The sequence below is a fragment of the Rhodococcus sp. C-2 genome, from assembly GCF_027854095.1.
In the GTDB taxonomy this organism is placed as follows: domain Bacteria; phylum Actinomycetota; class Actinomycetes; order Mycobacteriales; family Mycobacteriaceae; genus Rhodococcus_F; species Rhodococcus_F qingshengii.
Genome location: NZ_JAQGFI010000008.1, coordinates 113,154 through 168,005, shown reverse-complemented (window position 1 = coordinate 168,005; position 54,852 = coordinate 113,154). Strand labels below are relative to the sequence as shown.

Here is a 54,852-nt window from a genome sequence, read left to right as displayed (position 1 = left end):
GCGCGTTCCACAGTGCGAGGAAGAATCCTGTCGGATTCTCGAGGTCGCCGGGAATTCCCGTAATGGTCATCATGTTGTTCATGTGCCACAGATCGGCGCCCACGGCCTGTGCCATGCGGTGACCGTCGCCGGTTGCCGATGGTGAGCCCCAGATCTTCGGATTCTCCAGACGCAAGTAGTCGCGCACCATCGTCGGATTTGCTTCGAATCCTCCGGTGGCAAGGATGACGCCCCGGCGTGCCTGGATCTGCGAAGTCTTTTCACCCGAACGGATCTCGACTCCGGTCACCGCTCCGGATTCATCCGTCAGCAGTCCGGTGGCTTCGGTGTCGAATAGTGTTGTGACGCCGCGTTCAGCGAGAGCGGAGACGAGGAACCGGTAGAGAAGTTCATTGCCCATCTTCCCTTCGACGGTGTCCATCCCTGCGTAACAAGAACTTCCGTCAAGTTCGGCGAACTCTGCCGCGGAATGGAAATCGCCGGTCATCGCTACAGTTGCACCCAGACTGCGGATCCAGTCGGACAGTCCGTGAGTGTTCTCGGCCCAGGCATCGATGACGTCCTCGGCAACGGGGAACTCCCCGTTCAACGAACGCAGGAAGGTTCGGGCGGCAGCGGGGTCCTGGTTGACGAACCATCCACTGCCGGACAGTCGAGTGTTGCCGCCCGCGGAATCAGGTCCGCTCTTTTCCAGAATCACGACCGATGCGCCGTCGGCGTGCGCTTGGAGCGCTGCGGCCGATCCGGCAGCGCCCGATCCGATGACGAGTACGTCGACAATGTTATCCATGTCACAGAAGGTATTGCGGAATGGTGGTGCGGCGAACCCACCTTCCCGATGAGCGAGAAAGCCAGTGGTCGACGCCGCAGAGACGTCGCCCCGCAGGCACGTCGGGGGCCAGGCGAGGTAGCGGTTCAGTGCGTCGGGGGTGGCGCCAAAAGTGCGATATCGCGCTGTGACGTTTTCGAGACCCTAGCGTTATAGATGTGGTTGTGTCGGCGAAACCTGCCGGTGGCAGAGTTCGTCTGGAACGCAGTGACCGACACGGTTGGTTATCCGACGCACAGTGATTCATCGCTGATTCGGGCGGTGGGGCACGCCGAGTCCAGACAAGAGGCTTTCATGACTACGATCAACGAACGTTCTTCAGCTGCAAATGTTCTCGATCTCTTTGACAGCGCCGGCCGAGAAGGGCATCGGTACAGTATCGACGTGGAAAGCTACACCCCTTCGTATGCGGTACTGAGACTTGCCGGAGAATTGGACATGGGTCAGCGGGTGGAATTGGTGCACGCGCTCGACCGACTTCTCCTGGTCGGAACCGATATTCACGTCGATCTCTCCGGCGTGACCTTCATGTCGTCCGGAGTGGCGAATGCCGTTGTCGATGCTGCGGGGCGTGGCAACAACCGCATTCGCTTGTTTGCCCCGACGCGAGCGGTCTCCATGATCTTTCAGGCTCTCGGCGCCTCCGAACTCATTGCGGGCGATGCCACGTCGACTGCTGATGCTCTCGGTGCTTGAGCCGGAAACAACTCCCACGAACGATGTGAAGTGAGCAGTGCTCGATACGCGTTGACTTGGTATCTGGTCTGATCTGCGTGTCGATGTGCACTTTGCGGCGCGGGATCAGGTTGTCGTCACCGGGTTGCGCCGAGATTTGCGGTAGTCTCGTTCGGTGTCGAGCAGCCGGCGCTGCCATCGACGCGTCCGGCCGCATGAACGCTTGGTGGTCCCGACTCGTAGTGAAGAGCCACACCATGGCGTATGACACCAGCAACGGTTCGACATCGTCGAATTCTCCGATCACCCAGTTCTCCGATGTGATTGGTCTGGAAGTAAGCATGCAGTTCGCACCGATACGCCGCCTCGACGACCACGCACTTGCAGGCGCCGAGTTGCAATTGCGTGGGCCTGACAATTCCTCTCTGTGTTCGGCGCATGCCCTTCGTCGCGCCTCGCAATTGATGCAGCAACGCTCGGAATTCGACAGTCACAAACTGGCCATGTCCCGTACTGCACTCGCATGCACCGTCGCGGATCGCCTGCCGTTGCTGGTGGCAGTCGACTCGGCTTCCCGGGCAGCTCTGAACGCTCCTGGTGTCGAAGGAGCGACGAGAAATCTGCAACGGATCGTCATCACGGTTGACAGCGCATCGGTGCTTACCGATCCCCACAACTCTCTGGCAGTGATCAGAGAAGCCCGCGCGGGCGGGCGTCTGATTGCACTCGACGGTGTCGGCATCGACAGGCACTCGGCGACACTTCTGTCTTTGGTCGAACCCGACATCATTATCACTTCCGCTGAATTACTTTCCAAGGCAGCATATTTCGAAGTCGGAACGACGGTGCACGCGCTCGGCGCCTACGTCGAGCGATCGAACGCGATTATCCTTGCCGAGGGTGTCGACTCGGAATCGTCCCGTCTTGCCGCAATCACCATCGGAGCCACATACGGAACGGGTGAGTTGTATCCCGCAGTCGACGATCCGAGTTCACTGTTGTCCGAACCGGTCGTCGCGATGCCCGACAGTCCGGTGTGGAGTGATCCCATCCCCGACGTGGGCACTCCCTACTCGATCGTGTCTGCTCACAGCCGGATCCGGCGCGGTACCAAGCGTCTGTTGATCCAACTGAGTAAGTCTCTCGAAGCGCAAGCCGCCACATCGGGTTCCTCGATGCTTGTTCTGGGCACCTTTCAACAGGCCGAGCATTTCACCGCATCCACAACAGCACGGTGGCGTCACCTCGCCGATACCGTAGGGTTTGCCGGTGTCTACGGTGTCGGACTGTCCGTGATGCTCGACGGTAAAGTTCAACACGCACCGCTCGACCCGGGTGATGATCTCGTCAACGAGTGGACGGTCGTCACTCTGGGACCACACCATGCGGCGATGCTGTCGGCGCGAGATCTTCATGACAACGGTCCAGATCTCGAGCGGACCTTCGACTTCGTGCAAACCTACGATCGCACCACCGTCACCCAGGCAGCGCACTCTATTCTTCGTCGTTACCCCAAGACGAATTCGTGAACCCCGTACCGATGTTCTCGACGTTCGCCGCGAGCGCTGCCCGACCGGCGATCGTGGCTAAGGAGTGGCCGGGCGCCGCGCAGCACGTCTCTTTGCTGCAGAGTTGAGTAGATACCTTTCGGCGACCGTGTAGTCCGTGACGGTTGCGCCATCCGGCGCTGTGGTGTGGGTGAGCAGTTCGAGATAGCGGCGACGGAAGACATGGGCGTCGGATTCTGCGAGTAGGAACTCCGCCGCTGAGACGACCTCTGGTTTCGGAGCAGCGCGTGCATGCCGGTTTCGGGCGGGCCGAGTGCTCATGTTTTCCTCTGGATTTCGAAAGCGTCTGTGCCGGTAGTCATGTGCGAGTTGATCCTGACGTCTGTTCGGTCGCTACCGGTCATGAGAAGTCGTGAGTGGTTTCAGATCGATCGGCTGTCCGTCGGAGGGGAACGGCAAGGACATGTAGTTGAGAGGGGCGGTGTAGCCGGGCGCGACCTGCCAATCGAAGCGTGTGAGCAGGTGGTGCATGATCGTTTTGATTTCGACGCCGGCGAAGTGCATGCCGAGGCATTTGTGCACGCCTCCACCGAACGGTTCCCAGGCATACCGGTGCACCTTGTCTTCACGTCGGTGGTCCGCGAAACGTTCGGGATCGAAATGTTCGGGGTCGGGCCAGTACTGCGGCATGTGGTGAGTGAAATGTGGCACCACTGACACGTAGGTCCCAGCGGGTACGAAGTGGTCCTGTATCTGGGTGTCACACACCGCTCGGCGAGCCATGACCGGCACGGGAGCGACGAGTCGGAGGCATTCTTTCATCACCAGGTCCAAGCCGGCGAGTTGGTCGAGTTCGGCATAGCTCGGCGTCGACGTACTCAGTGCGAGTGATTCCGCCCGACATCTGTTCTGCCACTGAGGATTCTGGCCGAGATATTGCATCATTGTCGAGATGGTGATGGTGGAGGTGTCATGTGCGTCCATCAGCAGGAAGATCATGTGATCGATCACCTCGCCGTCGCTGAAGCGCTGTCCGGTGTCTGATTCGATGTGACAGAGAACGGAAAACAGGTCGTCGGTTTCGCGTGAACGGCGCGCAGGTAGGTAGCGGCGGAAGAAGTTTTCGAGGGTTCGGCGCCCGTCGAGGCCGCGCTTCCATCTGGTGCCGGGAACTCGATAACGGATCACCGAGGTTGCAGCTTGCACGCAATCGACGAAAGCTTTTTTCACAGAGTCGATTTCGCTTTCAGTGGTCCCTTCCGCGCCGCCCATGAAGATGTCGGTCGCGAGGTTGAGTGTGAGAGCTTTGAGAGCGGTGTAGGCGCGGAAGCCATCGGACGGAGTCCAGGCGTCGAGCGCGGAGGCGATCGCGGGATTCAGCACGTCCACGGTCTTTTCGAGACGCGATCTCGTGAAGGCTTGTTGCATGATGCGTCGTTGTCGTAGGTGCTCTTCGGAGTCGAGAAGCATCAGACCCCCGTGAAAGAAGGGACCGATGAGCACTGACCACCCGTCGCTGTTGACAAAAGCGCGGTCTTTGTTCTGGAGAACTTCTTGGCATGCGTCGGGCCCGAGGGCTGCGACCCATCGTCTACCGGCCATCGAGAACCACGAGACTTCGCCGTAACGATCCCAGCGTTTTTGCATCAGAGCGAGAGGGTCGCGGATGTATTCGAAAGTTTGCCCTATTCCGGGTAGTCCCGAGTTGCCTGAGATGGGACGCAACTGCGACCGGATGGGTGGAGCGGCCAGGATTTTCGACATCACGTACCTGCCTTCCGTTTGCATCTGACAGTGGCGCCTGTCAGATGGGGGTAGTCTGCGTCACAGTCGCGTCGTCTGTCAAGATCGACTCATGGCTTCTCCCACACCCCGTCGATATGCCGGTCTGAGTGGTGAGCAGCGGGCCGCGCTTCGGCGTGAAAGCTTGCTCGCAGCAGGACTGGACGTGTTTGCGGCCGCGGGCAGGCAGGGTGCCACCATGACCGCCATCTGTGCGCATGCGAAGCTGACAGAGCGATATTTCTACGAGAGTTTCGCCAGCAGGGACGAACTCCTCCAGCAGGTTTTCGACGGAATCGTCGACGAGGTGCGCGTGGCCGGAATGGCTGCACTCCGAACGACCGAGGGGACACGGGAGGAGCGCGTGCGGAGCGCCATTGCTTCGTTCGTCAACATCCTGACGGACGATCCTCGAAAAGGGCGTGTCGCGATGGTCGAGTCGGTGGCTTACGAGCCGCTGCGCACTCACCGGCGGGGAGCGCTGCGTGGGTTCGCGCAGATGGTGGCCGACGAGGCTGCGCTCTTGTACGGCGATCGAGCTTGGCCTCCCCATCAGGGTGAGATCAACGGATTACTGTTCGTGGGCGGCCTGGCCGAATTGGTGACGGCCTGGCTCAACGGCGAAATCGACATCACGCCCGCTGAGATCGTGGATGCCGCAACCTTCCAATTCACATCCACAGCGCACCGATGAAACGCGGGGCCGGCGATGCGGACTGCCAACTCTAGTGGGCGGCATGTGTCGTGATTCGAGGCAGTTTCGGGTCTGAATTGTCGATGACACTGTCCGCGCGGGTCCAGGGCTCTGCAGCCGCGAAGTACAGACGTTGGCCGCCGACATAACGGTTCATCGACGGGTGTTCCGGATCCGCGTTCGTTCCGTCGCGAAGGTTCATTCGCTCGGCGGTGATCTCGAAGGGCACGTCGAGAAAGATCGAATAGTCCCATCGGGAAGCAAATTCGTCCCGATGCAGAAAGAGTCCCTCGACGAGGACTACGGCTCCGTCGGCTGCATGCAAGTACGCGTCGCTGTCCCGTCGTGGTCGGTACTCGCGGTTACCTCCCGGTCTCAGAGGGGCGAGAACATGACGCTCGAGGGCGTCGTAGTCGTAGCTGTCGAGCCAGAAGCCTTCCGGTGACAGCCGACCTCTGCGATGGCGAATCTCCGGCGGATTGAGGAAGTCGTCGACGTGAATCACAATGGCGGGGCGTTCATTCAGCTGTGCTGCAAGACTTTTCGTGAATGTCGTCTTGCCGCTCCCGTCGACGCCGTCGATCGCGACGACGGGAGAGCCGCGCAGCGCGTTTATTTCGGCGGCCAAGGTCTCGAAGACCGTCTTGGTGCTCATCGAGCAGTTCTTCCCGCGCTCGTAGCGACGCGAAGAGGCCCGGTGTCGTACAGGATTCGGTGGCCGTCTTCGAGGACGCGTCGAGTGCCCGCGTCGAGCGGAAGGTCGGCCCAGCTCTCGCTCGCGAAATTCAGTTCGACGAGGAGGCCGGACCGTAGGCGGAAGCGTCGTTCTCGGACTGGCCCCCAGTTGGCGGCTCTGATGAATCGCGCGTCGGGGCGGAGCCGGTCGAACCAGTCTTCATTTGCGAGCGCGTTCGCGTCGTCGGCCGGGATCATCAGATCAAGATCACTCGCCATACGCTCCGCGCCGCGCGCGTAGGACCCGACCAGCGCTACAGCTTTGACGTCATCGTGCTCAGCGGCCCATCGTTCGACGTCGACGAGCAGCGCGTTCACCGCACGTCTTCGTCCCTTCAACCTTGCTGACATACCGGCATCATTCCCCATCGCCACCCTTCTCCGTAGCTTCGCCGGGGCCTCTATCCTGGAACTGTCAGTGACAAACCAGGCGGAGGGATGCGTATGTCCAAAATGAGAGAACTCAGCCGATGAAAGCAATCATCGTGTGTACCTCTGTCTCCCATGGCAATACGAAGCTGATCGCCGACGTCATCGGAGAAGTTCTCGATGCTCGCGTGGTCGAGCCCGGTGACATCGACGCCGCGCAGCTCGCCGACTACGACCTCGTGGGGTTCGGCTCCGGCATCTACCTACGCTCGTACCACGCAGATTTACGCTCGTTCGTCGAGGCACTCCCCGAAGAACGGCGATCCAAGGCTTTTGTCTTCGCCACCAGTGGTTTTCCTGACAAGGGGATTCATCGCTTCTCGCGTCCACTGGTTCAGTTGCTCGAACAGAAGGGCTTCGATGTGGTCGCAGCCTTCTCGTCCCGTGCGTGGGATACCTATCTCCCGTTCAAGCCGTTCGGCGGTATCCGGAAGGGGCGGCCGAACGCCGACGACCTGGAATCGGCGCGCATGTTCGCCGAAATGCTACGCGGAAGCGTTCAGGACAGCTTGCCCGGCACCGGGTAGCTGCGCAGGCTCATCTCCAGCTCACCGGCGTCGGCAAGGTCGTTGATCGTCTGGCGCAGAGCGCCACACGTCCGCTGAGCGTTGGCACGGCTGTTCGCGCGACCCAACTCCGGGCACACTTCCTGCGACTCTTCGAGCCATTGGACGCTGGTGTGCGCTTCGCTGTACTTCTCGACGAGGACACGGTTTCCGCAGTTGCGGCAACTGACCTGACGCATCAGCGTGCAATCAGATCGGCCGGTGACCAGAAGGCGCGCATGCTCGTGATCTTGGCGTCCTCGTCGAAAGTCATGACGTCGATCGGTTCGACCTCGTAGACCTGATCGCCCACCGGTGTGACGACGCGGAAGTGGAAGGCCGCGCTGGATCCGCTCACCCGCAAGGTAAGCAGTTCCGTCTCTTGCGAACCGCCCTCGAGAGCGCCGTAGAACTCGGTGATCGCGGCCTTGCCGACGCGGGGTTCGCTGCCGACCGGGTCTTCGAGCGTCGCGTTCTCGGCGTAGAGGGCGGCGATGTCCGCTGACGCTCCGCGAGCCACGGCGTCGAGGTAGGTGGTAACCGTCGCCGTGATCGCGGCCGTGGTGTCTGGTTCGAGAGTGGTCATCGAGTTAGTCCGATCAGTCGAGAAGTTCAGGGTCTGACAACTACTTCGGACGCTATCGGTGCGGGCTCGATTCGGCGCCGGCATCTCCCACGCAGCGGGACAGCCTGAGCACTCAGGCGTCGAAGCGTCCGAACCCGCCGCGGTAGAACAGAAGCGGACCGTCGTGGCGCAGCACGTTCAGATCGGTGATGCGTGCGACGACGATGGTGTGATCACCGGCGTCGTGCTCCTGCTCGACCGTTGCTTCGATGCGGGCGAGCGCGCCGCTCAGCGCCGGAGCACCGTTGCCGGCGGCATCCCACTCGACGCCGAGGAACTTGTCCGTCCCGCCGCGAGCGAACGCCGAACACATGTCCTGCTGATCGTGGGCGAGAACATTGATGCAGAGAGTTCCCGTTTCGCGAAGCTTCGGCCAACTTGTCGACGTCTTCGCCGGGCAGAACGAGAGCAACGGGGGATCAAGCGATACCGAGACCAGGGACTGGCAGGTGAAACCGAGGGGTGAATTTCCGTCGTGAGCGGTGATGACGGTGACGCCGGTGCAGAAATTGCTCATCACGTTGCGAAGTGTGCGTCCGTCCAGAACTGGCGGCTCGGCGTTTTCCACGGTCATGTCGTCTCCTTGTTCAAATCTTTTGTTCAAAACTCTGCAAACAGCTTCAGAAGCAACGATGTGTGGCGCCGCGGCCGTAATCCAGCGGCAGTCCCACTCAATGGCAGCAATGGCTTCTCGGCACGGGTCAGGACCGACCGAGTGGCAGGTGGTGGGGTTTCGAGCAAATTTGATCCCGCTCAGCGGTCCGTTCGGATTCTACGAAACCAGCAAATGACCAGTGATTGTTAGACTTCGGGCATGTCCGAACCTGATGACGTGTCCCGAGGACTTCCCGCTACCAGCTGGGCAGTGCTCGGGATGCTGACGTTCGGGGAGGAGCTGACCGGAAACGATTTGAAGAAGTGGGCTGACTGGAGTGTCGGCTTCTTCTATTGGAGCCCGTCCATCAGCCAGGTGTACGCAGAACTGAAGAAGCTCGAAAGCATCGGGTTCGTGGAGTCCCGGGTCGTCTCCGAACCAGGGGTGCGAGGCAAGCGCCTTTACTCCATTACTCAGTCAGGAACCGACGCCGTCCGGACGTGGTCACGGGAGGCACCGGTGGAAGTTCCGGTGCTCAAGCACGGTGTGATGTTGCGTCTGTGGATGGGACACCTCAACGAGCCCGAGCGACTGAAGGCGCTGGTGGAAGCCCACATCGCCAATGTCGAAGAGCAGATTCGACGCGCGAAACTCCACGCAGATCATGCCGAGAACGAGCCGGCCTGGTCGTTCCCGGTCATGACGTTGCGATGGTCGGAACGGTACTTCCGAGCCGAGATCGAACTTGCTCGCGAACTGCTCGACGACATCGATCGTGCGACCGCCGAGTTCGCGAACGTCGCCGAGCACGACCGACTGGGATCACCGTTGCCCTCGACGCCTGGCAAATGGAAGAACGTCGAGGAGTACGTGTTGGCGCTCGAGCAAGCCGGGCTCACCGGCAACGGTTCGAGTATCTGAGTCAGGCCCCGGCTGCGGTCGGCATGTTGCGCAGCAGATGACGACGTTGCAAAGTCGGAGTGACGCTCAGCGATCCGCCGTCGATGCCTCGCCAAATGGCAGCGGCCGCCATACGGACCGGCGCTGCGCTGACGTGGTCGAGGCGGAGGGCCTTCGACGGCGCGCAGATGGATACCGCGGCGACGGCGCGGCCGATGGGGCCGATCGGTGCCGCAAGACAGCTGAATCCCGGTAGGCCGTTTCCGGATTCGAAGGCCACCCCGGACTCGCGGATTCTGGCGAGGTGGGGCAGTGCGTAGCCCGAGGACTTCGGCGAACCGAACGCGAGCAGTGCCTGACCGATCGCAGTGGTCTCGGCGCGGCGTCGACCACCGACACGCGTCGGCACTGCGGCGGCGAGGCGTCCGCCGATCTTCTCCATGTAGACCACATCGGGCCCGTCGAGGATGCCGAGGTGAACCACGAATCCGGTGACTCGGTAGAGCTCATGGAGAAGGGGCATGGCTGCAGCGTGGAGGCGGTCCTGATGAACCGCGAGCGATCCCAGTTCGACGAGGCGCATACCGAGTTCGTAGTCACGGCCGTCGCGACGCAGCCAACGCATCGAGACGAGACGTTCGAGCATGCGGTGGGCAGACGAGCGGGGAAGGCCCGTGCTCCGAACGACTTGAGCGAGCGTCAACCTGCCGGGACCGTCGAAGGCGTCGAGAACCAGCGAGACGCGATCGAGAATTGCTGTCGGGGCCGAATCGGCGCCTAAAGCATCCACAGCCTGCAGTGTCATCGTGTACCTCACTTCTCTTAGAGCTCCACAACCAGTGAACTGGCTATTTCAATTAGAAATAGTGTCATAGAGTTACGGATTTGTGAAGTGGATCACCGGTCTGTTTTCGGGCGCGTCGCGGTGGAAACGACGAGGGGGTTTGCGCGAATGCTCGCGCAAACCCCCTCGTCGTTTAACTACTGGCAGGTATTACATCGCCACCGGCAGGTATTGATCGCCACCGGCGGGTACTACATAGCTGCCAGTGGTTCACTTCCGGACCAGTCGTGGCCCCAGTAGCTGTCAGCGGTGATCTCCTCGGAGGAGTACGAGTCCTGATCCACCCTCGCGCCCTCGGTGCCGAACTCGATGTCCCAGCCGCCGGGTGCGCGGACGTAGAAGGAGATCATCTTGTCGTTGGTGTGACGACCCAGGGTCGACGACACGGAGAATCCGTTCTTCATCACGCGGTCGAGTGCCTGGCCGACGGCGTCGAGGGTGTCCACCTCGACCATGATGTGAATCAGGCCGGGTGCGCCGCCGTGCGGTGCCGGGCACAGGGCCAAGCTGTGGTGACGCTCGTTGACGCCCATGAAACGGATTCGCAGCGGCCCGAATTCCGGCGGGGCCGGCAGGCGGAAGGCGCCGCGCGGGTAGAAGCCGAGCACCTCGGTGTAGAAGTCGAAGCTCGCAGCACTGTCCATGACGGGGAGTACGACGTGGCCGAGACCCTGTGAGCCGGTGACGAATCGAGCGCCGAAGGGCGTCACCACGGGGCTGTGGTCGAGGATCGCTCCGTGGAAGACCTCGATGGCTGCTCCGCCGGGATCGGTGAAGGCGATGACCTCTTCGACCCGTCGAGCATCTGCTTCGGCGAGCGAAAGCTGCTCGACCTCGGTGCCGTTCTTCTCGAGTGCTTCTTGAACGCGGCGCAGTGCGGCGTGGTCGGCGACCTCCCAACCGATGTTGACGATCTCGTCGCGCTCACCCTCGACGACGACGATGCGAGCAGCACGCTCGTCGAGTCGTAGGTAGAGCGCGTTCTCGTCCGGCCCACTGCCCTTGGCGAAGCCGAGAACGTCGAAAGCGAAAGTGCGCCAACGTGCCATGTCGTTGGTCGAGATCTTGACGTAGCCAAGTCCCTTGATGTCAGTGCGTGTCATCGTGTCTTTTTCCTGTCGATTTCTTGTGTCGAAGTCTGATCAGATCATCGCCCGCAGCGGACCCTGCGGGTCTGCGCCGAGACGGCTCAGTGATGCGGCGTGGAAAACGGTGCTCGGCACGTGAATTGCGTGATGCTGTCCAGCATGAGCATCGCGCCAGAATCGCTGAAGCGGCTTGTCCATCCGCAATGCGTTGCCACCGCAGCGTGGGTAGACCTGATCGATTGCGTTGACGGCGCGCCAGGCGGCCTGTACCTGAGTCTGACGTCCCTCCGCGCGCTGCTCGAAGGTCACTTCCTTGCCAGCGTCCACTCGATCCCACATGCGGTCGACGTTGGCAAGCAGGGTGTCGCGCGCAGCCCGGATGTCGGCGGTTGCCTGACCGATGGCGAACAAGGTGTACGGGTCGTCCTTGATCGCCGTGCCCTGCGCGTTGATGCGATCGGCTTGGTACTCGTTGGCGTGGAAGAGCATTCCCTCGCAGATGCCGATCGTGGCGGCGGTGATTCCGAGGGGGAAAATGTTCGACCACGGCATGAGGTACAGCGTCTCGGTGCGCCCGTACTTGCGCACTGCCGTGCCGTCGATGACCTCGTCGCAGTCCATGACGCGGTAATCGGGGACATACGCATCCTTGACTACGAGATCCTTGGAGCCGGTGCCGCGAAGTCCCATGACATCCCACGAGTCTTCGATGATCTCGTAGTCGGTGCGCGGAATGATCACATGGAGCATGCGCGGCGGCATCTCCATGTTGCCGTCCTTGTCGCACGCCATCGCGCCGAGGAATGCCCAGTCGCAATGGTCGGTACCGGAGGAGAACTGCCAGCGACCGGAGAACTTGTAGCCGCCGTCGGTGGGGATACACATTCCGCCGGGCATGTACGGCGATGCCATCCAGGTGTCGGGATCGGATCCCCAGATCTCCTGCTGCACCTTGGGATCCGCGAACGCGAGTTGCCACGGGTGAACTCCGACGATCCCGTGGACCCAGCCGGCCGACGGGTTCAGTGAAGCCATGCGCATGACGGTTTCGGCGAATTCGCGCGGATGCGCCTCCATGCCGCCATGCTCCTTGGGCTGCAGCATGCGGATGGAACCGATTGCCTTCATCTTCTTGGCGGTGTCGTCGGCCACCCGGCCGATCCGCTCGGCCTCGATGCCTTCGGCGAAGATGTCGTCGGCCATCGCGTTGATCTGTTCGAGCACTTCGTACGTCATGTTGTTCCTTGCATCCAGTCTGGTTGTCTCAGCAGTGTTTTCGACTGCGGATCAGGAGGTTGTCTCGAGTGCCTGGGCGTCGCGTGCGGCAACGTTTTCGGCGACTTCCCGCTTCCAGCTCTCCACTGCGCGGGTGGTGTCGATCTCGAATTCGAAGCGCTTCGTCATGTCTTCCGTGACATTCTCGACGTCGGTGTAGAACTGGTTGTACCAGCGACGCAACTGGTAAACCGGGCCGTCCTCCTCGGAGAGCAGTGGGTTGTCGATCGGAGCTTTGTTCTTCCAGATCTCCACGTCCTGAAGGAATCCCATCTCGACGCCCTCGGTGAACTGCGCGGCCATCGCGGCAGTGGACTCGTCGTCCATACCGGGTAGCTTCTTGACCATCGCGCCGTACTGCAGGACGAACGCATTGTTCGAGATCGGGTAGTGGCAGTTGATCAGGACGGTCTCGATGATCTGCCCGTTGGCTTCGCTCTTGATCCAGTCGATCATGTACGACGGTCCGAAATATGAAGCATCCGAACGGAGCACAGCGTTGGGATCGCCGTAGTTGGTGCCGCTGATGACGTCCTCACGTCCCACCGATTCCATGTACTGGCTCGCGACATGACCTTCGAAGATGTTCTTGAAGTACTTGGGGAACGAGTAGTGAACGTAGAAGAAGTGGGCCATGTCCACGACGTTGTCGACGATCTCGCGGCAATGAGAGCCTTCGATGGTGAGCGTGTTCCAGCTCCAGTCGCTCCACTCATCGCTTCCGAAGCCCTCGATGTCGGGGATCGTGACCTCGGCGGGCGGGGGATTTCCCTGGGGATCGTGCCAGACGAACAGCTGACCGTTCTTCTCGAGAGTGATCCATGCCCGCGTCTTGGCCAGCGGCGGAACGCGTCGTGCGTAGGGGATCGCCGTACATTTTCCGTTACCGCCCCAACGCCAGTCGTGGAACGGGCAGGCGATCGAATCGCCCTTGACGGTTCCGTGAGCAAGGTTGCCACCCATGTGGCGGCAGTATGCGTCGAGAATCTTGATGTCGCCCTTGCTGTCGGCGAAGACGACAAGGCTGGTGCCGAATGCCTCGATCTGGTGGGGCTGACCGTCGCGATAGGTATTGCTCAGTCCGAGGCAGTGCCATCCACGTGCGAACCGTGCGGGAGGCGCTGCCGCTTCGATTTCTCGAATTTCCTCGCCGGCGCCCGTCTGCGTCGGGGTGTCCGTAGTGGTGAGTGGGCCGGTTCCGAGTGCCATGTCTTCCTCCGAGCCGCGTCTTGCGACGCTCCAGTGATGTGATCCGTCTCATACAACGACGAAGCGTCCGCTGGAGATACGGCAGTTCCCGCTGGATGGAACGCCTACTCGGTGACCTGCAGAGATTCAGCTCGCGAGTGTCGCCACATCGTCGATCGCGTAAGTCGCCCAGGCCCGGGCAGTGACGACCCCAGCGGGATCGGTGGCGACCAGAGCTACGTCGGCCACGCTCTCGTGGTCCTTCTCGTACGTCGCGAGCACTGTCACGGAGCAGTGCAGATCTGCTCCCGTGGAAGTCGCGGTGGAACGTCCGCGGAAGCGTCGTAGTGACGCCGAGCCGTAACGACGAGCAGCGAAATCAGCAAGGGCGGCAACGGAATCGGTTCCGGTGCCCGCTGTCGGGACTTCCCGGACGAAGACCTCGGCCACCAGATGTCCGGTCTGGTCGTGGTATTCGGTGATCCGCTCGAGTGTCGAACTCAACGCCCTCACGGATCCGGTGAGCAGTGCGCCGGGATCGGGGCGTCCGAAGAACACGACGTCCTGCTCGACGACGGCCCCGTCGGGTGCCGAGCGCACGGTGCCGTACAACGAGTCGAAATCGGAGAGGAGCGTGGTGGCAGTACGCGGAGCAGTTGCCGTGAAGTGGGCGGTACCGAGGTTGGTAGTCATGACACTCTCCGTTGGACGCGACCGAGACGCTGTCGTCTCGGTGGGTACATCGACGCTAACCACCGCTCTCGCGGGTGACGACGGGCTTCCCGCTGATCGGGAGCATTCTCGGATTCGATCGAAGAGGTGGAACCTGTTCCAGTTTTGTGCAATTCTGGATATCGTATCCGTGACCGGGAGCACATCTCGATGACTGCACGCGCCGAGCAGAAGGAAGACCAGATGACAGACGAGTTCGCTGACCTGCACCGACCGGTATACGGTCCGGACCTGCTCATCACCGCTCTGGAACGCAATCACGACAAGCCCGCGCTGTACCTCGGCGACGTGATCCTCACCGGCGGTCAGATGCGCGATCAGATCAGCTGCTTCGCCCAGGCGCTCGCGTCTTTGGGAATCACTCAGGGCACCAGCACCGCGATGCTGTCGAAGAATCGCCCCGAGGTTCTGATCAGTATGGGCGCGACCATGATCACCGGCTGCCGGGCGAGCGCCTTGAACCCGATGGGATCGCTCGACGACCACAAGTACATCGTCGACGACGCCGAGATCGAGACGCTGATCTTCGATCCCAATGCCTTCGAAGAGCGCGCCGCCGAGTTGAAGGCGTCGTCACCCTCGTTGACCAACGTGCTCTCGATGGGGCCGTCCGAGGTGGGAATCGACATCCTCGCGCTGGCTGCCACGTTCGAGCCCGCGCCGCTGAAGGCAGCGCACGTCGACGCCGAAGACGCCAGCAGCATGGTTTACACCGGTGGAACGACCGGCAAGCCCAAAGGTGTTGTCGGATCCTTCCGTTCGGGTGCTGCGCTCAATCAGATCCAGATGTCGGAGTGGCAGTGGCCCGAGGACAACCGCTTCCTCATCTGCACGCCACTCTCACACGCAGGTGCAGCGTTCTTCATCCCGACCTTGCTGCGCGGCGGTGCGTTGATCGTCCTGCCTGCCTTCGAGCCAGGTGCTGTGCTCGAAGCGATCGAGAAGCACAAGATCACGGCAACCATGTTGGTGCCCACCATGATCTACATGCTCATGGACCACCCCGATCTGCCCAAGCGGGACGTCTCGAGTTTGCAGACGCTGTTTTACGGAGCGTCCGCGATGTCTCCCGCCAGACTGCAGGAGGGCATCAAGAAGTTCGGTCAGATCTTCTTCCAGTTCTACGGTCAGACCGAGTGCGGCATGACTATCTCGGTGCTGCGCAAGGAAGAACACCTCGCCGACGATCCGGCCCGCCTCGCCACGTGTGGGCGTCCGGTGCCGTGGCTCGACGTCCGGTTGCTCGACGACGACCTCAACGAGGTGCCGCAGGGAGAACTCGGTGAGATCTGCGTCCGTGGCCCGCTGATCATGAAGGGCTACTGGAAGAAGCCGGCCGAAACCGCCGAGGCGTTCCGGGGTGGTTGGCTGCACACCGGCGACATCGCGCGCAAGGACAAGGACGGGTTCATGTCCATCGTCGATCGCAAGAAGGACATGATCGTGACCGGTGGTTTCAACGTGTTCCCCCGCGAAATCGAAGACGTGATCTCGGCGCATCCGTCCGTCGCGTCGGTGGCGGTAGTCGGTGTGCCCGACGACAAGTGGGGCGAAGCCGTCAAGGCCTGTGTCGTACTTCGTGCCGGACTGACCGTCGACACCGAGGAACTGGTCGACAAGGTGAAGGCAGCCAAGGGTTCGGTTCACGCTCCCAAGAGCATCGACTTCGTGGATTCACTCCCGCTGACACCGCTGGGCAAGCTGGACAAGAAGGCGCTGCGCGCGCGGTACTGGGAGACCAGCGCCCGCGCGGTCTAGGAACCAGCGTCGTGTAGCGAAGGGTCAGCGTTTCCAGACGTAACGACGTTCCGGGCGGCCCACCACTCCGTATTTCAGCGAAGTGGTGGACCGCCCGGTTTCGTAGAGGTATTCGAGGTAGCGCCTCGCGCTCGCGCGTGAGATGCCGACCCTCTCGGAAATGTCTGTGGCCGAGGCGGGTTCGGTTTCGTCTCGTAGTGCTGCCTCGACCAGCTGAAGGGTCTCAGGACTGAGTCCTTTCGGTAGACCCTTGAGGGACGACGCCGTTGTCGCGCCACCTGCCACGCCGAAAGCCTCGTCCACCGCCTCCTGTTCTGCTTCGCCGGAGCTGTCGAGGTTTGCGTATGTCGATCGGTAACGCTCAAGACGCTCACGGAGAACCTCGAACGTGAAGGGCTTCATCAGGTAATGCACGACGCCGCTGCGCAGCGCTTTCTTGACCGAGCCGGCCTCGCGCTCACTAGTGATGACAAGAACATCCAGCTCCGGTGCCAGCTCGCGAAACGGGGCGATCAGATCGAGTCCGGTGGTGCCGGGCAGGTGGACGTCGAGAAGCACCAGGTCGGGTTGCAACTCACCGACTGCGGCCAGCGCGGTCTCGGCCGAATGGGCAACGCCGCACACTTCGAAACCGTCTATCCGTGAGACGAATCCGCTGTGCACCTTCGCCACCATGAAGTCGTCGTCGACCACCAGTACCCGGATCATGCGCCCTCTCCGTCGTGTAGGACTGCGCTGAAGACAGTCCACTCGATGTCCTCTGCCGAACGAGTGCTCACGGTGACGTCGCCGCCCCGCCGACGACACGTCAGGCGCACCAGCGCCAAACCGAAACCGTGTCCGTCGCTCGATTGTCCCTTGGTGCTCCAGCCCTGGCCGAACACCCTGTCGCGATTCTCCGGCGCGATACCGGGGCCGGCGTCCTCGACCCGAACTTCGACCGCGGTGCCACGGCCCCGAATCGACAACCGAACCTTGCGGCGCGAGGCTTCCGGCATCTCGCCGACGGCGTCGACGGCATTGTCGACGAGGTTTCCGACCACTGTCACGAGATCTCGTCCGAGTCTGCGGTCCACCGGTTCCAGATGCGTGTCCGCCGCCAGCTCGACCGTGACCAACCCCTGTGCAGCAGCACCTATCTTGGCGATCACGAGTGCGGCGGTGCCGACGTCGGCGATCTTCTCGGTCACGGTCGCGCTGACCTGCGCGCGCTCCATGGTCAGACCCTCGACGTAGCCGACCACCTCGTCGTATTCGCCGAGCTGGATGAGGCCGGAGATGGTGTGCAGTTGATTGTCGAACTCGTGGATGTGGGCGCGTAGTGCGTCGGTGCTGGTTTTGGTCACGTCGAGTTCTTCTTCCACGGAGCGCAATTCGGTGCGGTCGCGGAAAGTGGTGACCGACCCGATGGTGCGGCCTTTCGATTCGATCAAGACGGTGTTGAGGACGAGCAGGCGATCGCCGACAAGAACCAACTGATCGGATTCGGTTGTGCCGGAGGTCAGTACACTCTGGAGGCGGTCGTCGAGACCGAGGTCCCGCACCGATCTACCGGCGCTGCCGCGTGGGATGTCGAGGAGTTGGTGGGCACTGTCGCTCATCAGCACCACCTTTCCCTGCGCGTCGAATGCGATGACGCCTTCCTTGAGACCGCGCAGCATTGCTTCACGTTGGCGAACCAGGTCCAGGATCTCGCCGGCTTCCATGCCGAGGGTTTGCCGTTTTACCCTGCGGGCCAACAGGATCGACCCGACGCCGCCGAGAAGGGATGCCACCGCGAGGTATACCAGGAGATTCGGTGCAGACTGCAGCAGCCGTGTCCAGATCGAGGGGTACTCGATGCCGACGATCGCGGTTCCGGTAATCGCTCCTTCGCTGCCGAGAATCGGAACGTGCGCCTCCACGGCCTTGCCGGAGGGCGTGTCGACCAAACCCGTCCACGACCGATCCTCCGTCTGACGTGCGTCGATGCCGACATCACCGGGACGCGTCGAAATGACGACACTGCCGTCGGCGTCGGCAAGCGAGACGTAGGTGACGCCCGAGATGGCGCGTACCGAGTCGACCGAACCTTGTAGTCCGGAGCGGAGACGGGTCTGCGCCTGGGGGAGTAGCTCGCGTACTGCCGGATTGGCTGCGAGCGATTCCGCTGCCGAGAGTGCGCGACGTCCCTCCTCGCGTTGGAAACTCGCGGACGACTGTGCGAGGGAGAGGGCGGTGACGCACACGAGAACTGCAACGACGATCAGAAGTTGCAGTTCGAGAAGTTGTGTCGCCAGAGTGTGCCGGCGGCGAAACAGTCGGGCAAACAGAGACGACTTGCTCTCTCGCTCCGCCTGCTCGTTTCCTGAGGACACCAGCCAGACCCTAGCCTTCAGTTCGATGCCGGGAAAGCGGCCGTTCGTGAGCACAATGAGCACAAATCAATTTGCTTTCCCAATGGTGACCCCAGTCACAAAGTGCGTCAGTATGAAACCTGTTCACACATCGGTACCGGCAGACAAGGACGAAGCCATGAGCACATCGAAGCGGCTGAGCAGGCATATCGCCCTGCTCGGTGCCTGCGCGATGACTCTCGTGCTCTCGACCGGATGCACTCCGGTCGAGTCCTTCTTCGCCGGTGGCCGAGCGGGTGAGAGTTCCGAAGAACTGCGCGTACTGGTGCCCTCGGTGGCCGGTGGTGGTTACGACCTGACCGCCCGGACCATGGTGCAAGCACTGGCCGACGAAGGGACCGTCGACGCCGACGTCGTTGTGCTGCCCGGATCGGGCGGCATCGTCGGACTCAACCGGTTGGCTCTCGAAAGCGGGAATCCCGACCTACTCATGGTCATGGGCCTCGGAGTTCTCGGTTCGCTCGAGATACTGCCGTCCGAGCACACACTTGCCGACGTGACACCGATTGCGAGACTCGTCGAAGAACCGGAAGCGCTACTGGTTCCAGCAGATTCACCGTACAAAACTCTCGCCGATCTGACGCAGGCCTGGGTGGCGGATCCGTCGTCGATCTCGATCGGCGGTGGTTCGAGTGAAGGTGGACCGGACGGGTTGTTCCGCCTTCTGTTCGCACGGGCGGTCGGCGTCGATCCGTCGCGCTCCCCGTACCGCATCTACGACGGCGGCGGCGAACTGCTTCCCGCACTGCTCACGAGGCAGGTCGACGTAGCCGCCACCGGTATCGGTGAATACCTCGATCAGATTGCGGCAGGCACGGTTCGGGTCCTTGCGGTCAGTTCGCCGGCCCGTACCCCGGCGGTGGATGCGCCCACGATGGCGGAGTCTGGCGTCGACGTCACGTTCACCAATTGGCGGGGTCTCATGGCGCCGCCGGGCCTGACGGACGATCAGCGTCAGCACTTGCAGAATTTGGTGCGGGATCTGGCGGCAAGCCCGCGCTGGAACGAGCTGTCTCGCCGAAACGGTTGGAACAGTGCAGTTCTCACCGAACCCGAGTTCTCCGCATTCCTCACCGATCAATCCAGGTTCGTCGACGCAACACTCGATCCGCCCGGCATCAACTGAGCACTACCGAAGTTTCGTTTCACCTCCACGAAGGTCACCGGCTCGATTTGCCGTGCCGTTTTTCTCGGCAATTCAGCACTAAAGGAGTTCATCATGCTCGTCACACTCGGCTTCCTCATGGTTGCGGTGTTCATGTTCCTGATTCTCACCAAACGCGCGACCCCGGTGGTGGGACTGACTCTGGTTCCGGTGGCCTTCGGACTACTTGCCGGGGCCGGCCTCGGAATCGGCGACATGATCACCGACGGCATCAAGTCGCTCGCACCCACCGCGGCGCTGTTGTTCTTCGCGATCATCTTCTTCGGAATCATGATCGACGTCGGCCTCTTCGATCCGCTGGTCAAGCTCATCCTGCGGATGGTGCGAGACGATCCGATGAGGCTCGTGGTCGGAACCGCAGTGCTCGCGATGGTGGTCTCGCTGGACGGAGACGGTTCGACGACCTTCATCATCGTGACCTCGGCGCTGCTTCCGCTCTACCTCAAACTCGGTGTCAGTCCCGTCGTTCTGACGGTGATCGCCGGCCTGTCCAACGCGACGATGAACATCATTCCGTGGGGCGGCCCGACCGTCCGGGCCGCGAGCGCGCTGGGACTCTCGCCCTCCGACGTGTTCGTGCCGATGGTGCCGTCGTTGATCGTCGGCCTGATCATGGTGCTCGGATTCGCGATTCACCTCGGGATCATGGAGCGCCGCAGGATCGGGACTTTGGTCCTGACTTCTGAGCGCATCCTTGAAAAGGTCGGAAACGGTGGAAGTTCCAGCACCGGTAGCGCCGGCACCGGCGGCTCGAACGACTCCGAGGACGACGGCGGCGACACCGGACGATTCATCGACGGCCTCGACCCCAAGCGAGACACCTTGCGGCCGAAATTGCTCTGGTTCAACGCTGCGCTGACGACGATCCTTCTCGTCGTACTCGTGATGGACATCCTGCCCATCCCGGTGCTGTTCATGATCGCGTCGTCGATCGCCCTCGCGGTGAACTTCCCGGCGGTCAAGGATCAGGGTGAAGCAATCGCACGCCATTCGTCGAGCATCGTCTCGGTGGTCGCGATGGTGCTGGCAGCAGCGGTGCTGACCGGCGTTTTCCAGGGAACCGGCATGGTCGAGGCGATGGCAGAGTGGCTGCTTCAGGTCATCCCCGACGCGATGGGCCCGCACCTCGCCGTCATCACGGGCGTCCTGAGTATCCCGCTCACGTTCTTCATGACCAACGACGCGTTCTACTTCGGTGTGCTGCCGGTGCTGTCCGAGACTGCAGCGCAGTACGGCATCGAGCCGGTGGAGATGGCGCGCGCCTCGATCACCGGGCAGGCCGTGCACATGCAGAGCCCGCTGGTCCCGGCGATCCTGCTACTGGTCACACTCGCCGGTGTTTCTCTGGCGGATCACCACAAGAAGGTTCTGTGGCGAGCGGGCCTGATCTCGATCACGATGCTCGTGGTCGGCGTCGGATTGGGGCAGATCCCCTTCTGAGCGCGATCAGTTGTGGAAGGGGCACCGGCCTTGGTCGGTGCCCTTCTTCTTTTTTGTCACGAAATTGGGCCGGATGTCGAGATCGGGCTCGTCGTACAGGCGGTGGAACGTCGGCGTGAGCGAGCTGGACATGGGCGGGTTCACCCATGACCAGTCGGTCGGGCACTTGCGCCCGGCCTTGTCCTCACGCGCGATGTGATCGATGAATTGCTTTGCGACAGTGTGATGGTCGACCATGATGACGCCGGCCTTGCGGTAGCTGTGGATAACTGCACGGTTCAGTTCGACCAGTGCGCGGTCCTTCCAGAGCGTGCGGTCGTGGCTCATGTCGAGCTCCATCATCGCTCCGATGGTGGGCAACATGTTGTAGCGATCGGTGTCGCTGAAGTTGCGTGCGCCTACCTCGGTGCTGACGTACCAACCACTGAACGGCGTGCAGGGATAAACGATTCCGCCGATGTCGAGGTTCATGTCCGAGACCGCAGGGACGGCATGCCATTTAAGCCCCAGATCAGCGAACCAGCTGTATTCGGGATGCTCGATCTCGACCTCGAGAATCAGGTCGGTCGGGACGTCGAAGTACTGCAGGGGTTCGTCGGGAACCGAAATCAGTACGGGGAGAACGTCGAACGGCGTACCGGCGCCCTTCCACCCCATCGCGGTGACCTGAGCAGTCAGATCGACGTGCCACGGGTCGCCCAGAATGGTGCCGTCAGGCTGCCGGTAGCCGGCGTAGCGGATCAGTTGCGGGCTGAGGATTCGGTACTCCTGACCGTCCTCGCGGGGAAGCGGCCCGACCGTCACGACCGACTGCAGAGCGCCGCCGTTGGTCGACAGTCGCAGGTGCTCCCAGCATGCTTCGGCGAGAGCGGAAGCCGTGACGGCATCGCGCGCGTCGATGAGTTTGAGGGTCCGCCAATGCGCGCGACCGACGCACCTGGCGTGGTTTCGCCACGCGAGTTTGGCGCCGACGAGCAATTCCTCCGCTGTGTGCGTGTAGGTGCCGGTCCGATGGAGTTCACGCAAGGCCTCACGCCGCCGAGACGTCGGGAGGTGTCCCAGTTCCGGAGAGTCGAAAAATTCGACGCACTCGAGTTCCCGACGTTGAAGCTCGGTCAGCGTCGGGGTAGTGGAGGCGATCTGGGACGTAAGCCCGCTATCGGTGGGCAATTCGTCCTGTCGAACAAAATCCACGGCACGACTCCTGTTTGGCTGGTTGAGATTTCGCTGAACGTTAGCTCGGCGATCGAGAGTGTCGAAGCTCTTGTTTATCTTGCACGCAAGAATAAGAAAGGGACGGTCACACCGCGAAATGGGGTCGCATTGTGACACTTGTCCAGAATGATTTACGAGTCAGACATTTGTGACATAAGCTGCAGACGAAATTCCGCGGCGGGTCTTGCCGCGTCTAGTCGGGACGAGGATGAGCGTGGATTCGCAAGCAATCTCTCTGGTCCGGTCGAGCTTCAAATCCGTCGCTGCGGTAGAAGATGGTCCGGAACGGCTCGCCCGTACCTTCTATTCGATCCTGTTCGCTCGATCGCCCGAAACCCGGGAGTTCTTTCCGGCAGCGATGGATGTGCAGCGTGACCGGCTTGTCAGCGCTATCGCTCACGTCGTCGAACGCCTCGACGAGTCCGACGCGATACTCGAGTACCTCGCACAGCTCGGCCGCGATCACCGTAAGTACGGCGTCACCGACGAGCACTACACGGCAGTCGGCAATGCCTTGATCGAAGCACTCGAGACCTTCGGTGGCGCCGAAATGTGGACCGACGAGGTCGACAGCGCGTGGCGTAACGCGCTCGCGATCATCTCGGCGGCGATGATGGATGCCGCCAACGCGGAAGACGGTCCGCCCGCGTGGAGTGCCACGGTCATCGAATGCCGCCCGGTCATCAAGGGCGTCGCCGTCGTGCGGCTGCAACTCGACCAGACGATGGAGTACCGCGCCGGTCAGTACGTCAGCGTGCAGGTCGCCGCGAGGCCACGGATGTGGCGCTACCTCTCTCCGGCCACGCCGTACGACGGGACCGGAATCCTCGAGTTCCACATCCGCCAGGTCACCGGCGGGTGGGTCAGCCCGGTCATGGTGAACCAGACCGCTGTCGGTGACACCTGGGTGGTCGGTTCGCCCATCGGCGCCTTGGGGATTCCGGAGAACTCCAAGGACCTTTTGATGATCGCGTCGGGAACAGGTGTCGCGCCTCTTCGCGCTCAGATCCTCGAACTGATCCGACGCGGCAACACTCGCAATGTCCAACTGTTCTACTCCGGACAGCATCCGTGCGATCTCTACGACCTTCCGCATCTGTGGAAGCTGGCCGAGAAGTACCCGTGGCTCACGATCATCCCGGTCTCCGAAGAAGACGAGAATCCGTGGTGGCACACCGAAGCGGAGCCACTGCCGCCGATCGGCATGAAGCGGCGCATCGTCGGCAAGGTCGGTAAGGTCGTGACCTCGTTCGGGGACTGGGCGGGCTACGACATTCAGGTCGTCGGCAGCGAATCCATGGTCAACAGCACCAAATTCAGGCTTCGCGCAGTGGGCATCGACGTCGACACCGTTCGCAACGACCCGACGTACTGACCGTCAGTACGGATCGAACTGAATGACCTCGGCCGGCGTTCCGGCCTCGATCAATCGATCACGCGTCGACCGAACCATGGCCGCCGATCCGCACACCAGGACCTGATGTTCGGTGAACGCACCGTACGACGCGACGACGTCGGCGAGCGTGCCTTCGATGAGATGATCGTCGCCGAATCCGATGTCGACGTTCAACCGGTCGAACCATCCGTCGGGCGGGCCGCCGTCGGAGAGATCTTCGACGACGGGAATGGGCTGCAACCACGGAAACTGATCGGCGAGTAGCCACAACATGTCCGCCGCATAGAGATCGCGAAGCGTTCGGCCGCCGAAGAAGAGGTACACCTGCGGCGGGTTCGGGGTCTGAGCCAGATCGAGAATAATCGACCGGAGTGGGGCCAAGCCGGTTCCGCCCGCGACCATGATGACGGTGGGGCCGTTCTCGTCGACGGACAGGTTGCCGCGCGGGTCGAGGATCTGCCAGACGTCACCAGGCTGGGTGTCCTTGACTATCGAACCGCTGACCCAACCGCCGGGAACCGTCTTGACGTGAAACTCCAACTTCCCGTCGTGTGAGGGAGGCAGTGCGGGGGAGAGTCGGCGGAGCAACCGCGAATTCTGCGGGACGCTGACATCGACGTACTGGCCGGGGCGGAAGGGGACGACATCGCCGACCAGGCGGACAACCGCCAGATCCTCACGGAGACGGTGATGTTCGACGACTGTGCTCGACCAGGTTCGCTGGGCCATGAAAGTTCTCCTGTAGTCAGTAGAGCGGGTCGTGCCGGATCTGGTCGAGCGGAGTTCCGCCGGCACGCAAGGCGTAGACGGTTGTCTTGATCATCGACGGTGACCCCGAGATCTGCACCTGGCGGTCGGCCCACGAGCCGAACTGTGCGACCACTTTTCCGATCGGTCCGATCAGCCGGCTGTGCATTCCGAACGGTGGTTCGAGCACCGGTCCGTTGTGCCACCAAGGGTTTTCGGGTTCTTCGGAAACCGGTACGACGGTCAACCACGGGTTGCTGAGCGAGATGTGCCAGAGGGTTTCGAGGTCGTAGAGATCGCACGGATAGCGGCCGCCGACGAACAGGTGCACGCGCGGGTTGTGCGCGCGTTGAGACATTTCCATCACCTGTGCCCGCAGTGGAGCGATACCGGTGCCGGACCCGATCATGAGAACGTCACGGTCGCTGGTGAAGTCGACCTCGAGACCGCCGAGGGGAGTGGACATGACCCAGCGGTCACCGACGTTGGTTTCGCTGACGATCGCGGGGCTGACCCATCCTCCCGACACCTTGCGGATGTGGAACTCGAGCTGACCGAAAGGGTTGGTCGGAATCGCCGGTGAGTAATACCTCCACATTTTCGGGCGCTGGGGAATCTGAACACCTACGTATTGCCCCGCCCCGTACGGAATGGGTGGGTCGGCTTCGAGGCGCACAATCGCCAGATCGTCGAGGACTCGTTCGTGGCTGACCACGGTTGCGCCCCAGAGCGCCGGGGTCGTATCGGATTCGGCGCCGTCGGCCATCGTGCCGACGACGAGGTCGGTGAACTGAGACCAGGCCTCGTCCAGATCCGGCGTCCACTTGTAGCGGCTGTGCGCGCTCGTGCCGTACATCGACCGAACCGCACGCTTCAGAGCGACGCCGGCGGCCTCGTAGTGCTCACGCTCGACGCCGTAGCGACGGTGGTCGCGGCCGAGTTGGGTGAGGAACTTCCGGATTCGGCGATGCTGGGGCAGATTCTTCACGACGAACTCGATGGCTCTGAAGAAACGGTGGCCCTGCGATTCCATCCCGGCGGGGAACAATGAGCGGTACAGAGGATGTTCCGCAAAGAGGCCGGTGTAGAACACTGCCGAGAAGTGCGCACGGCTCTCTTCGTCGTCGGTCAGGGAATCGAGGCTGGATTGCAGACGGGCGATCACTGTCGGATCCAATCCATCCCCCTTTCGCACCAGCTGCAACTCTCGCCACAATTCTAGTACGGCTGAAAATGTGACCTACGAAACCAACTCGGCCTGGCGAAAACAAACTTGAGCGGAATAGACTCAAGTTTGTCCGCGTTGAGCATATTGACACAGTCGCAATACCAACCGGTCGCGGCTCTTCCCGTTCGACTTCGCCAGAAAGGTGACAAGTGGACTCGTTCACACCAACAACCAAGACCCAGGCTGCGATGACGGCTGCACTGCAGTCGGCGTCGTCGGCGGGTAACCCCGATATCCGGCCTGCCCATCTGCTGGTCGCATTGCTCGACCAGACCGACGGCATCGCTGCCCCACTACTCAAAGCTGTAGGCGTCGACCCCACGGTCGTACACCGTGAAGCACAGGCAATCGTCGATCGCCTGCCCAAGACAACCGGCGCAAGCTCCACCCCGCAACTCGGGCGTGAGGCACTCGCGGCACTCACTGCTGCTCAGCACCTCGCCACCGAGATGGACGACGAATACGTCTCCACCGAGCACGTCCTCTACGGACTGGCCGGCGGCGACTCCGACGTCGCACAGTTGCTCGTACGGCACGGCGCCACCCAGGACGCATTGCGTGAAGCCTTCACCACCGTCCGCGGCAGCGCTCGCGTCACCAGCCCGGAGCCCGAAGGCACCTACCAAGCGCTGGAAAAGTACTCCACCGACCTCACCGAAGCTGCACGTAGCGGCAAGCTCGACCCGGTGATCGGTCGCGACACCGAGATTCGCCGTGTCGTGCAGGTGCTCTCGCGTCGTACCAAGAACAACCCGGTACTCATCGGTGAGCCCGGCGTCGGCAAGACCGCGATCGTGGAGGGCCTTGCCCAACGCATCGTCGCGGGTGACGTCCCGGAATCGCTGCGAGGCAAGACCGTCGTGTCCCTGGATCTCGGGTCCATGGTCGCCGGTGCCAAGTTCCGCGGTGAATTCGAAGAACGCCTCAAGGCTGTCCTCGACGACATCAAGAACAGTGCCGGACAGGTCATCACCTTCATCGACGAGTTGCACACCATCGTCGGCGCCGGAGCCACCGGTGAATCCGCGATGGACGCAGGCAACATGATCAAGCCGATGCTCGCCCGTGGTGAGCTACGGCTGGTCGGTGCGACCACACTCGAGGAGTACCGCAAGTACATCGAGAAGGACGCAGCACTCGAGCGTCGTTTCCAGCAGGTGCTCGTCGGTGAGCCCTCGGTCGAGGACACCATCGGTATCCTGCGCGGCCTCAAGGAGCGCTACGAGGTGCACCACGGCGTGCGCATCACCGACTCCGCGTTGGTGGCGGCTGCCGCGCTGTCGGACCGCTACATCACGTCGCGGTTCCTGCCGGACAAGGCCATCGACCTCGTGGACGAAGCCGCATCGCGACTTCGTATGGAGATCGACTCGCGTCCCGTCGAGATCGACGAGGTGGAACGCACGGTTCGCCGACTCGAAATCGAAGAAGTGGCACTCGAGAAGGAAACCGACGACGCGTCCAAGGCGCGGCTCGAGAAGCTGCGTCAGGAACTCGCGGACGACCGCGAAAAGCTCAATCAGCTCAGCACCCGCTGGCAGAACGAAAAGCAGGCCATCGACTCGGTGCGCGTGCTGAAGGAACAGCTCGAAACCCTGCGAGGAGAGTCCGAACGCGCTGAGCGTGACGGCGATCTGGGCAAGGCAGCCGAGTTGCGCTACGGCCGAATCCCGGCGCTCGAGAAGGAACTGGAAGAGGCAGCAGCCGCTTCCGGAGCTGCCTCCGACGGTGACGTGATGCTCAAGGAAGAGGTCGGGCCCGACGACGTCGCAGACGTGGTCGCAGCCTGGACCGGAATCCCCGCCGGCCGGATGATGGAAGGCGAAACCGAGAAGCTGCTCCGCATGGAGTCCGAACTCGGCAAGCGCGTCGTCGGCCAGACCGACGCCGTCGTCGCCGTCTCGGATGCGGTTCGCCGCGCCCGAGCAGGTGTCGCCGACCCCAATCGGCCCACCGGTTCCTTCCTGTTCCTCGGCCCGACCGGCGTCGGTAAGACGGAGCTCGCCAAAGCCTTGGCGGACTTCCTCTTCGACGACGAGCGCGCGATGATCCGCATCGACATGAGCGAATACGGTGAGAAGCACTCGGTGGCCCGACTCGTCGGTGCTCCTCCGGGATACGTCGGCTACGAAGCCGGTGGCCAGCTCACCGAAGCAGTTCGACGACGCCCGTACTCGGTGGTCCTCTTCGACGAGGTCGAGAAGGCACACCCCGACGTGTTCGACGTCTTGCTCGCAGTACTCGACGAAGGCCGACTGACCGACGGTCAAGGCCGCACGGTGGACTTCCGCAACACCATCTTGATCCTGACCTCCAACCTGGGATCCGGAGGCACGCGGGAGCAGGTCATGGATGCGGTACGCCACGCGTTCAAGCCGGAGTTCATCAACCGTCTCGACGACGTGGTCATCTTCGACTCGCTCTCCGAGGAGCAGTTGGAGCACATCGTGGACATCCAGCTCGAGCAGTTGCAGAAGCGTCTGGCTGCGCGTCGTCTCACCCTCGAGGTGAACGGTGCGGCTCGGATGTGGCTCGCAGTGCGCGGCTACGACCCGCTGTACGGCGCTCGGCCATTGCGTCGACTCGTTCAGCAGTCGATCGGCGACCAGCTCGCCAAGCTGCTCCTGGCCGGCAAGGTCCAGGACGGCGACACCGTGCACGTCGGTGTCAGCGAGGACGCGGATCAGTTGGTTCTCTCCTGATTCGGTAAGCGGAATGCCCCGTCGATCCACTTGGATCGGCGGGGCATTCGCATTTTGTTCTACCCTGGATGGCTGGATGCTCGAACCGGGGACGAGTGCAACCGCGCCTCTCCGAACGACTCCGACGCTCTTTCGTCCCAACCGAAGGTGAGCCAGGCATGACCGATCAGAACGATCCGCGTAACTCGGGTGGGCCGCGCCGTGAGGATCCCGAGGCGACCGAGGTGTGGGGGCGTACGCCCGACCAGCCGACGGAGCAGTACGGGACGGTGTCCGGCCAGAATCCGAACCAGCCGACGGAGTATTTCGGTCAGCCGCCGGGGGCACAGCAGTATCCGGGGGCACAGCAGTATCCCTACGGCGGACCGGATCAGAACACGGAGTACTTGGGGCAGCAGGGGCAGCAGCCGAATCCCACTCAGGCGTTCCCTGCCTACAACCCGCAGTTCGATCCGCAGGCGCCGCCGCCTGGTGCGACGCAGGCCTATCCGCCGTACACCGCTCAGCAGTACGGGAACCCGGATCAGTACGGGAACACGCAGCAGTACGGAAATACACAGCAGTATCCGGTTGCCGGTGGTGGCGGTGGAGTTCCGCCGGAACAGCCGTTCATCGACGATGGATCGTCGGGCGGCGGTAAGAAGCGCAAGCTCGCGACGTGGGTGGCCGCTGGTGTGGTCGGGATCCTGGTCGCCGTGATCGCGATCATCGCGTTCTCGGCGTTCGGCTCGAACGACAAGGGCACCCAGACCGCTTTCGTTCCCCCGACCACCACGACGCAGGCGCCGACCACGACACCGCCGAAGGCCAGCACCACGGCGCCGACTCCGACGACGGATTCTCCGCTCAGCCAGCTTCCAGGCGGGCTCGGCGAAGTCATCGGTGACGCCGGGGGAGCCGTCGGCACCGTGAAGTCGAACGACGGCGGCACGTTGGTCATCGATTCGATCGGGGGTTCGCAGGTGACGATTCTGACCACAGCGGACACCACGCTCATCGCGCTCAACCGCGCCACCATCGCCGATCTGCAACCGGGAGACAACATCGTCGTCGACGGCACGCCGGTGGAGAACGGCACGATGACCGCCAACACGATTCTGAGTACGTCGCTGCCGAAGTTCGGCAACTGAGTCGTTCACGACACATCGGGCGAGTCCACCAGGGTGTCGCGGGAGGTTGAGGCCGCGAGTCGCTACCCTGGAGGGTGATGACTGGAATGTGGTTCGGACTGGCAGCAATTGCACTCGCAGGCGCGGGTGCGCTTCTGTACGTCGACAGGACGAGGCGAGATCAATCCGGGCGAGTGCGTCAGATCTGGGCCAAGGCGCAGGGTTACACGTACACGGCCACTGACGATCAGCTGGCAGGCGAATGGCACCGCGCGGTCATGGCCAAGCAGGACTACCTCACTGCTACCGACGTCGTCCGCGGCCGCCGTCGCGGAGAACAGTTCGTGCTGTTCGACCTGGAAGAGACCGCAACCATCGTGGCCGTTCGCCGCGAGATCGGGTCGGACGTCGACATCGATCTTCGGTTGAAGTCGACGGCTCCGCCCAAGGACGGCGACCTGAACCTGTTGGGTGCGATCGGTTCCCGGGTGGTTTTTGCAACGGACCTCGAGATTGCTCGTCGCGTCTGTGATCAGCGCATGGTGGCGTTCACCGAATCGGTTCCGCCGTCGATCAGCATGCTGTGGAGCGAAGGGCAGTGGACGCTCGGTTCGCTTCCGGTGACCAGTAACGGCCGGGACTGGGACGCGGCAATCGAGTCGGTTGCGCGCCTGTCCGGCATTCTGCATGTCCTGCCTCCCGTCACCGATCCCAACGAACTCGAGGTCGATCACGATCCGAGCCGCCCGCGGCCGGGCGCCGAGAAGTCTCGCCCAACTCCGGATCCGGTAGAACAACCCCGTTCGCGTCAAGAGCAGCCGCCCCGTGACGCTCCGCCGCGTGAATTTGCCCCGCGTGAGTCCGCACCGCGTGAGCCCGCACCGCGGGAATCTGCGCCACGTCCGGATCAATCGCTGCGCAAGCCCGAGGCGGCTGACAAGCCGGCTCAGCGCCCGGCGTCGCAGCGCTCGGGCACAATTCGCCCGGTCGACTGACCTTTAAGGTTCCCGTCCAGGCGCGATAACCACTAGCGTGGCCGGTATGTCGACTTCCCACTCGGATCGCCCTGTGCGTCCCGTTGCCCTGGTGACCGGACCCACCTCTGGTCTCGGCGCCGGTTTCGCCAAGAAATACGCCTCCCTCGGATACGACCTGGTTCTCGTCGCACGTGACGAGGTCAGATTGCACGACCTCGCGTCCGAGTTGAAGACGATGTTCGGCACCGAGTCGGAGATTCTGGTTGCCGATCTCGCATCGGAGGCCGGACGCGACACGGTCGCGCTTCGTTTGGAGAAGGGCGTCGAGGTGTTGGTGAACAACGCCGGATTCGGTACCTCCGGCGAGTTCTGGACCGCCGATCCAGCGCTCCTTCAGTCTCAACTCGACGTCAACGTCACCGCCGTGATGCGGCTGACCCGTGCGGCGCTGCCCAGCATGATCGCGTCGGCGCACGGAACGATTGTCAACGTGGCGAGCGTCGCGGGCCTGCTGTCCGGGCGGGGTTCGACGTATTCGGCAAGCAAGGCCTATGTCATCTCGTTCACCGAAGGGCTGTCCGGCGGGTTGGCCGGGACGGGAGTGCGCGTGCAGGCGCTGTGCCCGGGCTTCATTCGCACCGAGTTCCACGAGCGCGCGGGCATCGAGATGTCCACGATCCCCAAGCCGATGTGGCTGAGCGTCGACCAGGTGGTTGCGGCGTCGATGAAGGATCTCGGTGACGACAAGGTCATCAGTATTCCGGGATTCCAGTACAAGGTCCTCACGACGGCCGGGCGTCTCGTTCCCAAGGGGCTGGTTCGCCGGCTGACCAACATCGTCGGACGAGGCCGCGGGCGGACGTAGCCCAGAGGCGGAAGCCGGACGTAGCCCAGAGGCAGAAGCCGAACACAAGGCAGTGGTCGGTAGGCTGAGCACTCATGAGCGATCGTGAGGATTTGGCTGCGCTGGTGCGCGAATTGGCTGTTGTACACGGAAAGGTGACGTTGTCCTCGGGCAAGGAAGCCGATTACTACGTCGACCTTCGCCGCGCGACACTTCACCACAAGGCAGCGCCGCTGATCGGCTCGCTGCTGCGTGAACTGGTCGCGGACTGGGATTTCGACGCCGTCGGCGGTTTGACGATGGGCGCCGACCCGGTTGCCATGGCGGTGATGCACGCTCCCGGCCGACCGATCGATGCGTTTGTCGTCCGCAAGGCCGCGAAGGCCCACGGGATGCAGCGCCAGATCGAGGGCCCGGACATCGTCGGCAAGCGTGTCCTGGTTGTCGAGGACACGACCACGACGGGCAATTCGCCGTTGACAGCAGTTAAGGCCCTGCGCGAGGCAGGGGCCACCGTGGTCGGAGTCGCTACGGTCGTCGATCGCGCGACGGGTGCGGATGCGGTGATCGGTGCCGAGGGCGTCGAGTACCGCTCGCTGCTGGGCCTGGAAGATCTGAACCTGAGCTGACGCCCCGTGAGTGGTTAAGGAGTCCCTGCACTCCTCAACCACTCACAGGGGTCAGTCGCCTACGGTGACGGCGAGTGCTTCGTCGACGCTGTGCGGCGCGGGATCGTGGTCGTCGACGTGAGCGAGAACCTTACGTCCGCTCGACAGGACGAATACGGCGGCGAGGGTGAGCACCGCGCCGACCCAGAACGGCATGTGGACGTTGGATTCGCCGAGCTTGCCGGCTACCCACGGAGCAGCGGCGCCGCCGACGAATCGGACGAAGCTGTAAGCAGCCGAGGCGGTCGACCGCTCCACGGGAGCTGAGATCATGACGGTTTCGGTGATGAGTGTGTTGTTCACGCCGAGGAACAAACCGGCGAGGACGACACCGACGATCAAGACGATCTTGTTCTCGGTGAAGAGCGCCATCATGCCCAGGTCGAGTGCGAACAGGGTCAGTGCCAGCATCATCATCGGCAGGGTGCCGAAGCGTCGTTGCAGGCGAGGGGCGAGGAAAACCGACGAGATCGCCAGCATCAGGCCCCAGCCGAAGAAGATGAATCCGATCGGGTACGCCCCCATGTCGAGGGGGAACGGCGTGTACGCGAGCAGCGTGAAGAATCCGTAGTTGTAGAGCAGCGCGGTGATGGCAACGGTGAGTAGCCCGCGGTGCCGCAACGCCTGGAAGGGCGCAGCGATGGACGTGTGGTGTTCGGGCTTGGGTGCGCTCGGAAGCATCACCACGATGAGAATGAAGGCGACCGCCATCAGGGCTGCGACGCCGAAGAACGGTGCGCGCCAGCTGATGTCACCGAGAACTCCGCCGACCAGCGGTCCGACTGCGATACCGATGCCCAATGCAGCCTCGTACAGGATGATCGCCCGTGCCACGCCGCCGCTGGCCGCGCCGACGATTGCCGCGAGCGCCGTTGCGATGAACAGTGCATTGCCGAGTCCCCAGCCCGCACGGAATCCGACGATCTGGCCGATGGTGCTGGAAGCGCCTGCCAGAGAAGCGAACACGATGATGATGGCAAGGCCTGCAAGAAGTGTTTTCTTGGCGCCGATGCGGCTGGACACCACACCGGTGATGAGCATGGCCACGCCGGTGACGAGCATGTAGCTGGTGAACAGCAGCGAAACCTGCGACGGTGTGGCGTCGAGTTGTTCGCCGATCGGCTTGAGGATCGGATCGACCAATCCGATGCCCATGAAGGCGATGACGCTGGCAAAGGCTACCGCCCACACCGCTTTCGGTTGTTTCAGGAGGCTCGGCGGAGCCTCGTTCTGGTGCGTTGATGTCGCGGTCGTGTTGCTCACGGCCACCTCCTTTTTCAGTGGTGGGTGTTTCAGCTGGGATCGGAAGTCTTGATGATGGACCGCAATTCGGCCAATCCGTCGGCCAGTTTCTTGATCTGCTCAGGCCCGAGTTCGACGAAGTGGGGGACTAGAGCGTCGGCGATCTCGTTTCGACCGTCGTTCAAGATCTTTCGGCCCTTGTCCGTCATGGCCACTCGGACTGCCCGGGCGTCCTCGGGGTCGGCGCGGCGTTCGACGTAACCGTTCTCGCCGAGTTTGCGCAGTAGTGCAGTGGCAGAGGGCTGCGAGCTTCTGTCGAGTCGAGCGAAGTCGCTGATCCGCATTTCGCCGTATTCCTCGAGTAACGAGAGTGCGCGCAGCCAGGCGCGTGCGTACTGATCGGACGCGAAGGAGCCTGCCAGCTTCGCGAAGCGGTGCGTATTGCTCACGAGGTCGACGAGTAGTTCGTGCAGTTGCTGTTCTTCGTCTGTCACGAAGAATATTATTGCATAGGTTAACTATGTAAATCAACGAGTCCGTGGAAGGTGGTCCGTCACGGCGGTGGCTACCAGCGACGGCACATCGAGGTCGGGTGCGACGAGTGTGAGGCTTCGATTTGCCGCCAGCACTGCGATGCCGTGGGTTCCGGTCCAGATGTTCAACGCAGATGTGGTGGGATCGGAGGCGTCGGCCTCTTCGGTCAGGGATTGCAGGGCGGCGAAGAGTGGGAGAGAAGACTCTCGGAGGTTGCTGCCTGCGCCCTCGAGGAGGTCGTGGCGAAACATCAACTCGAACATCGCCGGTCGCTCCTGGGCGAATGACACGTATTCGATTGCTGCCGAGATCAATCGGCTACGAGCGGGTTGTTTGCCGGCGAGGACGGGATCGAGTCTGTCGGCGAGATCGCGCAGGCCGTGTGAGGCAATTGCGGCTAGCAGGCTGTTGTGGGTCGGAAAGTATCTCCGCGGGGCGCCGTGCGACACGCCCGCCCGACGCGCTATCTCCCGTAGCGTCAGTTCTGTGGCGCCGTCGGCATCGAGAATCTCGACGCCGGTGGCGACGAGTGTTTCGCGAAGGCTGCTGACAGTCATGGAAGACAGTGTCTACTATTCTCGTCGTAGACACTGTCTACTAGACGGAAAAGGTGATGCCCTGTGCTCTATTGGCTGTTCAAATACGTCCTGATCGGCCCGGTCCTCTGGCTGTTCGGGCGGCCGACGATCGAGGGGCAGCACCACATCCCCAAGAAAGGGCCGGTGATTCTCGCCGGCAACCATCGGGCAGTCGTCGACTCGTTCTTCCTGGTTCTCATGGTGCGCCGACGCATCACCTTCGTCGCGAAGAGTGAATATTTCACCGGGACCGGTGTGAAGGGCGCGATGCAGCGCTGGTTCTTCGGTGGGGCCGGTCAGGTGCCGATCGACCGTAGCGGCGCCGACGCCTCCCGTGCGGCGTTGGATACGGCCATCGGGATTCTCGACAAGGGTGGTGTCTGGGGGATCTACCCCGAGGGAACACGATCACCCGACGGTTGCCTGTACAAGGGAAAGACCGGAGCGATTCGAGTTGCATTGGAAACCGGGGCGCCGGTCATTCCCGTCGTCGTACACGGCGGCGACGCAGTCAACCCGCCGGGTACGCGGATGTGGCGCTTCAGCAAGGTCCGGATCACGGTAGGGGAGCCGATCGACTTCTCTCGGTACCGCGAACTTCGTGGCTACCAGGCCGTCGTGCGTGCGGCGACGGACGAATTGATGGCAGTGCTCTGTGACCAGTCGGGGCAGGAATACGTCGATGTCTACGGCGCGGACGTCAAATCCGGCGATGCCGCCTGAGTGACCCAGTACGGTCGCTGTTGGACGTGTAACCAACAGGAGGATTGTGATGGCGGGCAAGTGGGGCATCGAGCACGCAGTTTTTGCGGCGGCGACGGCAGCGACAGTGTTCGGGGCAGTAGTCGGTAACGAGCGGGTTCAGCAGATCGCGAAGCCGTTGATCGCACCCGCTCTGGCCGCCCGAGTGCTGCGCAAGCGCTCGGAGACGGAAACTGCCGATACCGCACTGCTTCTGGCCGGTCTCGCCGCTGCAACTGTCGGCGACGTGTTCATGATCGACCCGGACAACGATGCTCGTCTGATCAAGGGCGCGTCCTCGTTCGCGGTGATGCAGGCCAGTTACTCGGCGCTCCTGCTGCGGCGCGGCGCTCGGCCGACCCGCGCTGCCCTGCGGCCCCGCATCAGCGGTTGGTCGACGGCGTCCGGACTGCTCCGTGCCAAGGCCCCGAGCGTGTCGACGCCGCTCACCGGATACGGATTGATGTTGGGAACCACCTCGACGTTGTCGGCGGACCCCGCTCTGGCACCGCAGTCCAAGGCCGTGCTCGACGTGGTCGTCCCGAACAAGGATCGACGCTCCTGGCTCGGATTGGGCGGAGTGCTCTTCACCGCATCCGACGGACTGATCGTGGTGCGTCGTCTGTTCATCCGCGGGACCGCCGGCCGCGCTGCTGCCGAGGGTGTGATCCTGGCGTCGTACGCGGGAGCGCAGCTGATGCTGGTGGAGGGCATGTTGGCGCTGGGGCGCAAGAAGAGCGTCTAGTCTTTCACGGGCACAGCATGATTCGGTCTCGGTTCTTCGGATCCACCATGACGGTGACCGTGGATCCGGGAGTGATCTTGTCTTTGTACTCGGGTCGGATCTCGTACTCGATCCGGCCCGAGTACGAATCGGAACCTGGAACCGTGAGGTGGAGTGCGAGCTTGGCCAATTCGCCGTCGACGGTTCGGCGCAGGGGTGTGACGGTGTCGATTCGTGCCCACCCTTCGAGGCCGTGCTTTTCGAGTTTGCGCTCGGCGCGGGTCGGGCGGTTGGCCCATGCCATTCCGAATCCGAGAACCGAGCCGAAAGCGGCGAGCAGCCCGCCGATCTGATAGGGCAGCGTGCCAGGTGGGGTGTGCTCGACCAGCCATCCGAGCCACACGGCGAGCACGATCAGATACCCCACCGCGATGAAACACACGGTGTGTACGACGCGACGGTGATTCATCAGATTTCCTCCACATCCAGGATAGCCTGACCGGATGAGCGAACCGAACGTCTTCATCACCGGTGCTGCGGCTGGAATCGGGCGGGAGACGTCGCTGTTGTTCGCGCGCAACGGATACCGCGTCGGCGCGTTCGACATCGACGACGCCGGCCTTGCCTCCTTGAAGGCCGAGATCGACGGTTTCGGCGGCAGTGTCGTGACGGGTGTCCTGGATGTCACCGATCCGGCGGGATGGGCGCAGTGTCTGGCCGATTTTGCCGGGGAGTCCGGGCGTCTGGACATCCTGATCAACAATGCGGGCGTGCTCTCGTCGGGACGGTTCGAGGATATTTCTCTTGCGGCGCATCGCCGAATGGTCGACATCAACATCACCGGCACCCTCAACGGCACGTACACGGCTTTCCCGTACCTCCGCGATACCGTCGGCGCCCAGGTGGTCAATCTGTGCTCCGCTTCGGCGATCTACGGCCAGCCCGAACTGGCGACGTACGGTGCAACCAAGTTCGCGATCCGCGGCCTGACCGAGGCGCTCGATCTGGAATGGGCACAGCACGACATCCGTGTTCTCGCGCTCTGGCCGTTGTTCGTCCAGACCGCGATGGTCACTGGAATGGACACCGGAGCCACCAGATCGTTGGGTATCAAGCTGACTGCAACCGACGTCGCGCAGGAACTGTGGGCGGCCACACGCGGCGCCGGACGGATGCACAAGGTTCACTACCCGGTCGGAACTCAGGCGAAGCTCTTCCTCAGCGCGTCGCGGTTCTCGCCCGCGTGGCTCTCACGGCTGATGAACAAGCGCGTCACCAGCACTTAGTCGACCACACGATAGAGTGCACTGTCGGCTGTTGCTGGGCCAAGATGACGTGTGTGGAGGTAGTCGGGTGGTTCGTGTTCGGGTGGGGTTCGTCTTGTTGGGCGTCGGGTCGGCGCTCGTGCTCGCAGGGTGCAGCGGGGAGGCGGATTCAGCGCCGACCGTAGCGGCGCAGCCCAGTTCGTCCACCACTACCGCAGTGCCGACGACAACCACCACCGTCGCGCCCGTCGTCCCCACGACCACCGAACCACCGACCACGACGCTGCCACCGACGACGACACTCACGGACGTGCAGTTCGAGCGCAACGAGTCGTACTACTTCACCACTCCCAACGGAAACTTCCAGTGCGGCATCATCAAGTTGCCCACCAGAATCGAAGCCGGGTGCGAGGGAACGACCACTCCCGTTCCGCCGCGGCCGGAGAGCTGCATGGTCAACTGGGGCAACGGTATTCGCGTCACCGACGAGGGTGAGGGTGCTTTCATGTGTTCGGGCGGAGAGGTGTACACCTCTGGCGGCCCCGACGCCGATCCGGTGCTGGCGGCCGGTCAACCGCTGAGCAAACTGGGTTTCACCTGTACGACCACCGCGACAGACGTCTCGTGTGTCAACGATCAGACCACGCACGGCTTCACCGTGGCTGCAGATTCCAACGAGGTGTTCTGATGACCGAAGTCGCAGCTGACGACGTGTCCGGCGGGGCCGGTGAACCGGGGCCCACCGAGTGGGGCGAGAATCCCAACGGCGTCGGACCCTGGGCCGAGGAGCACGACACGGAACCGCCGACCGACGCGCGCTACGACCCGGTACTTCTGGCCGAGGGTGATCGTCGAAACGTCTTGGACGAGTATCGGTACTGGACGCGGGAAGCGATCGTCGAGGACATCGACTCGCGCCGTCACACGATGCATGTCGCCATCGAGAACTTCGCGCACGACGCCAACATCGGCACGGTGGTCCGCACGGCCAACGCGTTTGCCGCGGCCGCGGTCCACATCGTGGGGCGTCGGCGCTGGAATCGGCGGGGCGCCATGGTGACCGATCGATACCAACACATCGTTCACCATGCAGACATCGGCGAACTCGTCGAGTACGCCCGTGAGAATTCACTCACGATCGTGGCCGTCGACAACACCCCGGGGTCGGTGCCGCTGGAAACGGCAAGCCTGCCGCGGGAGTGCATCCTGCTGTTCGGTCAAGAAGGCCCCGGAGTGACCGATCATGCGAAAGAGGTTGCGTCCATGACGGTCTCGATCGCACAATTCGGTTCGACTCGCAGCATCAACGCCGGTGTCGCGGCCGGCATCGCGATGCACGCGTGGGTACGTGAGCATGCCGATCTCGCCGATTCCCGCTGATCTCGCTCGCGAATTCCGGCTAGCGTGTAGCGCCTCGACCAGACAGGATAGGTAGTTATGCAGGAAGTGTGGGCAGAGCGGGCCGATGCGGCTGAGGGCGCGATAGTCAGTCGTCACCTTCGGCGCCTGTGGGGAATGCCCCGGACAGCACTCGGCGTGGTTGCCTGGCCTGCTGTTCGACGCGAGCGGATGTTCAAGCCGTGGCACTACTGGTGGCAAGCACACCTGCTCGATACTGCGATCGACGCACTCGAACGTGACCCGACCCCCAAGCGTCGTCGCCGGGTCGCGAAGGTTGCCCGCAGTGTGCGGGTCCGCAACGTCTCGGCGTGGACCAACAACTACTACGACGACATGGCGTGGCTGGGCCTCTCGCTCGAACGTGCGCAACGCATGTTCTCGGTCGATCACCGAACCGCGGTTCAGGCGCTCGAATCGCAACTCTTCGATTCGTGGTCCCCGGCCGACGGCGGCGGTATTCCGTGGTGCAAAGGCTCCGATTTCTACAACACACCGGCAAACGGACCCGCCGGAATCATGCTGGCGCGCACCGGAAAACTCTGGCGTGCGCAGGCAACGGCCGACTGGATCGACGAGACGCTGCGGGATCCGGACTCCGGACTGATCTTCGACGGTATCCGCCGCGACGGCACCCTCGAGCGCGCGATCTATTCGTACTGTCAAGGCGTCACGCTGGGGTTGGAAACCGAGTTGTCGACGCGATTGGGCGAACCGCGCCACCGCGAGCGAGTCCACAAACTCGTCGACGCGGTGTACGACGGCATGACCGAGTACGGAGTCATCACGGGCGGTGGCGGAGGCGACGGCGGACTGTTCAACGCAATCCTGGCTCGCTACCTCGCGTTCGTGGTGGTGAACCTGTCCTGGGAGACTCACGAGGACCTGCGAGCGCGCGAACTCGCAGCGCAGATCGTTCTCTCCTCCGCGGAAGCTGCCTGGAACAACAGACTGCAGATCGAAGGCCTGCCGCTGTTCGGGCACGACTGGACCAAGGATGCTCAGTTGCCGAGTCTGTCCGGCGACATCGCCACCTTCGCCGCCGGAACGGTGCGCTCGTCGAGCGTGCCCGAGCGAGACCTCTCGGTGCAGGTAGGTGGGTGGATGCTCATGGAGGCGGCATTTGTCGTCTCGGCGGCTGGATACCCGCGTAAGCGTTAGGCTTTTCCCTCATGGAATCCCGGCACGTGGTCGACACGGACGGCGTACGTCTTCACATCGATGTCGGTGGGGCAGGGGCGGACGTTCTGGTTCTCTCCGGCGGCCCGGGATGCGTTCACTATCTTGCTCACGACGAGCTGGTTCCGGAAGGAATGCGCGCGTGGTGCCCTGAGCCACGCGGAGTCGGCCGGTCCGGTGGCGGCGCTCATACGATGGCGCAGGCGGTTGCGGACCTCGAACTCGTCCGACGCACGTTCGAGATCGACAGCTGGGTCGTGTTGGGGCACTCGTGGGGATCCGACTTGGCGGTGCGGTACGCACTCGACTGTCCGGAATCGGTGTCCGGCGTCGTCGGCATCGCGGGGCACGGCCTCCACAAGGACCGGACCTGGTCGAAGCAGTACGAAGCGGGAATCGAGCCGGACCCGCAGATACCTTGGGAACCTGTTGTCTGGCAATCGCTTCAAGAATCGTTCATCGAATGGATCCATGAACCACAGCTGTTTCGGCAGTTGGCCGACTCACCCGTGCCCATGACATTTCTCGCGGCGGCCGACGATATTCGCCCGTCGTGGCCGTTGCAGCAACTGGCCGAGCTCGTGCCTAACGGTAGTTTCGAGGTCGTCGACGGTGTCGCGCACAACTTCTGGCAGTCTCACCCGCTCCTGTGGAGGAAGATCGTCACCGAGGCTTGTGCGACGCATTCTCGACTCTCCTGATCTCCACCAGGATCCGCTCCGCAACGGTCTGGTATCCCAGGCTCCGATTGACGGTCAGCATCGGGTGGTTTTCCGCGTTCACCGTTGTGTAAATCTTTTGCAGCGAGGGAAATTCAGCTGCCAACACAGACGCTTGTTGCTCCTTGACCCACCGAGCGAGACCGTGTCCGCGGTGCTGGGGAAGTACCACGGTGTCGTGCTGCGATGCGTGGGTGCTGTCATGTTCGTCCACCGTCACCACTGTTGCTGCGGCTACTTCGCCGACGCTGTCGTCGACCGCGCAGCACACCAGGAGTACTTGAGAGCCACCCGTCATCTTCTGTTCCCACGATCTGACCTCGTCGGCTCCCCAATTACGTTCGGGTATCTGCAGTTCGGCGCCCGGCGCGTCGAGGAGTCGGTTCAATGCCTCCGAGAAGGAGTGGACCAGCTCGTCCGGGGTTCGGTTGCGCCAACTGACGATTCGATAGCCGGGGCGGGTGCTGTGTGCGGTGGGAGCACTGAGGTGCTGAACCTGGTTGGCCAACCGAAGCAACACGCGGTGACCGTCGAACGATCGCAGGAAATGCTCGGCTGCGCTTCCGACGAGCGCCGTCACTCTGATTCTTCGCACGCCGAACCCGGCGATGTCGACTTCGACGAGTTCGGCAAGCGCTCGTCCTACCCCTCGTCGCTGCGCGTGGGGTGTCACGTACATCCGAAACTCTGCGAGATCGGCTTCGGCCGAGTTGCGTCGTGCCTGGGCGATGCCGAGGACCTCGTCGGTGCCGGCGTCGCGTGCAATCCAACGCCGTACATCGGCCGAATTGTCTTCGGCCTCGATCATTTCCATCAGCGCAGTCGCTGTCGGCGCAGTCCCGGACAGGTGACGTTGGCCTTCGGCGAACACCTCACACCACTGATGAAGAACAGTTGCTGTCGCTCCGGACGGTACGAACTCGGCTACAACTACGGGGCTCACCCATGTGACGATACCGACCTGCCCACCCTGAGTTGGAATCACGCGAACCCTAACCCTGTCGGACTGCGGCGGCAGTTGCCAGCATTCAGGCATGTCTGATTCTCCGCGCCAACTGAGCCTCAACGCGTTCATCCACCCCGCCGGTCATCACGAAGCGGCGTGGCGTCATCCGTGGACAACCCCGGAACGTCTGTTCGACGTCACGTATTTCCAGGAGATCGCTCGCACTGCTGAGGCGGCGAAGTTCGACGGAATCTTCTTCGCCGACGGTCCCGCGTTGCGCAGCGACGTCGAGCACGGTCCCGCAGGGACATTGGAGCCGATCACCTTGTTGACGGCCATTGCAGTGGCGACCGAGCGAATCGGATTGATCGCGACGGCGTCGACCACGTACTACGAGCCGTACAACCTGGCTCGGCTGTTCGCCTCGCTCGACCACATCTCGAACGGACGCGCGGGGTGGAACATCGTCACCACGGGTACGGATCTGGCGGCAGCCAACTTCGGGCTGGCCAAGCACCCGGATCACGGGGACCGGTATTCGCGTGCAAGGGAATTCGTCGACGCGGTGGTGCGGTTGTGGGACAGCTGGGAGGACGACGCGATCAGTCTGGACCGGGAGAACGGAATCTACGCGGACAGAAACAAGATTCACGAGATCAACTACGTCGGCCGGCATCTGCGGGTGCGGGGACCGTTCAACGCACCGCGAACTCCGCAGGGATACCCGGTGCTGGTGCAGGCCGGTGCGTCCAACGACGGTCGCGCGTTTGCCGGTCAGTATGCGGAGGCGATTTTCACAGCGCACCAGAGACTTTCCGATGCGCAGGCGTTCTACACCGACATCAAGTCGAGGGCTGCGCAGTTCGGGCGCAACCCCGATCATGTCAAGATTCTGCCGGGAATCAGCCCGTTCATCGGTGACACCGAGGAACAAGCCAAGGCGCTCGAGCGAGAATTCAACGAGTTGACTTCGCCGGAGTACGGGCTCGCGCAACTCGGTGCACTCACCGGGACCGATGTTCGGAATCTGGAACTGGATGCACCGGTTCCCGTCGAATTGTTCGCGGCGGCAGGTGATGTCACCGACAACAAGCAAAGTAGATTGCAGGTGATCGCCGGCATCGTCGAGCGTGAGCGTCCGACGGTTCGGGGACTGCTTCATCGTTTGGCGGGTGCGCGCGGACACCGGGTGTTTGCCGGAACCGCCGAGCAGGTGGCTGACACGATCGAGGAATGGTTCACCAGCGGTGCTGCTGATGGCTTCAACGTCATGCCGCCGTACTACCCGGGTGGGCTCGAGATCTTCACCGAGCGTGTGGTCCCGATCCTGCAGGATCGCGGTCTTTTCCGGACTGAATACACGGGTACGACCCTTCGTGATCATTTCGGTTTGCCGAGGCCCGAGAGCCAGTTCTCGGGTAGTGCCTCTGCAGTGCAGTAGGCCCGCCCGCTGTTGTCGATAATGACAATGGTTACCATTAAGGAATGAAGCAGCTACCGGTAACCGTGCTGTCCGGATTTCTGGGCGCAGGCAAGACCACACTCCTCAACCACATTCTCGCCAATCGCGATGGCCGTAGGGTCGCCGTCATCGTCAACGACATGAGCGAGATCAACATCGACGCGGCCCTCGTCGCGGGCCAGGGTCATCTCGACCGCACGGAAGAGAAGTTGGTCGAGCTGACCAACGGATGCATCTGCTGCACGCTGCGTGAGGATCTGATCGACGCCGTCGGCGCCCTGGCCCGAGAGGGGCGATTCGATCAGTTGGTGATCGAGTCCACCGGCATCTCCGAACCGATGCCGGTGGCGGCCACCTTCGACTGGGAATTCGAGGACGGTTTCAGCCTCGGCTCGCTCGCGAAGCTCGACACCATGGTGACCGTGGTGGACGCGTCGACCTTCCTCGGCGAACTGGCAAAAGGCGAACGACTGGACGAGCGCAACCTCGAAGCCGGGGAGGGGGACGGACGCAGCATCTCCGATCTCCTGGTCGATCAGGTGGAGTTCGCCGACGTCATCTTGCTGAACAAAACCGACCTGGTGAGCCCGCGGGCGGCAGGAACCGTCGAGGCAACGCTTCGTAGGCTCAACCCCACCGCTCAACTGATTCGAACAGATCACGGCAACGTCACCCTCGACCGTGTCCTCGAAACCGGTCTCTACAACCCGGAACTTGCTGCGCAGGTACCCGGTTGGGACGAGGAACTGGCCGGTGGGCACACCCCGGAAACCGAGGAATACGGAATACGCAGCGTCACATACCGCGCCTCGCGACCCTTTCATCCGGCGCGACTCGAGGCCGCGCTCGGTCAGTTCGCCGGACTCCTGCGGAGCAAGGGATTCTGCTGGATCGCCAGTCGGCCCGAGTTCGCCGCGATCTGGTCGCAGGCAGGCCCCAACCTCGTCATCGAACCGGCTCAGCTGTGGGCGTCGGCGGCGGAGGTGCCAGGGCAGGAGATCGTGTTCATCGGAGTGAAACTGGACCCGGCGGCGCCGTCACGAATACTCGATCCGGCTCTGCTGACCGATGACGAACTACGCGAAGGTCCGCGGGCCTGGACTCGCTACGAGGACCCGCTTCCGGCGTGGGACCAGAGCCACCTGCACTGAGCAGACAGCTTCTAGTCGAGGACTTCTTCGACCTCGACGTCTTCGGCCGGTCGGGCCATCTCCTTGCGGTACTGCCAGATTCCCAGCGCAGTACCGATGACCAAGCTGACCATCATCACGATCAGCACGGCGGGCAGCAACCATGGCACGCGATCGAGGAACGAGCCACCGTAGAAACCGAGTAGCAGGAGCACGGGCGCCCAGATGATCGCGCCGATGGTGCTCGCGATGGTGTAGCGCGTGTGGTTCATCTTGGCTGCGCCCGCGACCATCGGGCACAGGGTGCGCACCCACGGAACCCAGCGAGCAATCAGGACCGCCCAGAACCCGTGTTTTTCCAACAGGATGTTCACGCGGTGCAGGTTCTTCTCGGTGAAGTACTTGCCGCCCTTACGGGCTTTGATGTGATTGCCGGTCCGGTGGCCGATGACGTACCCGACCTGGTTGCCGGCAATGGCCGCGATCATCGCACCGACAGACAACGCCCACACGTGGCCCGCGCCGGATTCGTGGCCGGCAAGAACGATTCCGGCTGTGATCAGAAGCGAATCACCGGGGAGAAACAACCCGAGGATGATCGCGCACTCGATGAAGACGAACGTGACGACGATGATCCAGACCAACAGAGGCCCGGCAGTCTCGAGCGGGGAGAAACTGCCGGATGCGAGCGTCATCGTCGTCAGTTCTTCGCCTCGTTCTGCAATCAGGGGGTGGGGTCTTCGGGGACTGTCACCGTCGAATTGTCCGTAGTGGAAGTATTCGCCGTTTCACCACGTCTCGACGCCAGAATTCGCTTCCCGATTTCGAAGACGATCGGCAGAACCGACACCAGGACGATCAAGATGAAGATGTAGTCGACATTGTCGCGGATGAATTCGATCTGCCCCAGGAGGTAGCCGAGCAAAGTCACGCCGGCACCCCACAGGATGCCGCCGACGATGTTGTACGTCAGGAACAGTGAGTACTTCATCTTCGAAGCGCCGGCGACAACCGGAGCAAAAGTACGCACGATCGGCACGAACCGAGCCAGGATAATGGTGATCGGGCCGTGCTTTTCGAAGAAGGCGTGTGACTCGTCGATGTACTTCTTCTTGAAGAACCGCGCGTCGTCCGTCTTGAACAGGGCAGTTCCGCCCTTGGTGCCGATGTAGAACCCGACTTGGTCACCCAGAATCGCGGCGATCGGAATCGTCACCAGGAGCACCCACAGTGGCGCGAACGGTTCGATCTCGGTGGACTTGGACGCCGCGATCAGCCCTGCGGTGAAGAGGAGCGAATCGCCGGGCAAGAGCGGAAACAGCAGGCCTGATTCGATGAAGACCACCAGAAGCAATCCCACCAGAACCCACGTTCCGAAGGAATTCAAGAGGTTCACGGGATCGAGGAAGCCGGGCAGCAAGGCCAGGTTCGTCACGGATTCAGTTGCTGCCTGCACATTCACGGTGGCCAGAGTACCGGCCGAATCTGAGTGTTTCCCACCACCGCAGGTCATCGCGTCGGTGGCGGCAGGCCGAGACCGCAAAGAGACGTGACGAGTCGGACTTGCCATACTGCTAGGACCACACGAAGCGCTTTCACATCGCCGAGCGCTCCGAACGACACGTATATGGAGGACTCCCGCCGTGCCTATCGCAACTCCCGAGGTCTATGCCGAGATGCTTGGTCGGGCCAAGGAGCATTCCTTTGCCTTCCCCGCCATCAACTGTGTCGGCTCCGAATCCATCAACGCAGCCATCAAGGGCTTCGCGGACGCCGGCAGTGACGGCATCATCCAGTTCTCGACGGGCGGCGCCGAGTTCGGTTCCGGTTTGGGCGTCAAGGACATGGTCACCGGCGCTGTTGCGCTCGCCGAGTTCGCACACGTGATCGCGGCAAAGTACGACGTCACCATCGCGCTGCACACCGATCACTGCCCGAAGGACAAGCTGGACACCTACGTGCGTCCGCTGCTCGCGATCTCGCAGGAGCGCGTCGACGCCGGTCGTAACCCGCTGTTCCAGTCGCACATGTGGGACGGCTCGGCTATCCCGATCGACGAGAACCTGGCCATCGCCAAGGAACTGCTCGCCCTCTCGAAGGCTGCACGCATCATCCTCGAGGTCGAGATCGGTGTCGTCGGCGGCGAAGAAGACGGCGTCGAAGCCGAGATCAACGACAAGCTCTACACCTCGAGCGAAGACTTCGAGAAGACGGTCGATGCTCTGGGCATCGGCGAACAGGGCAAGTACCTCCTTGCCGCCACCTTCGGCAACGTCCACGGCGTCTACAAGCCGGGCAACGTCAAGCTCAAGCCCGAGGTTCTCGAAGAGGGCCAGAAGGTCGCCGCTGCCAAGCTCGGCCTGGCTTCCGGTTCGCAGCCCTTCGACTTCGTCTTCCACGGTGGATCGGGATCGTTGAAGTCGGAGATCGAGGACTCGCTGAACTTCGGCGTCGTCAAGATGAACGTCGACACCGACACCCAGTACGCGTTCTCCCGTCCGATCGCCGGACACTTCTTCACCAACTACGACGGCGTCCTCAAGGTCGACGGCGAGGTCGGAAACAAGAAGGCATACGACCCGCGCAGCTACCTCAAGAAGGCCGAAGCCGGCATGACGGCTCGCGTCGTCGAGGCGTGCAACGACCTGAAGTCGGCCGGACGCTCGGTGTCGGCAGGCTGATCGGTTTCACAACTGCGCTTCACAGAACAAAATGCGCGCCGGCGAAATTCTCGCCGGCGCGCATTTTCTGTTCAGGTACCTACTTGCTGGGATCGCAGACCTTCCACGTGCCGTCCTGGCGCTCGAGGTCGAACGTGCGCCACGACTGCTCGCCCGTGCTCGGCAAACTCGCCTGGACCTGAGCGATCGCGGTGTCGTCGGTGATGCGCACCGCGTCGACGGCTCCGACCTGCGGGATCGTCTTCTGAGCGACGGCATTGTCGTGGACCTGAGCGAACGCTGCGTCGGGAATGGTGCGGTAGTACTCGCCCAACGCCCCACAGGTCGACGTTCGCAGCGTTGCCAGATCGCCGGTCTGCAGAGCGTCGACATACGTCGAGATGGCGGTCTGGACCTGAGCTTCGGGTGAGCTTTCACCGCTACCGCTGTTGGACGAGACGAATACGGCGACGCCGATCGCCGCGAGGACGGCGACGCCGGCCGCTGCTGCCGCGATGTACCAGCCCTTGCCGCTGCGCTTGGTCTTCTCCGGCGCGGCGGGCTCGATGCGAGTCGGCATCGGCTGAGCCGGCGGTGGGGTCGCTGCGACACCCACACGTTGAGGCGCGGCGCGCTGCTGCGGTTGAGGCGCAGCGCGCTGCGGTGGTGGTGGTGTCGGCTGCGCGGCTTTCGGAATCGCGACGGTGGCAGGCTCCGGCTTGGGCTGGGGTGTCGGTGCTGCTGTGGTTGCCTGAGTTGCCTTGGGGATCGCGACGGTTGGTGCGCTGGCAGCTTTGGCGTCGCCGTCCGCTTTCGAGGCCTTGTCTGTCTTCTGGATCGCCACAGTCGCAGGTTCGGTCGGGGCCGACTTCTCGGGCGCACCCTTCGGTGCTGCGCTCTTTTTCGAGTTGTCGTCTTTCGAGTCCGGCACGGGTAACCCTTCGGTCTTATGCAGCAATGACCATGTCAGGGTAACGACCGGTATGTAGCCTGCATAACTCCGACCGTCGGCGAGGCGGTCCTGTGGCAGAAAGGCGTAGCGGGCACAATGAGCGCATGACCCAATTCGGTGACCTGCTCGGACCCAAGCCCACTCTGCTTCCCGGCGACGACGACGCGGAATCGGCACTGCTCAACCACGCTGAACCGGCCCAGGTAGCGGCCGACCACCCCACTGCCTCCATTGCGTGGGCCTACCTGGCCGAGGCTGCCCTGGACAAGGGCGAAACCATCACGGCCTACGCCTACGCGCGTACCGGATACCACCGCGGACTCGACCAACTGCGTCGCAACGGTTGGAAGGGTTTCGGTCCCGTGCCCTACAGCCATGAACCGAACCGTGGTTTCCTGCGTTGCGTCGCAGTCCTGGCCAAGGCCGCGAAGACGATTGGTGAAGCCGACGAGTACGCGCGTTGCCTCGATCTGCTCGAAGACTGCGATCCCAACGCCGCCGAAGCGCTTGGCCTCGGTTAGCAGTTTCCGTCCGAGCCGGGCCGGCATCAAGGACCGGGCTCGCAAATCGGTGCGTCGACTTCAGACGTCGGCGCTACCGATCATTCAATGTGCCTTGGCGGCCGGATTGGCGTGGTGGGTTGCCACCACGGTGATCGGGCACCACGCGCCGTTCTTCGCGCCGATTGCCGCTGTGGTCTCGCTCGGTCTGTCGTTGGGTGCACGACTACGACGCTCGTTCGAGTTGGTTGCGGGAGTCACGGTCGGTATCGGAATCGGTGATCTGATCATCTCCGGTATCGGGAGCGGACCGTGGCAGATCAGTTTGGTTGTCGTGCTGGCGATGTCCGTCGCGGTGCTTCTCAACAGCGGGCCGATCTTCTCCATGCAGGCGGGAAACTCGGCTGTGCTGGTGGCGACGCTGATCCCGCCGGGCGGCAGCGGCGGTCCCGATCGCATGATCGATGCCCTTGTCGGTGGCCTGGTGGGTATCGCGGTGGTCGCGATCATCCCCACCCACCCGGTACGACGCGCGCGCAAGGATGCTGCATCGATCCTCGGAACCGCTTCCGAGGTACTGCAATTGGTGGCAGACGGCCTCGTCGCGAATGACCCGGACCCGATCGTGAAGGCACTGCAGAAGGCGCGCGCAACTCAGGGTGCCATCGACGGGTTGCGCAGTAACCTTCTCGGCGGGCGCGAGATCAGCCGAATCTCCCCGCTGTACTGGAACAGTCGGCCTCGCCTCGAAAGGCTCATGGCGACAGCCGATCCCATCGACAACGCGATGCGCAACATTCGAGTGCTCGCGCGTCGTTCGTTGACGTTGGTCAGGGACGACGAGATCCTCGATCCGCGCCTGGTGGCTCAGGTCGAGCGCTTGTCGAAAGCCGTCGAAGTTCTCGAGGACATGATCCTGGCGGAGCCGGGGGAGCAGCCTGATCAGGCCGAAGCAGCGCGCGTCCTGCGCTCGGTCGCGAAGGAACTGAAACCGGCGATAGTGGAGAACGCAGGCCTGTCCTCGACGGTGGTGTTCGCCCAGATTCGATCGCTGGTCGTCGACCTGTTGCAGGTCGCGGGCATGAAGCGAATCTCGTCGATCGCCACTCTGCCGCCCACCGTGCCTCATCCCGCCTACGAGCCGGATCACTGACCTCTGCCGTTTCCCGCTCACTGAGCAACTCATTGTATGTATGCGAATGTATGCATATGCTCTGAGAAGGACTTGGGAGGGAACAGGACAAATGGGAGCAGGGCACGGTCATTCACATGGCCACTCGGCAGCAGATTCGGTCGGCGTAGGACCGTCACCGCAACGCATCAGAAAAATGGCGATCGCGCTTGCGATCCTCGTTGCGTTCCTCGTACTCGAGGCCACGGTCGGCATCCTGATCAACTCGTTGGCTCTGCTTGCCGACGCCGGTCACATGCTCACAGACGTGGTGGGTATGGCCATGGGACTGACGGCGCTGCTGCTCGCGAAGAGGGGCAGCACCACCGCGGCCAGGACCTTCGGTTGGCACCGCGCCGAAGTGCTGACCGCCATGGCCAATGCGGTGATGCTGCTGGCCGTCGCCGTTTGGGTCTTCTACGAGGCAATCGGCCGCATCGGTAACGAACCCGAGATCCCGGGCGGCGCCCTGATCATCACGGCGGCCGCCGGCCTGGCCGCGAACATCGTCGTGATGCTGATGCTGCGCGGCGATTCCAAGGACAGCCTGGCCGTGCGTGGCGCCTACCTCGAAGTGCTTGCCGACGCCGTCGGTAGCGTCGGCGTTCTGATCGCCGGTGGCCTTGTCCTGCTGTTCAACTGGACGTGGGCAGACGTCGTCGTCGGTGTTCTCATCTCGCTCTGGGTGGTGCCGCGCGCGATCAAACTGGCCGCAGCATCGCTGCGCATTCTGACGCAGGCGTCGCCGGCCGACGTCGACGTCGAAGCAGTCGAGGCCGACCTGGCGGCGCTGCCGAGCGTGATGGGTGTTCACGACCTACACGTCTGGACGCTCACCACCGGCATGGATGTCGCGACGGTCCACCTGACCAGTGACGCGAATTCGTTGAACGTTCTGGAATCCGCGCGCACCGTCCTCGAGAGTCACGGTCTTTCCCACGCCACCGTTCAGGTGGAATCGTGTGCCAACGGCGAGCATTGCGAGAAGAACGTCACTTGGTGAAGCGGGTGATCTCCTTGCCTGGCTTCCAGAGATCGACGTACATGTGCTCGTCGTCGACCGTCGTGTGCACCACCTCGTCGATGTCGAGGACAAAGAGGTGCAGTGGTTTCGGAACCTCGTAGGTGTAGCTTGCGAGCACGGCTTCGAACTCGTCGCCGGTCACCTCGCGTGCGAGTCCGGCGATCTTCGCATCGCCGCCCTCCATGGTGTGCTCACCGGGATTGCTGTGGAGGGCGTAGCGCCCGTCACGGATGAGATCCTTCGCCTTGAGTGCGCCGAACATCGAACCGAGCACCAGACGCCCGTCGAGGATTTCGACTTCGGTGCCGCTGACCCGCGGTGAACCGTCCTTGCGCAGCGTTGCGAGGACGTGATGCTTGTGGGCTTTGAATCGTGCTTGGACCGCGACGGCAAGAGCGGGTACTTCTTCGGAGAACTGCTTCCAAGTGACCATGACGGTCATTGTGCACCGCTATTCCTGACAACTTCTGTCAGTGATTCTCGGTAATGTTCGGTCCATGAGATCCGCGCGGTTGCTCCAACTCATGCTGCGTTTGCAGGGGAGTCGCGGCGTCGTCGCCGAGCAGTTGGCCGACGAGTTCGGTGTGTCAGTGCGGACGATCTACCGCGACGTGGCCTCGTTGTCGGCTGCCGGTGTGCCGATCTGGACCGAGAGCGGCCCCGGTGGTGGCATCCGTCTGCTCGACGGTTGGCAATCCAAGCTGTCCGGTATGACCGACGACGAGACGTCCGCACTCATGCTGTTGGGCGTGCCGTCCATCGCTGCAGATCTCGGGCGATCCGACGCCGTCGGTTCGGCGGGGGCCAAACTGCTCCGCTCCCTGCCCGGTCCCCTGCGCGAGAGTGCACGACTGTGGCAGGACCGCATTCTCGTGGACGTTCCGGGTTGGTTCGGCGGCGTCGACGACATCTCTGCGCTTCCGATCGTCACATCCGCTGTGCTGGACTCGCGTCGACTGCGCTTCGCCTATCGCGATCGCGAGCGGACGGTCGAACCGCTGGGTCTGGTCATCAAAGCCGGTGTTTGGTATCTGGTGGCGGGGATGAACGGTCGAACGCTGTCGTTTCGAGTCGGCCGCATCAAAAATGCCGTGGTAGAAGATGATTCGTTCACTCGGCCGGTGGATTTCGACCTGCCGTCGTGGTGGGCGGCGTCGATGGCCGAGTTCGACCGTTCGCTGCTTCGCTTCGAGTGTCGCGTGCGGTTGTCACCAGAGGGCAGGCGCCGGCTCCCCGATGTGGTGGGCGAGCTTGCCGCTGCAGTCGAAGTGGGGCCAGAGGACTACGACGGATGGGTCAGTGCCGAGCTGAAACTCGAGAGCGAAGCTGTCGCGCTCTCGCAGCTGATCGGGCTGGGAGCCGACGTCGAGGTGCTCGAACCCTCGTCTTTGCGTGAAGGGATACGCACCGTGGCGGAGCAGATGGTGCTCCGCCACACTCGCAGTGACTAGGCCGTTGCAGAACGCTTTGCGAGCAGGCGAGTGATACCCAGTTGAGCGGCGACGATGACGGCGCCAACCACCAGACCCAGTGCCGCCGACGCAAGTGTGTTGACGATCCACGCCAGTACCCCGCCGACTCCGGCGATGTCACTGACTGCTTCTTCGCCGTGATGAACGGCGTCGTAGAGCGGGTGGAAGCCCAGTTCGTCGATGCCGACCAACAGGATGTGGCCACCGACCCACAGCATCGCGGCGGTACCCACGACCGAGAGCACTGACATCACGTGAGGCATGCCGCGAACGAGGCCTCGGCCGACCTTGTGGGTGAAGCCAGACGACGTCTCGGCGATCTTCAATCCGATGTCGTCCATCTTCACGATCAGTCCGACGACGCCGTAGACGACCACGGTGATGACGACCGCTACGACGGCAAGGATCACCAATCGGCTCCAGAAGCCTTCGCCTGCGATGGTGTTGAGTGCGATCACCATGATCTCGGCGGACAGGATCAGGTCGGTGCGGACGGCGCCCGAAACCACTGCTTCTTCGTCGCGAGGATGCTCGTCAGCGGCCTCGTGGTGGTCACCGTGGCCGAAGATTGCACCCCAGATCTTGTGAACCGCTTCGTAGCTGAGGTAACAGCCGCCGACCATCAACAGTGGCGTCAGCAGCCAGGGGAGGAACTGACTCAGCAGCAGAGCGATCGGAAGGATGATCAGCAGCTTGTTGCGCAGCGATCCGATGGCGATGCGCTTGATGATGGGCAACTCGCGTTCGGCTGCGAGCCCACGGACGTACTGCGGCGTGACGGCTGCGTCGTCGATCACCACGCCGGCCGCTTTGGCGGTCGCCTTACCGGTTGCGGCGGCAACGTCGTCGATCGAGGCGGCAGCCATGCGAGCCAGGGCTGCGACGTCGTCGAGCAGGGCGAAGAGTCCGCCGGCCATCACAGACCTCCAGTGGAATCAGTGGAAAAAGGTGGCCGGACCGAACCGGTGACGCAGTTACTTGATCGCACGAGGTCTCTATCCATGATCGTCGTAGGTGAGGTCAGGGTCACCTGGAACGATACCGGGGGCATCCGTCAGGGACGACCTCGCGAGGTCGGTTGCCCTTCGTCACGAAAGGTCTTCCCGACCCGGTGCTCGCGTGTAAGACTGCACAGAAGATCGATCGAAACGGGGCACTATGCGTGAACCAGACACTGCACAGGTCGCCAAGACTTTCGACGCAATGGCGGCGCACTACGACCGACAGATCGGGCGCTTCGAACGCTTTGTGCTCGGTGACGCCCGGAAATGGGCCGTGGACCAGGCGCATGGCCGCGTGGTCGAGATCGCCGTGGGTACCGGACTGAACCTGCCTCTCTACGGAGACGACGTCGATTACGTCATCGGCGTGGACATCTCGACTGCGATGCTCGATCAGGCCAGGCTCAAGGTCTCCGAAGGAGTGAAGACCGAAGTCGACCTACGACTCGGAGACGTGCAAGCACTCGATGTTCCCGACGAGTGCGTGGACACGTTGGTCTCGACCTACGCCTTTTGCACGATCCCCAATCCGGACCGAGTTGCGAACGAAGCATTTCGAGTCCTGGTACCCGGTGGTCGATTCGTCCTCGCCGAGCACGGACCGAGCAAGAACGTTGTTGCTCGTACGTTGATGAAGGTCGTCGAACCGCTTTTTGTTCGGTTCGGTGCCGATCATCTCACCCGTGAACCGGTTGAATACCTCGAAAACGCCGGTTTCCTGATCGACGAGGTGCAGCGCAGCGGCCGGGGCGGAATCGTGTTTCGGGTCGTTGCGCGCAAGCCGGATCCCGAATGGACGGCACTCGGTCACTGATGTCGGAAAGCCGTCCATCGGGGATCGCTCAGCCCAGGCGCTCCAGGATGGTCGCGTTGGCCAACCCACCTGCCTCACACATGGTCTGGAGTCCGTAGCGCGCGCCGCGCTGCTCCATCGCGTTGACCAGGGTGGTCATGATCCGCGTTCCGCTGCCACCCAGTGGGTGGCCGAGCGCGATGGCGCCGCCGTGGACGTTGACCTTGGACAGGTCGACGCCGGTGTCCGCTGCCCACGAGAGGACCACTGGGGCAAAGGCCTCGTTGACCTCGAACAGATCTATGTCCGAGACCGTCAATCCCGCACGGGCCAGGACCTTCTGCGTAGCCGGGATGACCGCGGTGAGCATGTAGAGCGGATCGTCGCCGGCAACTGCGAAGCTGTGCAATCGTGCCTTCGGGGTGATGCCGAGTTTCGCGGCGATCTCACTGGTCGTGATCATCACCGCCGAACTGCCGTCCGAAAGCGGGCTGCTGTTGCCCGCGGTGATGGACCAGTCGATCTGTGGGAATCGCTGTGCGTAGTAGTCGGATTCGAAGGCGGTCCGTAGGCCGGCCAGGGTCTCGACCGTGGTGCCGGGGCGGATTGCCTCGTCGACCGACAGCTGCGGGAGCGTGGCGAGTTCCTTGGTGAAGTAACCACTCTCGGTTGCCAGCGCGGCTTTCCGATGGCTCGACGCCGAGAACTCGTCGAGTTGGGTGCGGCTCAGCCCCCACTTGGCAGCGATCAATTCGGCGCTGATGCCCTGCGGTACCAGACCGTCCGGATAGCGCTCTTCGAAACCCACGCCGAGTGATTCGCGCCCGATGCTGCTCGAGCCCATAGGGACTCGGCTCATCGACTCGACTCCGGCAGCGACAACGATGTCGTACGCACCGGCAATAACGCCCTGAGCGGCAAAATGAACTGCTTGTTGGCTACTTCCACACTGTCGGTCGACGGTGGTTCCCGGTACCGACTCAGGGTAGCCTGCGGCGAGAAGGGCAGTGCGAGTGACATTCTGGCTCTGTTCACCGACTTGGCTTACCGCTCCACCGATGACGTCGTCGATCAATGCTGCATCGATTCCAGTGCGTTCGACTACCGCCTTGAGGCTGTGGGCGAGGAGGTCGACGGCGTTGATGCCGTGCAGGGCGCCGTTCGCCTTTCCCTTGCCGATCGGAGTGCGAACGGCTTCGACGATAACTGCGTCTCTCATGACAAATTCCTTTCAGGGATGGCGGATTCAGCAGGGACAACCGGGGTGGGTGT

At 62.7% G+C, this 54,852-nt stretch carries 59 protein-coding genes (2 of these 59 running past the window's edge); 29 read left to right on the top strand and 30 right to left on the bottom strand.

Annotated elements, in window-relative coordinates; translation table 11 throughout:
- A protein-coding gene (locus PCS43_RS18595) for an FAD-dependent oxidoreductase (protein ID WP_054187130.1) crosses the window boundary here: on the bottom strand, positions 1–790 show its 5' portion. 644 nt of this gene lie to the left of the window's left edge; only the first 790 of its 1,434 coding nucleotides appear in the window; it begins with the start codon at positions 788–790; its stop codon lies beyond the left edge, outside the window.
- 423 nt (positions 791–1,213) lie between these two features.
- On the opposite strand from PCS43_RS18595, the gene PCS43_RS18590 reads away from it, so the two are divergent.
- Both PCS43_RS18590 and PCS43_RS18585 read left to right on the top strand, forming a co-directional pair.
- Positions 1,214–1,525 (top strand): STAS domain-containing protein, encoded by a 312-nt coding sequence (locus PCS43_RS18590; protein WP_228232503.1) that lies wholly within the window; start codon positions 1,214–1,216, stop codon positions 1,523–1,525.
- Between the two features lie 236 nt (positions 1,526–1,761).
- Positions 1,762–3,033 carry an EAL domain-containing protein gene (locus PCS43_RS18585; protein ID WP_209907899.1) on the top strand — a complete coding sequence of 424 codons (1,272 nt, stop codon included), beginning with the start codon at positions 1,762–1,764 and terminating at the stop codon, positions 3,031–3,033.
- Positions 3,034–3,090: 57 nt separating this feature from the next.
- Here the strand turns inward: PCS43_RS18585 and PCS43_RS18580 are convergent, their stop codons facing one another.
- A complete protein-coding gene (locus tag PCS43_RS18580; RefSeq protein ID WP_003944403.1) occupies positions 3,091–3,333 on the bottom strand; it encodes a hypothetical protein in 243 nt (80 codons plus the stop codon).
- A gap of 72 nt (positions 3,334–3,405) precedes the next feature.
- Positions 3,406–4,776, bottom strand: coding sequence for a cytochrome P450 (locus PCS43_RS18575; RefSeq protein ID WP_209907901.1), 1,371 nt, complete (start codon positions 4,774–4,776; stop codon positions 3,406–3,408).
- Positions 4,777–4,867: 91 nt separating this feature from the next.
- On the opposite strand from PCS43_RS18575, the gene PCS43_RS18570 reads away from it, so the two are divergent.
- Positions 4,868–5,488: a TetR/AcrR family transcriptional regulator gene (locus PCS43_RS18570; RefSeq protein ID WP_054827522.1), complete on the top strand. Its 621-nt coding sequence runs from the start codon at positions 4,868–4,870 to the stop codon at positions 5,486–5,488.
- Between the two features lie 31 nt (positions 5,489–5,519).
- Here PCS43_RS18570 and PCS43_RS18565 read toward each other — a convergent pair whose 3' ends face one another.
- Together PCS43_RS18565 and PCS43_RS18560 are read right to left on the bottom strand one after the other, a co-directional pair.
- The gene (locus PCS43_RS18565; RefSeq protein WP_042924159.1) at positions 5,520–6,143 is read right to left on the bottom strand and encodes an AAA family ATPase; all 624 of its coding nucleotides are present in this window, start codon (positions 6,141–6,143) and stop codon (positions 5,520–5,522) included.
- Positions 6,140–6,574 (bottom strand): nucleotidyltransferase domain-containing protein, encoded by a 435-nt coding sequence (locus PCS43_RS18560; RefSeq protein ID WP_245361409.1) that lies wholly within the window; start codon positions 6,572–6,574, stop codon positions 6,140–6,142. The genes PCS43_RS18565 and PCS43_RS18560 overlap by 4 nt, the downstream gene beginning before the upstream one ends.
- 119 nt (positions 6,575–6,693) lie before the next feature.
- On the opposite strand from PCS43_RS18560, the gene PCS43_RS18555 reads away from it, so the two are divergent.
- The gene (locus PCS43_RS18555) at positions 6,694–7,179 is read left to right on the top strand and encodes a flavodoxin family protein (protein WP_003944338.1); all 486 of its coding nucleotides are present in this window, start codon (positions 6,694–6,696) and stop codon (positions 7,177–7,179) included.
- On the opposite strand, the gene PCS43_RS18550 is transcribed toward PCS43_RS18555, so the two are convergent.
- From PCS43_RS18550 to PCS43_RS18540, 3 genes are all read right to left on the bottom strand, one after another.
- On the bottom strand, positions 7,152–7,397 hold the full coding sequence (locus tag PCS43_RS18550) for a hypothetical protein (RefSeq protein WP_007726731.1): 246 nt from the start codon (positions 7,395–7,397) through the stop codon (positions 7,152–7,154). The two genes, PCS43_RS18555 and PCS43_RS18550, sit on opposite strands and share 28 nt — an antisense overlap.
- Positions 7,397–7,783 carry a nuclear transport factor 2 family protein gene (locus PCS43_RS18545; protein ID WP_209907908.1) on the bottom strand — a complete coding sequence of 129 codons (387 nt, stop codon included), beginning with the start codon at positions 7,781–7,783 and terminating at the stop codon, positions 7,397–7,399. The genes PCS43_RS18550 and PCS43_RS18545 overlap by 1 nt, the downstream gene beginning before the upstream one ends.
- A 112-nt stretch (positions 7,784–7,895) precedes the next feature.
- Entirely contained in the window at positions 7,896–8,396 is a 501-nt protein-coding gene (locus PCS43_RS18540; RefSeq protein WP_007726733.1) for a flavin reductase family protein, read from the bottom strand.
- A gap of 240 nt (positions 8,397–8,636) precedes the next feature.
- On the opposite strand from PCS43_RS18540, the gene PCS43_RS18535 reads away from it, so the two are divergent.
- A complete protein-coding gene (locus PCS43_RS18535) occupies positions 8,637–9,338 on the top strand; it encodes a PadR family transcriptional regulator (protein WP_003944324.1) in 702 nt (233 codons plus the stop codon).
- Position 9,339: 1 nt separating this feature from the next.
- On the opposite strand, the gene PCS43_RS18530 is transcribed toward PCS43_RS18535, so the two are convergent.
- The 5 genes from PCS43_RS18530 to PCS43_RS18510 form a co-directional block, all read right to left on the bottom strand.
- On the bottom strand, positions 9,340–10,122 hold the full coding sequence (locus PCS43_RS18530; RefSeq protein ID WP_007726735.1) for an IclR family transcriptional regulator: 783 nt from the start codon (positions 10,120–10,122) through the stop codon (positions 9,340–9,342).
- Between the two features lie 230 nt (positions 10,123–10,352).
- Positions 10,353–11,264: a biphenyl-2,3-diol 1,2-dioxygenase gene (gene bphC / locus PCS43_RS18525; protein WP_270923079.1), complete on the bottom strand. Its 912-nt coding sequence runs from the start codon at positions 11,262–11,264 to the stop codon at positions 10,353–10,355.
- Between the two features lie 39 nt (positions 11,265–11,303).
- Positions 11,304–12,485 (bottom strand): acyl-CoA dehydrogenase family protein, encoded by a 1,182-nt coding sequence (locus tag PCS43_RS18520; protein WP_003944352.1) that lies wholly within the window; start codon positions 12,483–12,485, stop codon positions 11,304–11,306.
- 51 nt (positions 12,486–12,536) lie between these two features.
- Positions 12,537–13,733 carry a Rieske 2Fe-2S domain-containing protein gene (locus tag PCS43_RS18515; protein ID WP_003944428.1) on the bottom strand — a complete coding sequence of 399 codons (1,197 nt, stop codon included), beginning with the start codon at positions 13,731–13,733 and terminating at the stop codon, positions 12,537–12,539.
- Positions 13,734–13,859: 126 nt separating this feature from the next.
- Positions 13,860–14,405 (bottom strand): hypothetical protein, encoded by a 546-nt coding sequence (locus tag PCS43_RS18510; RefSeq protein WP_007726737.1) that lies wholly within the window; start codon positions 14,403–14,405, stop codon positions 13,860–13,862.
- A gap of 222 nt (positions 14,406–14,627) precedes the next feature.
- On the opposite strand from PCS43_RS18510, the gene PCS43_RS18505 reads away from it, so the two are divergent.
- Positions 14,628–16,202, top strand: a complete 1,575-nt coding sequence (locus PCS43_RS18505; protein WP_031332006.1) for an AMP-binding protein — start codon at positions 14,628–14,630, stop codon at positions 16,200–16,202.
- Between the two features lie 24 nt (positions 16,203–16,226).
- Here the strand turns inward: PCS43_RS18505 and PCS43_RS18500 are convergent, their stop codons facing one another.
- The gene (locus PCS43_RS18500) at positions 16,227–16,910 is read right to left on the bottom strand and encodes a response regulator (RefSeq protein WP_003944308.1); all 684 of its coding nucleotides are present in this window, start codon (positions 16,908–16,910) and stop codon (positions 16,227–16,229) included.
- Positions 16,907–18,559, bottom strand: a complete 1,653-nt coding sequence (locus PCS43_RS18495) for a sensor histidine kinase (protein ID WP_228232504.1) — start codon at positions 18,557–18,559, stop codon at positions 16,907–16,909. Before PCS43_RS18495 ends, PCS43_RS18500 begins: the two co-directional genes overlap by 4 nt.
- Positions 18,560–18,671: 112 nt before the next feature.
- Between PCS43_RS18495 and PCS43_RS18490 the strand changes: the two genes are divergently transcribed.
- A complete protein-coding gene (locus PCS43_RS18490) occupies positions 18,672–19,724 on the top strand; it encodes a Bug family tripartite tricarboxylate transporter substrate binding protein (RefSeq protein ID WP_058038573.1) in 1,053 nt (350 codons plus the stop codon).
- 93 nt (positions 19,725–19,817) lie between these two features.
- Entirely contained in the window at positions 19,818–21,203 is a 1,386-nt protein-coding gene (locus PCS43_RS18485) for a CitMHS family transporter (protein ID WP_003944372.1), read from the top strand.
- 6 nt (positions 21,204–21,209) lie between these two features.
- Here PCS43_RS18485 and PCS43_RS18480 read toward each other — a convergent pair whose 3' ends face one another.
- Entirely contained in the window at positions 21,210–22,397 is a 1,188-nt protein-coding gene (locus PCS43_RS18480; protein WP_082845667.1) for a nitric oxide synthase oxygenase, read from the bottom strand.
- Positions 22,398–22,632: 235 nt separating this feature from the next.
- On the opposite strand from PCS43_RS18480, the gene PCS43_RS18475 reads away from it, so the two are divergent.
- Complete coding sequence (locus tag PCS43_RS18475) at positions 22,633–23,793, top strand: globin domain-containing protein (protein ID WP_209907910.1); 1,161 nt, start codon at positions 22,633–22,635, stop codon at positions 23,791–23,793.
- A 3-nt stretch (positions 23,794–23,796) separates the two neighbouring features.
- Here PCS43_RS18475 and PCS43_RS18470 read toward each other — a convergent pair whose 3' ends face one another.
- Both PCS43_RS18470 and PCS43_RS18465 read right to left on the bottom strand, forming a co-directional pair.
- On the bottom strand, positions 23,797–24,543 hold the full coding sequence (locus tag PCS43_RS18470) for an FAD-binding oxidoreductase (protein ID WP_003944435.1): 747 nt from the start codon (positions 24,541–24,543) through the stop codon (positions 23,797–23,799).
- 16 nt (positions 24,544–24,559) lie between these two features.
- The gene (locus tag PCS43_RS18465; RefSeq protein ID WP_042453449.1) at positions 24,560–25,756 is read right to left on the bottom strand and encodes an FAD-binding oxidoreductase; all 1,197 of its coding nucleotides are present in this window, start codon (positions 25,754–25,756) and stop codon (positions 24,560–24,562) included.
- A 182-nt stretch (positions 25,757–25,938) separates the two neighbouring features.
- On the opposite strand from PCS43_RS18465, the gene clpB reads away from it, so the two are divergent.
- The 5 genes from clpB (at position 25,939) to pyrE (ending at position 32,050) form a co-directional block, all read left to right on the top strand.
- Positions 25,939–28,491, top strand: a complete 2,553-nt coding sequence (clpB, locus tag PCS43_RS18460) for an ATP-dependent chaperone ClpB (protein ID WP_007726750.1) — start codon at positions 25,939–25,941, stop codon at positions 28,489–28,491.
- Between the two features lie 158 nt (positions 28,492–28,649).
- Positions 28,650–29,621 (top strand): hypothetical protein, encoded by a 972-nt coding sequence (locus tag PCS43_RS18455; RefSeq protein WP_064688856.1) that lies wholly within the window; start codon positions 28,650–28,652, stop codon positions 29,619–29,621.
- 86 nt (positions 29,622–29,707) lie between these two features.
- Positions 29,708–30,595, top strand: coding sequence for a hypothetical protein (locus PCS43_RS18450; RefSeq protein ID WP_003944407.1), 888 nt, complete (start codon positions 29,708–29,710; stop codon positions 30,593–30,595).
- Between the two features lie 46 nt (positions 30,596–30,641).
- Positions 30,642–31,442 (top strand): SDR family NAD(P)-dependent oxidoreductase, encoded by an 801-nt coding sequence (locus tag PCS43_RS18445; protein ID WP_037131478.1) that lies wholly within the window; start codon positions 30,642–30,644, stop codon positions 31,440–31,442.
- 74 nt (positions 31,443–31,516) lie between these two features.
- The gene (gene pyrE / locus PCS43_RS18440; protein ID WP_003944385.1) at positions 31,517–32,050 is read left to right on the top strand and encodes an orotate phosphoribosyltransferase; all 534 of its coding nucleotides are present in this window, start codon (positions 31,517–31,519) and stop codon (positions 32,048–32,050) included.
- A gap of 51 nt (positions 32,051–32,101) precedes the next feature.
- Here pyrE and PCS43_RS18435 read toward each other — a convergent pair whose 3' ends face one another.
- From PCS43_RS18435 to PCS43_RS18425, 3 genes are read right to left on the bottom strand one after another with little or no spacing between them, the layout of a single operon-like run.
- The gene (locus PCS43_RS18435) at positions 32,102–33,358 is read right to left on the bottom strand and encodes an MFS transporter (protein WP_003944384.1); all 1,257 of its coding nucleotides are present in this window, start codon (positions 33,356–33,358) and stop codon (positions 32,102–32,104) included.
- Between the two features lie 23 nt (positions 33,359–33,381).
- Positions 33,382–33,825, bottom strand: coding sequence for a MarR family winged helix-turn-helix transcriptional regulator (locus PCS43_RS18430; protein WP_209907912.1), 444 nt, complete (start codon positions 33,823–33,825; stop codon positions 33,382–33,384).
- 33 nt (positions 33,826–33,858) lie between these two features.
- Positions 33,859–34,422 carry a TetR/AcrR family transcriptional regulator gene (locus tag PCS43_RS18425; RefSeq protein ID WP_047269489.1) on the bottom strand — a complete coding sequence of 188 codons (564 nt, stop codon included), beginning with the start codon at positions 34,420–34,422 and terminating at the stop codon, positions 33,859–33,861.
- Between the two features lie 63 nt (positions 34,423–34,485).
- Here PCS43_RS18425 and PCS43_RS18420 point away from each other — a divergent pair, with 63 nt between their 5' ends.
- Positions 34,486–35,166, top strand: a complete 681-nt coding sequence (locus tag PCS43_RS18420) for a lysophospholipid acyltransferase family protein (RefSeq protein WP_003944312.1) — start codon at positions 34,486–34,488, stop codon at positions 35,164–35,166.
- Between the two features lie 49 nt (positions 35,167–35,215).
- Positions 35,216–35,929 (top strand): lysoplasmalogenase, encoded by a 714-nt coding sequence (locus PCS43_RS18415; protein ID WP_064443267.1) that lies wholly within the window; start codon positions 35,216–35,218, stop codon positions 35,927–35,929.
- Positions 35,930–35,933: 4 nt separating this feature from the next.
- Here the strand turns inward: PCS43_RS18415 and PCS43_RS18410 are convergent, their stop codons facing one another.
- Positions 35,934–36,377, bottom strand: coding sequence for a hypothetical protein (locus tag PCS43_RS18410; RefSeq protein WP_007726759.1), 444 nt, complete (start codon positions 36,375–36,377; stop codon positions 35,934–35,936).
- A gap of 34 nt (positions 36,378–36,411) precedes the next feature.
- Between PCS43_RS18410 and PCS43_RS18405 the strand changes: the two genes are divergently transcribed.
- The 5 genes from PCS43_RS18405 (at position 36,412) to PCS43_RS18385 (ending at position 40,451) form a co-directional block, all read left to right on the top strand.
- A complete protein-coding gene (locus PCS43_RS18405; RefSeq protein ID WP_042924184.1) occupies positions 36,412–37,194 on the top strand; it encodes an SDR family oxidoreductase in 783 nt (260 codons plus the stop codon).
- Between the two features lie 67 nt (positions 37,195–37,261).
- Positions 37,262–37,861, top strand: coding sequence for a DUF6636 domain-containing protein (locus PCS43_RS18400; protein ID WP_209907914.1), 600 nt, complete (start codon positions 37,262–37,264; stop codon positions 37,859–37,861).
- On the top strand, positions 37,861–38,553 hold the full coding sequence (locus tag PCS43_RS18395) for a TrmH family RNA methyltransferase (RefSeq protein ID WP_209907916.1): 693 nt from the start codon (positions 37,861–37,863) through the stop codon (positions 38,551–38,553). The genes PCS43_RS18400 and PCS43_RS18395 overlap by 1 nt, the downstream gene beginning before the upstream one ends.
- Before the next feature lie 57 nt (positions 38,554–38,610).
- Positions 38,611–39,732, top strand: coding sequence for a glycoside hydrolase family 76 protein (locus PCS43_RS18390; RefSeq protein ID WP_003944321.1), 1,122 nt, complete (start codon positions 38,611–38,613; stop codon positions 39,730–39,732).
- Positions 39,733–39,743: 11 nt separating this feature from the next.
- Positions 39,744–40,451 carry an alpha/beta fold hydrolase gene (locus tag PCS43_RS18385; protein ID WP_020968806.1) on the top strand — a complete coding sequence of 236 codons (708 nt, stop codon included), beginning with the start codon at positions 39,744–39,746 and terminating at the stop codon, positions 40,449–40,451.
- On the opposite strand, the gene PCS43_RS18380 is transcribed toward PCS43_RS18385, so the two are convergent.
- The gene (locus PCS43_RS18380) at positions 40,414–41,412 is read right to left on the bottom strand and encodes a GNAT family N-acetyltransferase (RefSeq protein WP_270923078.1); all 999 of its coding nucleotides are present in this window, start codon (positions 41,410–41,412) and stop codon (positions 40,414–40,416) included. The two genes, PCS43_RS18385 and PCS43_RS18380, sit on opposite strands and share 38 nt — an antisense overlap.
- A gap of 91 nt (positions 41,413–41,503) precedes the next feature.
- Between PCS43_RS18380 and PCS43_RS18375 the strand changes: the two genes are divergently transcribed.
- Positions 41,504–42,856 (top strand): LLM class flavin-dependent oxidoreductase, encoded by a 1,353-nt coding sequence (locus tag PCS43_RS18375; protein WP_007726771.1) that lies wholly within the window; start codon positions 41,504–41,506, stop codon positions 42,854–42,856.
- 44 nt (positions 42,857–42,900) lie between these two features.
- Positions 42,901–44,028 carry a GTP-binding protein gene (locus PCS43_RS18370; RefSeq protein WP_209907921.1) on the top strand — a complete coding sequence of 376 codons (1,128 nt, stop codon included), beginning with the start codon at positions 42,901–42,903 and terminating at the stop codon, positions 44,026–44,028.
- Between the two features lie 11 nt (positions 44,029–44,039).
- Here the strand turns inward: PCS43_RS18370 and PCS43_RS18365 are convergent, their stop codons facing one another.
- Together PCS43_RS18365 and PCS43_RS18360 are read right to left on the bottom strand one after the other, a co-directional pair.
- Positions 44,040–44,702, bottom strand: a complete 663-nt coding sequence (locus tag PCS43_RS18365; protein ID WP_003944306.1) for a DedA family protein — start codon at positions 44,700–44,702, stop codon at positions 44,040–44,042.
- Between the two features lie 29 nt (positions 44,703–44,731).
- Positions 44,732–45,469 (bottom strand): VTT domain-containing protein, encoded by a 738-nt coding sequence (locus tag PCS43_RS18360; RefSeq protein ID WP_277921643.1) that lies wholly within the window; start codon positions 45,467–45,469, stop codon positions 44,732–44,734.
- A gap of 181 nt (positions 45,470–45,650) precedes the next feature.
- Here PCS43_RS18360 and fbaA point away from each other — a divergent pair, with 181 nt between their 5' ends.
- Complete coding sequence (gene fbaA / locus PCS43_RS18355) at positions 45,651–46,688, top strand: class II fructose-bisphosphate aldolase (protein WP_007726777.1); 1,038 nt, start codon at positions 45,651–45,653, stop codon at positions 46,686–46,688.
- Between the two features lie 79 nt (positions 46,689–46,767).
- Here fbaA and PCS43_RS18350 read toward each other — a convergent pair whose 3' ends face one another.
- On the bottom strand, positions 46,768–47,598 hold the full coding sequence (locus PCS43_RS18350) for an Rv0361 family membrane protein (protein WP_058038540.1): 831 nt from the start codon (positions 47,596–47,598) through the stop codon (positions 46,768–46,770).
- A 125-nt stretch (positions 47,599–47,723) separates the two neighbouring features.
- Between PCS43_RS18350 and PCS43_RS18345 the strand changes: the two genes are divergently transcribed.
- The 3 genes from PCS43_RS18345 (at position 47,724) to PCS43_RS18335 (ending at position 50,293) form a co-directional block, all read left to right on the top strand.
- Positions 47,724–48,140, top strand: a complete 417-nt coding sequence (locus tag PCS43_RS18345; protein ID WP_007726781.1) for a DUF3151 domain-containing protein — start codon at positions 47,724–47,726, stop codon at positions 48,138–48,140.
- Complete coding sequence (locus tag PCS43_RS18340) at positions 48,127–49,272, top strand: FUSC family protein (protein ID WP_003944297.1); 1,146 nt, start codon at positions 48,127–48,129, stop codon at positions 49,270–49,272. Before PCS43_RS18345 ends, PCS43_RS18340 begins: the two co-directional genes overlap by 14 nt.
- 91 nt (positions 49,273–49,363) lie before the next feature.
- Positions 49,364–50,293: a cation diffusion facilitator family transporter gene (locus PCS43_RS18335; protein ID WP_270923077.1), complete on the top strand. Its 930-nt coding sequence runs from the start codon at positions 49,364–49,366 to the stop codon at positions 50,291–50,293.
- Here the strand turns inward: PCS43_RS18335 and PCS43_RS18330 are convergent.
- Positions 50,283–50,747, bottom strand: a complete 465-nt coding sequence (locus PCS43_RS18330) for a pyridoxamine 5'-phosphate oxidase family protein (protein ID WP_054826589.1) — start codon at positions 50,745–50,747, stop codon at positions 50,283–50,285. The genes PCS43_RS18335 and PCS43_RS18330 overlap by 11 nt on opposite strands.
- A gap of 64 nt (positions 50,748–50,811) precedes the next feature.
- Here PCS43_RS18330 and PCS43_RS18325 point away from each other — a divergent pair, with 64 nt between their 5' ends.
- Positions 50,812–51,765, top strand: coding sequence for a helix-turn-helix transcriptional regulator (locus PCS43_RS18325; RefSeq protein WP_209907925.1), 954 nt, complete (start codon positions 50,812–50,814; stop codon positions 51,763–51,765).
- On the opposite strand, the gene PCS43_RS18320 is transcribed toward PCS43_RS18325, so the two are convergent.
- Positions 51,762–52,703, bottom strand: coding sequence for a DUF808 domain-containing protein (locus tag PCS43_RS18320; RefSeq protein WP_054826588.1), 942 nt, complete (start codon positions 52,701–52,703; stop codon positions 51,762–51,764). The genes PCS43_RS18325 and PCS43_RS18320 overlap by 4 nt on opposite strands.
- A gap of 241 nt (positions 52,704–52,944) precedes the next feature.
- On the opposite strand from PCS43_RS18320, the gene PCS43_RS18315 reads away from it, so the two are divergent.
- Positions 52,945–53,601, top strand: a complete 657-nt coding sequence (locus tag PCS43_RS18315; protein WP_070160634.1) for a class I SAM-dependent methyltransferase — start codon at positions 52,945–52,947, stop codon at positions 53,599–53,601.
- A gap of 28 nt (positions 53,602–53,629) precedes the next feature.
- Here the strand turns inward: PCS43_RS18315 and PCS43_RS18310 are convergent, their stop codons facing one another.
- Entirely contained in the window at positions 53,630–54,799 is a 1,170-nt protein-coding gene (locus tag PCS43_RS18310) for a thiolase family protein (protein ID WP_209907927.1), read from the bottom strand.
- A protein-coding gene (locus PCS43_RS18305; protein WP_209907929.1) for an MFS transporter crosses the window boundary here: on the bottom strand, positions 54,796–54,852 show its 3' end. Its footprint extends 1,359 nt past the window's final position; only the last 57 of its 1,416 coding nucleotides appear in the window; the start codon falls outside the window, past its right edge — the gene reads right to left on this strand; it ends in the stop codon at positions 54,796–54,798. The genes PCS43_RS18310 and PCS43_RS18305 overlap by 4 nt, the downstream gene beginning before the upstream one ends.

What these genes read in the sequence shown, in the direction of transcription:
- PCS43_RS18585 (WP_209907899.1), top strand. Translation starts at nt 1,762, where the DNA reads ATGGCGTATGACACCAGCAACGGTTCGACATCGTCGAATTCTCCGATC.
- PCS43_RS18580 (WP_003944403.1), bottom strand. Translation starts at nt 3,333, where the DNA reads ATGAGCACTCGGCCCGCCCGAAACCGGCATGCACGCGCTGCTCCGAAA.
- PCS43_RS18575 (WP_209907901.1), bottom strand. Translation starts at nt 4,776, where the DNA reads ATGTCGAAAATCCTGGCCGCTCCACCCATCCGGTCGCAGTTGCGTCCC.
- PCS43_RS18570 (WP_054827522.1), top strand. Translation starts at nt 4,868, where the DNA reads ATGGCTTCTCCCACACCCCGTCGATATGCCGGTCTGAGTGGTGAGCAG.
- PCS43_RS18565 (WP_042924159.1), bottom strand. Translation starts at nt 6,143, where the DNA reads ATGAGCACCAAGACGGTCTTCGAGACCTTGGCCGCCGAAATAAACGCG.
- PCS43_RS18560 (WP_245361409.1), bottom strand. Translation starts at nt 6,574, where the DNA reads ATGTCAGCAAGGTTGAAGGGACGAAGACGTGCGGTGAACGCGCTGCTC.
- PCS43_RS18555 (WP_003944338.1), top strand. Translation starts at nt 6,694, where the DNA reads ATGAAAGCAATCATCGTGTGTACCTCTGTCTCCCATGGCAATACGAAG.
- PCS43_RS18550 (WP_007726731.1), bottom strand. Translation starts at nt 7,397, where the DNA reads ATGCGTCAGGTCAGTTGCCGCAACTGCGGAAACCGTGTCCTCGTCGAG.
- PCS43_RS18545 (WP_209907908.1), bottom strand. Translation starts at nt 7,783, where the DNA reads ATGACCACTCTCGAACCAGACACCACGGCCGCGATCACGGCGACGGTT.
- PCS43_RS18540 (WP_007726733.1), bottom strand. Translation starts at nt 8,396, where the DNA reads ATGACCGTGGAAAACGCCGAGCCGCCAGTTCTGGACGGACGCACACTT.
- PCS43_RS18535 (WP_003944324.1), top strand. Translation starts at nt 8,637, where the DNA reads ATGTCCGAACCTGATGACGTGTCCCGAGGACTTCCCGCTACCAGCTGG.
- PCS43_RS18530 (WP_007726735.1), bottom strand. Translation starts at nt 10,122, where the DNA reads ATGACACTGCAGGCTGTGGATGCTTTAGGCGCCGATTCGGCCCCGACA.
- bphC (WP_270923079.1), bottom strand. Translation starts at nt 11,264, where the DNA reads ATGACACGCACTGACATCAAGGGACTTGGCTACGTCAAGATCTCGACC.
- PCS43_RS18520 (WP_003944352.1), bottom strand. Translation starts at nt 12,485, where the DNA reads ATGACGTACGAAGTGCTCGAACAGATCAACGCGATGGCCGACGACATC.
- PCS43_RS18515 (WP_003944428.1), bottom strand. Translation starts at nt 13,733, where the DNA reads ATGGCACTCGGAACCGGCCCACTCACCACTACGGACACCCCGACGCAG.
- PCS43_RS18510 (WP_007726737.1), bottom strand. Translation starts at nt 14,405, where the DNA reads ATGACTACCAACCTCGGTACCGCCCACTTCACGGCAACTGCTCCGCGT.
- PCS43_RS18505 (WP_031332006.1), top strand. Translation starts at nt 14,628, where the DNA reads ATGACAGACGAGTTCGCTGACCTGCACCGACCGGTATACGGTCCGGAC.
- PCS43_RS18500 (WP_003944308.1), bottom strand. Translation starts at nt 16,910, where the DNA reads ATGATCCGGGTACTGGTGGTCGACGACGACTTCATGGTGGCGAAGGTG.
- PCS43_RS18490 (WP_058038573.1), top strand. Translation starts at nt 18,672, where the DNA reads ATGAAACCTGTTCACACATCGGTACCGGCAGACAAGGACGAAGCCATG.
- PCS43_RS18485 (WP_003944372.1), top strand. Translation starts at nt 19,818, where the DNA reads ATGCTCGTCACACTCGGCTTCCTCATGGTTGCGGTGTTCATGTTCCTG.
- PCS43_RS18470 (WP_003944435.1), bottom strand. Translation starts at nt 24,543, where the DNA reads ATGGCCCAGCGAACCTGGTCGAGCACAGTCGTCGAACATCACCGTCTC.
- PCS43_RS18455 (WP_064688856.1), top strand. Translation starts at nt 28,650, where the DNA reads ATGACCGATCAGAACGATCCGCGTAACTCGGGTGGGCCGCGCCGTGAG.
- PCS43_RS18450 (WP_003944407.1), top strand. Translation starts at nt 29,708, where the DNA reads ATGTGGTTCGGACTGGCAGCAATTGCACTCGCAGGCGCGGGTGCGCTT.
- PCS43_RS18445 (WP_037131478.1), top strand. Translation starts at nt 30,642, where the DNA reads ATGTCGACTTCCCACTCGGATCGCCCTGTGCGTCCCGTTGCCCTGGTG.
- pyrE (WP_003944385.1), top strand. Translation starts at nt 31,517, where the DNA reads ATGAGCGATCGTGAGGATTTGGCTGCGCTGGTGCGCGAATTGGCTGTT.
- PCS43_RS18425 (WP_047269489.1), bottom strand. Translation starts at nt 34,422, where the DNA reads ATGACTGTCAGCAGCCTTCGCGAAACACTCGTCGCCACCGGCGTCGAG.
- PCS43_RS18415 (WP_064443267.1), top strand. Translation starts at nt 35,216, where the DNA reads ATGGCGGGCAAGTGGGGCATCGAGCACGCAGTTTTTGCGGCGGCGACG.
- PCS43_RS18410 (WP_007726759.1), bottom strand. Translation starts at nt 36,377, where the DNA reads ATGAATCACCGTCGCGTCGTACACACCGTGTGTTTCATCGCGGTGGGG.
- PCS43_RS18405 (WP_042924184.1), top strand. Translation starts at nt 36,412, where the DNA reads ATGAGCGAACCGAACGTCTTCATCACCGGTGCTGCGGCTGGAATCGGG.
- PCS43_RS18395 (WP_209907916.1), top strand. Translation starts at nt 37,861, where the DNA reads ATGACCGAAGTCGCAGCTGACGACGTGTCCGGCGGGGCCGGTGAACCG.
- PCS43_RS18390 (WP_003944321.1), top strand. Translation starts at nt 38,611, where the DNA reads ATGCAGGAAGTGTGGGCAGAGCGGGCCGATGCGGCTGAGGGCGCGATA.
- PCS43_RS18385 (WP_020968806.1), top strand. Translation starts at nt 39,744, where the DNA reads ATGGAATCCCGGCACGTGGTCGACACGGACGGCGTACGTCTTCACATC.
- PCS43_RS18375 (WP_007726771.1), top strand. Translation starts at nt 41,504, where the DNA reads ATGTCTGATTCTCCGCGCCAACTGAGCCTCAACGCGTTCATCCACCCC.
- PCS43_RS18370 (WP_209907921.1), top strand. Translation starts at nt 42,901, where the DNA reads ATGAAGCAGCTACCGGTAACCGTGCTGTCCGGATTTCTGGGCGCAGGC.
- PCS43_RS18365 (WP_003944306.1), bottom strand. Translation starts at nt 44,702, where the DNA reads ATGACGCTCGCATCCGGCAGTTTCTCCCCGCTCGAGACTGCCGGGCCT.
- PCS43_RS18345 (WP_007726781.1), top strand. Translation starts at nt 47,724, where the DNA reads ATGACCCAATTCGGTGACCTGCTCGGACCCAAGCCCACTCTGCTTCCC.
- PCS43_RS18335 (WP_270923077.1), top strand. Translation starts at nt 49,364, where the DNA reads ATGGGAGCAGGGCACGGTCATTCACATGGCCACTCGGCAGCAGATTCG.
- PCS43_RS18330 (WP_054826589.1), bottom strand. Translation starts at nt 50,747, where the DNA reads ATGGTCACTTGGAAGCAGTTCTCCGAAGAAGTACCCGCTCTTGCCGTC.
- PCS43_RS18325 (WP_209907925.1), top strand. Translation starts at nt 50,812, where the DNA reads ATGAGATCCGCGCGGTTGCTCCAACTCATGCTGCGTTTGCAGGGGAGT.
- PCS43_RS18320 (WP_054826588.1), bottom strand. Translation starts at nt 52,703, where the DNA reads ATGGCCGGCGGACTCTTCGCCCTGCTCGACGACGTCGCAGCCCTGGCT.
- PCS43_RS18315 (WP_070160634.1), top strand. Translation starts at nt 52,945, where the DNA reads ATGCGTGAACCAGACACTGCACAGGTCGCCAAGACTTTCGACGCAATG.
- PCS43_RS18310 (WP_209907927.1), bottom strand. Translation starts at nt 54,799, where the DNA reads ATGAGAGACGCAGTTATCGTCGAAGCCGTTCGCACTCCGATCGGCAAG.